46 protein-coding genes, 1 tRNA gene and 3 riboswitches (2 of these 50 cut by a window edge) are annotated in these 57671 nt (G+C 63.5%); of the genes, 28 read left to right on the top strand and 19 right to left on the bottom strand.

Annotated features, from left to right (window positions below; translation table 11 throughout):
- The 4 genes from atpD to HV744_RS12025 form a co-directional block, all read left to right on the top strand.
- Nucleotides 1–858 carry the 3' portion of a F0F1 ATP synthase subunit beta gene (gene atpD / locus HV744_RS12040; protein ID WP_175149716.1) on the top strand. It extends 537 nt beyond the left edge of the window, so the window shows 858 of its 1395 coding nt (coding positions 538–1395); its start codon lies off the left edge, out of view; the stop codon is at nt 856–858.
- A 192-nt stretch (nt 859–1050) separates the two neighbouring features.
- Nucleotides 1051–1476 carry a F0F1 ATP synthase subunit epsilon gene (locus tag HV744_RS12035; protein ID WP_175149715.1) on the top strand — a complete coding sequence of 142 codons (426 nt, stop codon included), beginning with the start codon at nt 1051–1053 and terminating at the stop codon, nt 1474–1476.
- 231 nt (nt 1477–1707) lie between these two features.
- Nucleotides 1708–3438 carry an AMP-binding protein gene (locus HV744_RS12030; protein WP_175149714.1) on the top strand — a complete coding sequence of 577 codons (1731 nt, stop codon included), beginning with the start codon at nt 1708–1710 and terminating at the stop codon, nt 3436–3438.
- A gap of 24 nt (nt 3439–3462) precedes the next feature.
- Nucleotides 3463–3636: a hypothetical protein gene (locus tag HV744_RS12025; protein ID WP_175149713.1), complete on the top strand. Its 174-nt coding sequence runs from the start codon at nt 3463–3465 to the stop codon at nt 3634–3636.
- Between the two features lie 666 nt (nt 3637–4302).
- Here HV744_RS12025 and HV744_RS12020 read toward each other — a convergent pair.
- Complete coding sequence (locus HV744_RS12020) at nt 4303–5106, bottom strand: transporter substrate-binding domain-containing protein (RefSeq protein ID WP_175149712.1); 804 nt, start codon at nt 5104–5106, stop codon at nt 4303–4305.
- A gap of 221 nt (nt 5107–5327) precedes the next feature.
- On the opposite strand from HV744_RS12020, the gene hemE reads away from it, so the two are divergent.
- The 6 genes from hemE (at nt 5328) to HV744_RS11985 (ending at nt 16731) form a co-directional block, all read left to right on the top strand.
- On the top strand, nt 5328–6428 hold the full coding sequence (gene hemE, locus HV744_RS12015) for a uroporphyrinogen decarboxylase (protein WP_175149711.1): 1101 nt from the start codon (nt 5328–5330) through the stop codon (nt 6426–6428).
- A 464-nt stretch (nt 6429–6892) separates the two neighbouring features.
- Nucleotides 6893–9139, top strand: coding sequence for a primosomal protein N' (locus HV744_RS12010; RefSeq protein ID WP_175149710.1), 2247 nt, complete (start codon nt 6893–6895; stop codon nt 9137–9139).
- 169 nt (nt 9140–9308) lie between these two features.
- Nucleotides 9309–10730 (top strand): YeiH family protein, encoded by a 1422-nt coding sequence (locus tag HV744_RS12005; RefSeq protein ID WP_175149709.1) that lies wholly within the window; start codon nt 9309–9311, stop codon nt 10728–10730.
- On the top strand, nt 10727–10975 hold the full coding sequence (locus tag HV744_RS12000) for a hypothetical protein (protein WP_175149708.1): 249 nt from the start codon (nt 10727–10729) through the stop codon (nt 10973–10975). Before HV744_RS12005 ends, HV744_RS12000 begins: the two co-directional genes overlap by 4 nt.
- Before the next feature lie 589 nt (nt 10976–11564).
- Entirely contained in the window at nt 11565–15494 is a 3930-nt protein-coding gene (putA, locus tag HV744_RS11990; RefSeq protein ID WP_175149706.1) for a trifunctional transcriptional regulator/proline dehydrogenase/L-glutamate gamma-semialdehyde dehydrogenase, read from the top strand.
- An 88-nt stretch (nt 15495–15582) separates the two neighbouring features.
- Nucleotides 15583–16731 (top strand): branched-chain amino acid ABC transporter substrate-binding protein, encoded by a 1149-nt coding sequence (locus HV744_RS11985; RefSeq protein ID WP_175149705.1) that lies wholly within the window; start codon nt 15583–15585, stop codon nt 16729–16731.
- A gap of 128 nt (nt 16732–16859) precedes the next feature.
- On the opposite strand, the gene HV744_RS11980 is transcribed toward HV744_RS11985, so the two are convergent.
- The 8 genes from HV744_RS11980 to HV744_RS11945 form a co-directional block, all read right to left on the bottom strand.
- Nucleotides 16860–18578: a thiamine pyrophosphate-binding protein gene (locus HV744_RS11980; protein ID WP_175149704.1), complete on the bottom strand. Its 1719-nt coding sequence runs from the start codon at nt 18576–18578 to the stop codon at nt 16860–16862.
- A 224-nt stretch (nt 18579–18802) separates the two neighbouring features.
- Entirely contained in the window at nt 18803–20191 is a 1389-nt protein-coding gene (locus tag HV744_RS11975; protein WP_175149703.1) for an L-serine ammonia-lyase, read from the bottom strand.
- 27 nt (nt 20192–20218) lie between these two features.
- On the bottom strand, nt 20219–21349 hold the full coding sequence (locus tag HV744_RS11970) for an alginate lyase family protein (protein WP_175149702.1): 1131 nt from the start codon (nt 21347–21349) through the stop codon (nt 20219–20221).
- Between the two features lie 136 nt (nt 21350–21485).
- Nucleotides 21486–24422 (bottom strand): aminomethyl-transferring glycine dehydrogenase, encoded by a 2937-nt coding sequence (gcvP, locus tag HV744_RS11965; protein ID WP_175149701.1) that lies wholly within the window; start codon nt 24420–24422, stop codon nt 21486–21488.
- 73 nt (nt 24423–24495) lie between these two features.
- A complete protein-coding gene (gene gcvH, locus HV744_RS11960) occupies nt 24496–24876 on the bottom strand; it encodes a glycine cleavage system protein GcvH (protein ID WP_175149700.1) in 381 nt (126 codons plus the stop codon).
- 63 nt (nt 24877–24939) lie between these two features.
- Entirely contained in the window at nt 24940–26058 is a 1119-nt protein-coding gene (gene gcvT, locus HV744_RS11955) for a glycine cleavage system aminomethyltransferase GcvT (RefSeq protein WP_175149699.1), read from the bottom strand.
- Nucleotides 26059–26138: 80 nt separating this feature from the next.
- Nucleotides 26139–26283: riboswitch (glycine riboswitch) on the bottom strand.
- 35 nt (nt 26284–26318) lie between these two features.
- Nucleotides 26319–26419, bottom strand: a riboswitch (glycine riboswitch).
- 152 nt (nt 26420–26571) lie between these two features.
- Nucleotides 26572–26922, bottom strand: a complete 351-nt coding sequence (locus HV744_RS11950) for a hypothetical protein (protein WP_175149698.1) — start codon at nt 26920–26922, stop codon at nt 26572–26574.
- 195 nt (nt 26923–27117) lie between these two features.
- A complete protein-coding gene (locus tag HV744_RS11945; protein ID WP_175149697.1) occupies nt 27118–28167 on the bottom strand; it encodes an oxidoreductase in 1050 nt (349 codons plus the stop codon).
- A gap of 347 nt (nt 28168–28514) precedes the next feature.
- On the opposite strand from HV744_RS11945, the gene HV744_RS11940 reads away from it, so the two are divergent.
- Nucleotides 28515–30605, top strand: a complete 2091-nt coding sequence (locus tag HV744_RS11940; RefSeq protein WP_175149696.1) for a UvrD-helicase domain-containing protein — start codon at nt 28515–28517, stop codon at nt 30603–30605.
- Nucleotides 30606–30778: 173 nt separating this feature from the next.
- Complete coding sequence (locus tag HV744_RS11935) at nt 30779–31366, top strand: hypothetical protein (protein ID WP_175149695.1); 588 nt, start codon at nt 30779–30781, stop codon at nt 31364–31366.
- Nucleotides 31367–31472: 106 nt separating this feature from the next.
- Here the strand turns inward: HV744_RS11935 and HV744_RS11930 are convergent, their stop codons facing one another.
- Nucleotides 31473–32369, bottom strand: coding sequence for a c-type cytochrome (locus tag HV744_RS11930; protein WP_175149694.1), 897 nt, complete (start codon nt 32367–32369; stop codon nt 31473–31475).
- Nucleotides 32370–32640: 271 nt separating this feature from the next.
- Here HV744_RS11930 and HV744_RS11925 point away from each other — a divergent pair.
- Together HV744_RS11925 and HV744_RS11920 are read left to right on the top strand one after the other, a co-directional pair.
- Nucleotides 32641–32716, top strand: a tRNA-Arg gene (locus HV744_RS11925).
- Between the two features lie 239 nt (nt 32717–32955).
- Nucleotides 32956–33127, top strand: a riboswitch (yybP-ykoY riboswitch).
- A gap of 118 nt (nt 33128–33245) precedes the next feature.
- Nucleotides 33246–34256, top strand: a complete 1011-nt coding sequence (locus HV744_RS11920; protein WP_175149693.1) for a sodium:calcium antiporter — start codon at nt 33246–33248, stop codon at nt 34254–34256.
- Between the two features lie 83 nt (nt 34257–34339).
- Here HV744_RS11920 and HV744_RS11915 read toward each other — a convergent pair whose 3' ends face one another.
- The 4 genes from HV744_RS11915 to HV744_RS11900 form a co-directional block, all read right to left on the bottom strand.
- Nucleotides 34340–34768 carry a tetratricopeptide repeat protein gene (locus tag HV744_RS11915; protein ID WP_175149692.1) on the bottom strand — a complete coding sequence of 143 codons (429 nt, stop codon included), beginning with the start codon at nt 34766–34768 and terminating at the stop codon, nt 34340–34342.
- A 294-nt stretch (nt 34769–35062) separates the two neighbouring features.
- Entirely contained in the window at nt 35063–35380 is a 318-nt protein-coding gene (locus HV744_RS11910; RefSeq protein ID WP_246279010.1) for a flagellar protein FliT, read from the bottom strand.
- A gap of 2 nt (nt 35381–35382) precedes the next feature.
- A complete protein-coding gene (fliD, locus tag HV744_RS11905; RefSeq protein WP_175149691.1) occupies nt 35383–37212 on the bottom strand; it encodes a flagellar filament capping protein FliD in 1830 nt (609 codons plus the stop codon).
- A gap of 146 nt (nt 37213–37358) precedes the next feature.
- On the bottom strand, nt 37359–38786 hold the full coding sequence (locus tag HV744_RS11900) for a flagellin N-terminal helical domain-containing protein (protein WP_175149690.1): 1428 nt from the start codon (nt 38784–38786) through the stop codon (nt 37359–37361).
- A 269-nt stretch (nt 38787–39055) separates the two neighbouring features.
- On the opposite strand from HV744_RS11900, the gene HV744_RS11895 reads away from it, so the two are divergent.
- Nucleotides 39056–40033: an aldo/keto reductase gene (locus HV744_RS11895; protein ID WP_175149689.1), complete on the top strand. Its 978-nt coding sequence runs from the start codon at nt 39056–39058 to the stop codon at nt 40031–40033.
- A gap of 318 nt (nt 40034–40351) precedes the next feature.
- Nucleotides 40352–40564, top strand: coding sequence for a 30S ribosomal protein S21 (gene rpsU, locus HV744_RS11890; RefSeq protein ID WP_006050883.1), 213 nt, complete (start codon nt 40352–40354; stop codon nt 40562–40564).
- A gap of 214 nt (nt 40565–40778) precedes the next feature.
- Here the strand turns inward: rpsU and HV744_RS11885 are convergent, their stop codons facing one another.
- Together HV744_RS11885 and HV744_RS11880 are read right to left on the bottom strand one after the other, a co-directional pair.
- Nucleotides 40779–41204, bottom strand: coding sequence for a hypothetical protein (locus HV744_RS11885; protein ID WP_175149688.1), 426 nt, complete (start codon nt 41202–41204; stop codon nt 40779–40781).
- 404 nt (nt 41205–41608) lie between these two features.
- Entirely contained in the window at nt 41609–42205 is a 597-nt protein-coding gene (locus tag HV744_RS11880) for a DNA-3-methyladenine glycosylase I (RefSeq protein WP_175149687.1), read from the bottom strand.
- Nucleotides 42206–42346: 141 nt separating this feature from the next.
- Here HV744_RS11880 and HV744_RS11875 point away from each other — a divergent pair, with 141 nt between their 5' ends.
- Nucleotides 42347–43228 (top strand): glucosamine kinase nucleotide-binding domain-containing protein, encoded by an 882-nt coding sequence (locus tag HV744_RS11875; RefSeq protein ID WP_175149686.1) that lies wholly within the window; start codon nt 42347–42349, stop codon nt 43226–43228.
- An 88-nt stretch (nt 43229–43316) separates the two neighbouring features.
- Entirely contained in the window at nt 43317–44138 is an 822-nt protein-coding gene (locus HV744_RS11870; protein WP_175149685.1) for a Cof-type HAD-IIB family hydrolase, read from the top strand.
- A 285-nt stretch (nt 44139–44423) separates the two neighbouring features.
- Here the strand turns inward: HV744_RS11870 and HV744_RS11865 are convergent, their stop codons facing one another.
- Both HV744_RS11865 and aqpZ read right to left on the bottom strand, forming a co-directional pair.
- Entirely contained in the window at nt 44424–45122 is a 699-nt protein-coding gene (locus HV744_RS11865) for a histidine phosphatase family protein (protein WP_175149684.1), read from the bottom strand.
- 156 nt (nt 45123–45278) lie between these two features.
- Nucleotides 45279–46019 (bottom strand): aquaporin Z, encoded by a 741-nt coding sequence (gene aqpZ, locus HV744_RS11860; protein ID WP_175149683.1) that lies wholly within the window; start codon nt 46017–46019, stop codon nt 45279–45281.
- Between the two features lie 288 nt (nt 46020–46307).
- Here aqpZ and HV744_RS11855 point away from each other — a divergent pair, with 288 nt between their 5' ends.
- Nucleotides 46308–46610 (top strand): H-NS histone family protein, encoded by a 303-nt coding sequence (locus tag HV744_RS11855; RefSeq protein WP_007179981.1) that lies wholly within the window; start codon nt 46308–46310, stop codon nt 46608–46610.
- A 315-nt stretch (nt 46611–46925) separates the two neighbouring features.
- Here HV744_RS11855 and HV744_RS11850 read toward each other — a convergent pair whose 3' ends face one another.
- Nucleotides 46926–47990, bottom strand: a complete 1065-nt coding sequence (locus HV744_RS11850; protein ID WP_175149682.1) for a glycosyltransferase family 4 protein — start codon at nt 47988–47990, stop codon at nt 46926–46928.
- A gap of 731 nt (nt 47991–48721) precedes the next feature.
- Here HV744_RS11850 and flhD point away from each other — a divergent pair.
- From flhD to HV744_RS11805, 9 genes are all read left to right on the top strand, one after another.
- On the top strand, nt 48722–49042 hold the full coding sequence (flhD, locus tag HV744_RS11845; RefSeq protein WP_281363637.1) for a flagellar transcriptional regulator FlhD: 321 nt from the start codon (nt 48722–48724) through the stop codon (nt 49040–49042).
- A gap of 51 nt (nt 49043–49093) precedes the next feature.
- Nucleotides 49094–49654, top strand: coding sequence for a flagellar transcriptional regulator FlhC (gene flhC, locus HV744_RS11840; RefSeq protein ID WP_175149680.1), 561 nt, complete (start codon nt 49094–49096; stop codon nt 49652–49654).
- 226 nt (nt 49655–49880) lie between these two features.
- Entirely contained in the window at nt 49881–50741 is an 861-nt protein-coding gene (gene motA, locus HV744_RS11835; protein WP_175149679.1) for a flagellar motor stator protein MotA, read from the top strand.
- A 21-nt stretch (nt 50742–50762) separates the two neighbouring features.
- Entirely contained in the window at nt 50763–51770 is a 1008-nt protein-coding gene (gene motB / locus HV744_RS11830; protein WP_175149678.1) for a flagellar motor protein MotB, read from the top strand.
- Nucleotides 51771–51854: 84 nt separating this feature from the next.
- Entirely contained in the window at nt 51855–52232 is a 378-nt protein-coding gene (locus HV744_RS11825) for a response regulator (protein WP_175149677.1), read from the top strand.
- An 88-nt stretch (nt 52233–52320) separates the two neighbouring features.
- Complete coding sequence (gene cheA / locus HV744_RS11820) at nt 52321–54630, top strand: chemotaxis protein CheA (protein WP_175149676.1); 2310 nt, start codon at nt 52321–52323, stop codon at nt 54628–54630.
- A gap of 78 nt (nt 54631–54708) precedes the next feature.
- Nucleotides 54709–55245, top strand: a complete 537-nt coding sequence (locus HV744_RS11815) for a chemotaxis protein CheW (protein WP_175149675.1) — start codon at nt 54709–54711, stop codon at nt 55243–55245.
- A 60-nt stretch (nt 55246–55305) separates the two neighbouring features.
- The gene (locus tag HV744_RS11810; protein ID WP_175149674.1) at nt 55306–57183 is read left to right on the top strand and encodes a methyl-accepting chemotaxis protein; all 1878 of its coding nucleotides are present in this window, start codon (nt 55306–55308) and stop codon (nt 57181–57183) included.
- Nucleotides 57184–57387: 204 nt separating this feature from the next.
- Nucleotides 57388–57671: the beginning of a CheR family methyltransferase gene (locus HV744_RS11805; protein ID WP_175149673.1), read on the top strand. The gene runs 706 nt beyond the window's last position; only the first 284 of its 990 coding nucleotides appear in the window; it begins with the start codon at nt 57388–57390; its stop codon lies beyond the right edge, outside the window.

Here is a 57671-nt window from a genome sequence, read left to right as displayed (position 1 = left end):
TTCGCCGGTGTTGGCGAGCGTACCCGCGAAGGGAACGACTTCTATCACGAAATGAAGGACTCGAACGTTCTCGACAAGGTCGCGCTGGTGTATGGCCAGATGAACGAGCCGCCGGGCAACCGTCTGCGCGTCGCGCTGACCGGCCTGACGATGGCAGAGCACTTCCGTGACGAAGGCCTCGACGTGCTGTTCTTCGTCGACAACATCTACCGTTTCACGCTGGCCGGTACTGAAGTGTCGGCACTGCTCGGCCGGATGCCGTCGGCAGTGGGCTATCAGCCGACGCTGGCCGAAGAAATGGGTAAGCTGCAAGAGCGTATTACGTCGACCAAGACCGGCTCGATCACGTCGGTTCAGGCCGTGTACGTCCCTGCGGATGACTTGACCGACCCGTCGCCGGCTACGACCTTCGGCCACCTGGACGCAACCGTCGTGTTGTCGCGTGACATCGCTTCGCTGGGTATCTACCCGGCAGTCGACCCGCTCGATTCGACCTCGCGTCAGATCGACCCGCACGTGATCGGCGAAGAGCACTACTCGATCACGCGCGGCGTGCAGCAAACGCTGCAACGCTACAAGGAACTGCGCGACATTATCGCGATTCTGGGTATGGACGAACTGGCGCCGGAAGACAAGCTCGCTGTGGCGCGCGCTCGTAAGATCCAGCGTTTCCTGTCGCAGCCGTTCCACGTTGCTGAAGTGTTCACGGGTTCGCCGGGCAAGTACGTGCCGCTGAAGGAAACGATCCGTGGCTTCAAGATGATCGTTGAAGGCGAGTGCGATCACCTGCCGGAGCAAGCGTTCTACATGGTCGGCACGATCGACGAAGCCTTCGAAAAGGCCAAGAAGATCCAGTAAAGGTCGGGTGTAACGAAGCGGGGCGCCGGAGTCCGCGCTTATCGGACGCTTTTGCAGCATCCGATCGTAAAGTTGGATGCTTTTGCGGCATCCAATCGCAAATCCGGCGCCTCTTACTACGCTCAACCCAGCCTTGCATGGGACGAGAGCAAGCGCAAAAGCGCTACCTCTCGTCGACAGGAGTCGACACTTATGGCAACCATTAAAGTAGACGTCGTCAGCGCGGAAGAGCAGATCTTCTCGGGCCAGGCGAAGTTCGTCGCGCTGCCGGGCGAAGCGGGTGAACTCGGCATTCTGCCGGGCCACACGCCGCTCATCACGCGGATTCGTCCGGGTGCGGTGCGCATCGAAGCTGAAAACGGCGAAGAAGAGTTTGTGTTCGTCGCCGGCGGCATCCTCGAAATCCAGCCGGGCGCTGTGACGGTTCTCGCCGACACCGCGATTCGCGGCAAGGATCTCGACGAAGCCAAGGCTGAAGCTGCACGCAAGCGTGCGGAGGAAGCGCTGCAAAACACGGGCTCGAACCTCGAATACGCAACCGCGCAAGCGGAACTGGCGTATGCGACGGCTCAGCTCGCTGCGATTCAGCGTCTGCGCAAGCTGCGCGGTCAGAAGTAAGCAATTTGTATCAGAGAAAAAGCAGCCTTCGCGGCTGCTTTTTTTTGACCACCAGTTGACGTTTACGGAAAGGTAAGCAAAATCACGTGATCAAATCGATTGACGGCCAGCCGCCGCGGTCCGCGCGATGAGCTGCGGGTAAGACTTGATGCCGTATGGACACACGCCGGTGGCACAATCGATTTCAAATTCATTTCAATCGGGCGAGCTTCCGCTCACGGAGACAACACCATGGCAACGCAAATGTCAGGCGAAGGTGCACTCATCGAACCCAAAGACGGTCTGTCGTATGTGCGCGGGTCGACCGAAATCCCGTTGAGCGAAGCGACAATCGGCCAGTTTCTGCGCGATACCGCGGAGCGTTTTGCCGATCGCCCGGCCGTGGTGTTTCGCGAGCAGCGCATTCGCTGGACGTGGAAGGAGTTTGCGGACGAGGTGGATGTGCTGGCGGCCGGGCTCCTCACACTCGGTATCGCGCAGGGCGACCGCGTCGGCATCTGGTCGCCGAATCGGGTGGAGTGGTTGCTCACCCAGTTCGCGACCGCGCGGATTGGCGCCGTGCTGGTCAACATCAATCCGGCTTATCGGCTCGCGGAGCTCGAATACGCGTTGAACAAGGTCGGCTGCAAGGCGATCATCACCGCCGAGCGGTTCAAGACCTCGATGTACCTCGAGATGCTGCAGGAACTCGCTCCCGAGCTGGCTACGCAAGCGCCAGGCGAGCTTCATGCAGCAAGGTTGCCGGAGTTGCGCTATGTGATCCGCATGTGCGACACCGAAACGGCCGGCATGATGAGCTTCTCAGACCTGATCGAGCGAGGGCGCTCGACGCTCGATGTGACGAAGCTCGACGCCATCGGTGCTGCGCTGTCGTGCCACGAGCCGATCAATATCCAGTTCACCAGCGGCACGACCGGCAATCCTAAAGGCGCGACGCTGACCCATAGCAATGTGGTGAACAACGCGCGCTACATCGCGATGGCGATGCGGCTGACCGAACAGGATGGCTTATGTATCCCGGTCCCGCTGTACCACTGTTTTGGCATGGTGCTGTCGGTGCTGGCGTGCGTGTCGGTTGGCGCGAACATGGTGTTTCCGGGCGAGGGTTTCGACCCGGCCGCGACTCTGGCTGCGGTTGCCGAAGAAAAGTGCACCGCGCTGCATGGCGTGCCGACCATGTTCATCGCCGAACTCGATCATCCGGACTTCGCCAATTACGACTTCTCGCGCCTACGCACTGGCATCATGGCGGGCTCGCCGTGCCCGATCGAGACGATGAAGAAGGTCGTCTCGAACATGCACCTGGGCGAGATCACGATTGCGTACGGCATGACGGAAACCAGCCCGGTGTCGTTCCAGAGTTCGACGGCCGACCCGCTCGACAAGCGCACCACGACGGTGGGCCGTATCCAGCCACATCTGGAGGTCAAGCTCGTCGACCCGCTCGGCGAGATCGTGGCGGTGGGCGAGACCGGCGAGCTATGCACGCGAGGCTACTCGGTGATGCAGGGCTATTGGGGCGACGAGGCGAAGACGCGCGAAAGCATCGTCGACGGCTGGATGCACACCGGCGATCTGGCGACGCTCGATGCCGAAGGCTATTGCAATATCGTCGGCCGGCTAAAGGACATGCTGATTCGCGGGGGGGAAAACATCTATCCGCGCGAGATCGAGGAGTTTCTGTTTCGCCACCCGAAGATCCAGAGCGTGCAGGTGTTCGGCGTGCCCGACGCGAAGTACGGCGAGGAAGTCTGCGCGTGGGTCGTGCTGCGTCCCGGCGAGCAGGCGACAGCCGAAGAGATCCAGCAATTCTGCCAAGGCCAGATCGCGCACTACAAAGTGCCCAAGTACATCCGTTTCGTCGACGAACTGCCGATGACAGTGACCGGCAAAGTGCAGAAATTCATCATGCGCGAGCAGATGATTAGCGAATTGAAGCTGCGGGAAGACAAGACGGCGTGACGCCGTTGCGGGACCGCGCTGGCAATGATCAACGGCAAAGCCGGCGCGGCACGGGGAAAGGCAAAACCATTTGCCGGGCAATCCGCCAACGTTCCGCGAATTTACGCCAACGATGCGACGCCGCACCGCGCAAACGTTTGGCCGGACGAAAAAAAAGCGGGCCTGGAGCCCGCTAAAAACCACACGCTACGGGGTTAGCGCGAGGAGACCAAAGTTGGAACCGACTGAGACGACGACCCTGCGCCGACTACGGCCCCAGCAGGGATGCCCCTTCACAGGGCTTCGGCCTAAGCCGACCGGCAAGTGCATCGTATCCGCTCACACCACGCACCCAGCCACATCCGTGTTGAAACCGTTGAGGGCATTGTGGGCGAATTAACCTACTAGCGCGGTAACAAAGTGTTTCAGGTTGTAACGCCCGCCAGATAAGGCGCTGCGGGATTTATTGCCAATTCTTAATGTTTTAGACGTAATTTTTACCTATGACTGGCTCGCAATTTCATACGCATGATTGATGCTATTCGTGACGCATAGCGCGGCTTATCCGTTCAGTCGATTCCGCATGAAATAGTTGCAAGCGCACCGTTCCGAGGGAGAAATCCCGGTGTTACAGGAGTTTTTCCGACGCAACTGATTTCGTTTCCCGAAGCGCGGTTGGCGTGCTGCTTTGCAAACTTACTGCCGATGTGAATGGCGAGCAAATGGGGCCGATTCGCGACGTCTAAATTCTGCGGTAGTGTTTAGCCGTTGCCTAAAACCAGGGGGCCCGGTTACATGATTGCGGCTGCGATGAGAACCTATTGGCATTTGCGGGCCGCCTGCGTTTGCCGATAAAACCTGCACAGGCGGCCGGGCGCGGTAGCCTTATTTCAGCCATTTATCCGAGATGGCCTGATATTCCCCGGTTGCACGCGCAAGGTGCAACCACTGGTCGACATACTGCTGGAACGCCACATCGCCGCGCGGCAGCAGCCAGGCCTTCTCGCCATACTGGAACGGCTTGTCCGGATGCACGGAGCAAAGACCCGGATTCAGCTTCTGCTGCAACAAGGTTTCCGACGCGTCCGTCACCATCACGTCCGCCTTCCCGGTGAGGATCTGTTTGAAGATCGTCACGTTGTCCGGATACACAGTCAGGGCTGCATGCGGGAAGTACTGCTTCGCGAACCGCTCGTTGGTGCCGCCCGGATTGACGATCACCCGCGTCGCAGGTTGGTCGATCTGCGCGACGGTTTGATATTTGCTGACGTCGTCGCATCGAACGATCGGCGTTTTGCCGTCGATCATATAAGCCTGCGTGAAGAACGCGCGCTTTTGCCGCTCGAGCGTCGGCGACACCCCGCCCATGCCGATATCGCATTTCGCGACGAAGTCGTTCATCAGGTTCGGCCACGACGTCTTGACGAACTCAGCCTTCACGCCAAGCGATTTGGCGAGCGACTCCGTCATGTCGATATCGATGCCTTCGAACTGGCCGTCCGGCTGGCCGTCGCCCTTGTAGAACGAATACGGTTTGTAGTCGCCGGTCGTGCAGGCGCGCAGCGTGCCGCGGCTGAGAATGTCGTCGAGCCGGGAAGGCGCGGCGGCGGTGGTCTGCGCCCCGGCCACGCCTGCGTGCATCAAGACACCGGCGAGCGTGCCGAGGATTGCGAGTGCTGCCTTGTTCATCGAGTCTCCTTGTTGTTTGTATGTAATTGTCTGGTAAGACCGTCCGATAGTAGCCCGCCAGAGCCAGCTTGAACATCGGCCATTCAGCCGGGTCGCCGCGCCGCAGCCGGCAGCTGAAAAACCGTCGGCAAGCGGTTCGCGTAACAGTTATTGACCGCATCGGGCGCGATGGGGTGAGCTGGGTCCGGTAAAATGCCCCTTTGCCCTCAGTCGTACGCAACGTGGCCCATAAACTCCTGAACGACACTTTCCTGCGCGCCCTGCTGCGCCAGCCGACTGACTACACGCCGATCTGGCTGATGCGGCAGGCTGGCCGCTACCTGCCGGAATACAACGCCACGCGGGGGCGCGCGGGCAGTTTCCTCGGCCTCGCCCAGAACCCGGCGTTCGCGGCTGAGGTCACGCTGCAGCCGCTCGAGCGCTATCCGCTCGACGCCGCGATCCTGTTCTCCGACATCCTGACCGTGCCCGACGCGATGGGCCTCGGGCTCGAATTCGTCACCGGAGAGGGGCCGAAATTCTGCCGCCCGGTGCGCACGGAAGACGACGTCGCGCGCCTTGCGGTGCCGGACATCGACGCCACGCTGCGCTACGTGACCGACGCGGTGCGCGAAATTCGCACCGCGCTCACGGATGCGCAAGGCCGTCAACGCGTGCCGCTGATCGGCTTTTCGGGCAGCCCGTGGACCTTGGCGTGCTACATGGTCGAAGGCGGCGGCTCGGCGGACTTCCGCACCGTCAAGTCGATGCTCTATGCGCGTCCGGATCTGATGCACCGCATCCTCGACGTCAATGCACGCTCGGTTGCGGCCTACCTGAACGCGCAGATCGAAGCCGGCGCGCAAGCCGTGATGATTTTCGACACATGGGGTGGGGCGCTGGCGGACGGCGTCTATCAACGCTTTTCGCTGCACTACATTCAGCAGGTGGTGAGCCAGTTGAAGCGCGATCACGACGGCGAGAAAGTGCCGGTGATCACGTTCACGAAGGGCGGCGGTCTGTGGCTCGACGAAATCGCCGACATCGGCGTGGATGCGGTCGGCCTCGACTGGACCGTGAACCTGAGCAAGGCCCGCGAGCGCGTGGGCGGCAAGGTCGCGCTGCAAGGCAATATCGATCCGTCGGTGCTGTTTGCGCCGCCGGCGTCGATTCGCATGGAAGCGCGCGCGGTGCTCGACAGCTTCGGCAATCATCCGGGACACGTGTTCAATCTCGGGCACGGCATTTCGCAATTCACGCCGCCGGAAAACGTCGCCGAACTCGTCGACGAAGTGCATCGACATAGCCGCGCGATTCGCAGCGGCGCTCATGCACCGGCGTGAAGCCGTAATCGTTACCATTTTTGCTGCGACGCAACGAAGTGGGCTCTCGGCCTAAGGGGGAAATTGCAGTCCACGGGCCGTCAGATGGCGGTCTTGTGATTGTCAAGACTTGACTTATGCACATTCGTCACGCTGCGGCGCGGTAGAAGCGTTCGTCGCACCCTGGCCCTTGCACAGTGCGGGCGCATTTGATCCAAGCCTTGTCTGGCAAGGGTTTGACGGGTTCACAACAAAATGTGCGGAATCCCACAGAAGGCAGCAGCGGCGCGGTTCGCAGCCCTTCCGGACGAAGTTCTCAACAAAGTTATCCACAGGCCAGCGGACCGAATGCAATTGTTCAGTCGAATCCAAAACTTAGCGCTGAAATTGAAGTTTTACTTTAACTTCGAGCGGTTCACTGCCTACTCGATGCGCGCCACGATGTGGGCTCATGTCGCGCCAGTTCTCCCACTCCCCGCTGTCGCGTGAGCGAAGTCTTCGTCCGCGTCGCGCTGGATCATCCGCTGCCGACCCTGTTCGACTACCGTTGCGACACGCCTGAGCCCGCCGCGCCAGGCGTGCTGGTCAGCGTGCCGTTCGGCAAGCGGCACGTGGTGGGGCTCGTCTGCGAAGTGACCACTCACAGTGACGTGCCTGCTGACCGACTTCGGTCGGTGAGCGGCGTTTGCACCGCCTGCCCGCCGGTGTCGGAGGAATGGCTGAAGCTGACCGCCTTCGCCGCGGATTACTATCAACGGGGTCTCGGCGAAGTGGCGCTGCCCGCGCTGCCGCAAGCCTTGCGCGACGCTTCGCGCTGGTCGCGCCTGTTCGCACCGGAAGAGCGCTACAGCCTCACGCCCGGGGGCCGCGCAGCATTGCCCGACGCGTTGCCAGCCCGCGCGAGCGCGTTGAGAAAGCTGGCGCAGGCGTTGGCCGCGACCGATTTCCTGCTTGCCGCCGATGCTCGCGCGCTCCACCCCAAAGCACTCGCAAGCCTCGACGCATGGCAGGCGCAAGGTTGGGTGGCGCTCGACATCATCGAAGCCGCTGCGGTGCTGGCGGCCCCCGCGCCGCCAGACGCACCCGCGCCCTTGCTACCCACGCTCACCGACGAGCAGGCAGCCGCCGTCGAAGCGATCCGCGACGCGGACGGTTTTGCGCCGTTCCTGCTGCACGGCGTGACGGGCAGCGGCAAAACCGAGGTGTATCTACGCGCGCTCGCCGAGATTCTGGCCGCGAAGCCCGGTGCGCAGGCGCTCGTCCTCGTGCCGGAAATCAATCTGACGCCGCAATTCGAGGCGGCTTTCCGTGCGCGCTTCGCCGCGCTGGACGGCACGTCGATCGTCACGTTGCACAGCGGCCTCGCGGAAGGCGAACGCGCCCGCAACTGGTTCGCCGCGCACGCCGGCCGCGCCCGCATCGTGCTCGGCACGCGGCTGGCGGTGCTGGCGTCGTTGCCCAGGCTCGCGATCATCGTCGTCGACGAGGAGCACGATCCGGCCTACAAGCAGCAGGAAGGTTTGCGCTATTCGGCGCGCGATCTGGCGATCTATCGCGCCAAGCAACTGGGTTTGCCGGTCGTGCTCGGCTCGGCGACGCCGTCGCTGGAAAGCTGGTGGCAGGCCGACCAGCGGCGCTACAGGCGCCTCACCTTGTCGCGCCGGGCGGTGGCCGACGCGGTGTTGCCGACCGTGAAGCTGATCGATCTGGAAGAAGAGCGCCGGCGCGGGCGGGCTTCGGTTGAAGGTTTGTCGGGACCGTTGATTGCCGCGCTCAAGGCGCGGCTCGAGCGCGGCGAGCAGAGCCTCGTGTTCCTGAATCGCCGCGGTTACGCGCCGCAGCTCGCCTGCGATGCGTGCGGCTGGGTCGCCGGTTGTCCGCGCTGCAGCGCCTATGTGGTCCTGCACAAGCCGGAGCGCGCGCTGCGCTGCCACCACTGCGGCTGGGAGTCACGCATCCCGCGCTCGTGTCCGGAGTGCGGCAACGTCGATATCGCGCCGATGGGGCGCGGCACGCAGCGCGTCGAAGAATCACTGGCGAGCGCGGTGCCCGGCGCCCGCGTGCTGCGTATCGATGCCGACAGCACGCGCCGCAAGGGCAGCGCGCAGGCGCTGTTCTCCGATGTCCACGCGGGCGAGGTCGACATTCTTGTCGGCACCCAGATGATCGCGAAGGGCCACGACTTCCAGCGCGTGTCGCTGGTTGGCGTGCTGAACGCCGACACCGCGCTGTTTTCCCACGACTTCCGCGCGAGCGAGCGCCTCTTCGCGCAACTGATGCAGGTGAGCGGCCGGGCGGGCCGCGCCGGTTTGCCCGGCGAAGTGCTGGTGCAAACGCGTTATCCGCGCCACGCGCTGTATCACGCGCTGGGTCGCCAGGACTATGTCGGCTTCGCCAATTCCACGCTGGCCGAGCGGCGCGACGCGCACCTGCCGCCGTTCGTCTATCAGGCGTTGCTGCGCGCCGAGGGCCGCACGCTGGAGGCCGCGCTCGCCTTCCTGCAGCAGGCCGCCGCGGAACTGACCGGCATCCCGGCCGCCGAGCGCGTGACCGTCTACGACGCCGTGCCGCTGACCATTGTCAAGGTGATGCACGCGCATCGCGCGCAGTTGCTGATCGAAAGCGCGTCGCGCGCCGCGTTGCAGGCGACGTTGCGTGCGTGGCAACCGCTGTTGCGCGGCCTGAAAGGCGTGCTGCGCTGGAATCTCGAAGTCGATCCGCTCGACATCTGATGCCTGTTGCCAGCAAGCGGGCGGCATTACTTCTTTAGGTCATATTCATAGAGCGAATGGTCGTTTCGTTTTGCGACGTCGCTCACCTATATTCGCCGAATCGGCGCACGTACAGGCAAAAGTCCACTATTCCCGCGCCGACTCACCTCAACTTCCTCGGGGTATTGCGATGAGCGACACCAACCACACCCTGCCGACCGGCGCGACGCCGACCAGGCGGCAGGGCGCGCATGGCGGCGGACTCCTGCTGACTGAAGACTGGCTGGCTGTGTGGGTCGGCCTGCTGGTGATCGTGATCGCCTGGGCGCTGTTCGCGTCGGGCAGCAGCATCAAGTGGCTGGCGGTAGCGCCGGCCAAATGGTCGAGCGTTGGCCAGACGGCGCAGGACCTCGGCAGGCATCTGCCGAACTACGTGGCGTTATTCATCGTGTTCGCGCTGCTGTTCGGCGTGAGCCTCGCGCTGCTGAAGCAGCGGGTCGGCGCTTTCCTTGCCTCGTTCCTGATTCTGTTCGTCGCATCGGCGCTGATCTTCACGCTGGGCGCGTGGGTCAATGCGTCGAAGTACAACCTGGAACCGCCGCTGGTGGCGCTGGCGCTCGGACTGCTGATTTCGAACCTGTTCACTTTGCCCGAGTGGTTTGCGGCGGGCTTGCGGGTCGAGTTTTATATCAAGGTCGGCATCGTGCTGCTCGGCGCGACGCTGCCGTTCACGTTGCTGGTGTGGGCGGGGCCGGTGGCGGTCGCGCAGGCGACCATCGTCTCGCTCGTGACGTTCTTCGTGATCTTCTTCGCTGCCAAGGCGTTCGGACTCGACCGGCGCTTTGCCGCCGTGCTCGGCGTCGGCGGCGCGGTGTGCGGCGTGTCGGCGGCGATCGCGATTGCCGGCGCGGTGCGGGCCAAGCGCGAACAGGCTTCGGTGGCGATTACGCTGGTGGTGCTGTGGGCGATCGTGATGATCTTCGTGTTGCCGTTCGCGTCGCGTTCGCTGGGACTCTCGACGGCGGTCGCGGGCGCGTGGATCGGCACCTCCGAATTCGCCGACGCCGCCGGCATCGCCGCCGCGCAAGCCTATGGCGACTTCGCGAAGCACGCGGGCGGCGCGATCGCCGGCGCGCCGGAGGCGTCGTTGCAGGCGTTCACGTTGATGAAAGTGGTCGGCCGCGATATCTGGATCGGCATCTGGGCGTTCGTGCTGGCGATCGTCGCGACGACGCGCTGGGAGTCGCAGGATAGCGGCGTGCAAGCGAAGCCGAATGCCGGCGAGATCTGGGCGCGTTTTCCGAAATTCGTGATCGGTTTCGTCATCGCGTCCGCGTTGGTGACGTGGATCGCCAGCCATTATTCGCTGGCCGATTACCGCAAGGTCGTCACGCCCGCATTCGTCGCGCCGATCACCGTGCTGCGCACGTGGGCGTTCACGTTCTGTTTCCTCAGCATCGGCCTGACTACGCGCTTGCGTTCGCTCACGGCGACGGGCCTGAAACCGTTCCTCGCGTTTACGGCGGGTGTGGTGGTCAATATCGCGATTGGCTACGTGCTGTCCGCGCACGTGTTTGCGGCGTACTGGAATAGTCTGGGGCAGGGTTCGTGACACACTCGGCCGGCCGCGTCGCCAGTACCGCGGACGCACGCGACGAAGCGTGCGCGCCGCGCTGCGCAAGCTGCCGGCACCGCGCCGAGGATCGGCATTCGCTGGAGCACGGCATACCGGGCCTCGCGGTATTCGGCTCTGGATTCGGCGCGAGCGTCGCGGATAGCCGGCTGTGCCGGCTGCATGACCAGCTCGTGTCGCCGGGCGACGTCTGCGCGCAATTCGAGCCGATCCCGCCGCGCTGACGCGCGCGTTTATCTCGCGTCGGGTTGAACCTCGTGGTGCAGGCTCGCAACCACGCCCATGGAGGACGGCCGCGTTACCCAAATCGCGAGCCCGAGCCGCGCCAGCTGCTCAGTCGTTCAAAGCGGTCCGCGTATCGCCAGCCGATGCGCGCGATGCCGCGCGTTCGCGTTCCTCGGCGGCCGCACGCTTCTCAGAGCCCCGCGTCGCGCCGCGAATAAACAGCACTGCGCAGGCCGCGCACATTGCCCAGATGCCCAATATCACCAGCCACTTTTCCATTTCACCAGTCCTCGCAAACCCCGTATCGTTTTTTCGCGTGCCGTAAGGCCGCGTGCCGCTATGCCTCTATAACGGCGCGCCGGGTCAATTGATAAGGGTAAAGGCGAAAAGATTCACGCCAGGGAAAGTACTGATCGCAACCACCGCCGCCGTGCGTCGCGCCATTGGCCGGAAACCCCCGTCACACAAGGCTCTCAGCGGGGTGCAACCACGCTCGAAGAATGGTTGCACCTTTTTATTTGGAGGCGTACGATTCGCCCAACTTTTAGTCTTTCACCAAGCATTCGTCTGGTATCCGAAGAAGGAAACATGGCTAGCACCACCCTTGGCGTCAAGGTCGACGACCTCCTGCGTTCCCGGCTGAAAGATGCCGCCACCCGCCTCGAACGCACTCCGCACTGGCTGATCAAGCAGGCAATCTTCGCCTACCTCGAAAAAATCGAGCATGGCCAGCTGCCTCCTGAACTGTCGGGAGCAACGGGCTCGGCCGATCTGGCCGATGGCATGGCGGTCGAACAGGAGGAAGACGGTGCGTCGCACCCGTTCCTCGAATTCGCGCAAAACGTGCAACCGCAGTCGGTGCTGCGTGCGGCGATCACCGCCGCTTACCGCCGTCCGGAGCCGGAGTGCCTGCCGTTCCTGCTCGGTCAGGCGCGCTTGCCGGCAAATCTCGCGGGCGACGTAGAGGCGCTGGCCGGCAAGCTGGTCGAAACGCTGCGCACGAAGAGCAAGGGCGGCGGCGTCGAAGGGCTGATCCACGAATTCTCGCTGTCGAGCCAGGAAGGCGTGGCGCTGATGTGCCTCGCCGAAGCGCTGCTGCGCATTCCCGATCGCGCGACCCGCGACGCGCTGATCCGCGACAAGATCAGCAAGGGCGACTGGAAATCGCACGTCGGCCAGGCGCCGTCGCTGTTCGTCAATGCCGCGACCTGGGGCTTGATGATCACCGGCAAGCTGGTGACGACCAACAGCGAGACGGGTCTTTCGTCCGCGCTGACGCGTCTGATCGGCAAGGGCGGCGAGCCGCTGATCCGCAAGGGCGTGGATATGGCGATGCGCCTGATGGGCGAACAGTTCGTCACCGGCGAGAACATTTCCGAAGCGCTGGCCAACAGCCGCAAGTATGAAGCGCGCGGTTTCCGCTACTCGTACGACATGCTCGGCGAAGCGGCCACCACCGAAGCCGACGCGCAACGCTACTACGCGTCGTACGAACAGGCGATCCACGCAATCGGCAAGGCCGCCGGCGGCCGTGGTATCTACGAAGGCCCGGGCATCTCGATCAAGCTCTCCGCGCTGCACGCCCGCTACTCGCGGTCGCAGCACGAACGCACGATGAGCGAACTGCTGCCGCGCGTGCGCTCGCTCGCGATCCTCGCGCGCCGCTACGACATCGGCCTGAATATCGACGCCGAAGAAGCCGACCGCCTCGAAATCTCGCTGGATCTGCTCGAAGCGCTGTGCTTCGATCCGGAGCTGGCCGGCTGGAACGGTATCGGCTTTGTGGTGCAGGCGTATCAGAAGCGTTGCCCGTTCGTGATCGAGTACCTGATCGATCTGGCGCGCCGCAGCCGTCACCGCATCATGGTGCGCCTCGTGAAGGGCGCGTACTGGGACACCGAAATCAAGCGCGCGCAAGTGGACGGCCTCGAAGGCTATCCGGTGTACACGCGCAAGATCTACACGGACGTGTCGTACCTCGCGTGCGCGAAGAAGCTGCTCGGCGCGCCGGATGCGGTCTATCCGCAGTTCGCCACGCACAACGCGCACACGCTGTCGGCGATCTATCACCTCGCAGGCAACAACTACTACCCCGGTCAGTACGAGTTCCAGTGCCTGCACGGCATGGGCGAGCCGCTGTACGAGGAAGTCACCGGCCGCGACAAGCTGAACCGTCCGTGCCGCGTGTACGCGCCGGTCGGCACGCATGAAACGCTACTCGCGTACCTCGTGCGCCGTCTGCTGGAAAACGGCGCGAACACATCGTTCGTAAACCGCATCGCCGATGAAAGCGTCGCGATCAAGGACCTGATCGCCGACCCGGTCGACGAAGCGTCGAAGATCGTCCCGCTCGGCGCGCCGCACGCGAAGATTCCGCTGCCGCGCAATCTGTATGGCGCCGAGCGTCTCAATTCGATGGGCCTCGATCTGTCGAACGAACATCGGCTGGCATCGTTGTCGTCGGCCTTGCTGGCGAGCGCGCATCATCCGTGGCGCGCCGCGCCGATGCTCGAAGACAACCAGATCGCGGTGGGCACCGCGCGCGACGTGCGCAATCCGGCGGACCATCGCGACCTCGTCGGCACGGTCGTCGAAGCGACGCCGGAGCACGTGAGCGCCGCGCTCGCGCATGCGGTTGCCGCCGCGCCGATCTGGCAGGCCACGCCGGTCGACGCACGCGCCGATTGCCTCGCGCGTGCCGCCGATCTGCTCGAAGCGCAGATGCACACGCTGATGGGTCTGGTGGTGCGTGAAGCCGGCAAATCGCTGGCGAACGCGGTTGCGGAAATCCGCGAAGCGATCGACTTCCTGCGCTACTACTCCACGCAGATTCGCGACGAGTTCTCGAACGACACGCACCGTCCGCTCGGTCCGGTGGTCTGTATCAGTCCGTGGAATTTCCCGCTGGCGATTTTCATGGGCCAGGTGGCCGCCGCGCTTGCAGCCGGCAACACCGTGCTCGCGAAGCCGGCTGAACAAACGCCGCTGATCGCCGCGCAAGCCGTGCGCATTCTGCGCGAAGCCGGCGTGCCGGCGGGCGCCGTGCAACTGCTGCCGGGCAATGGCGAAACGGTTGGCGCCGCGTTGGTGGCCGATCCGCGCACTCGCGCCGTGATGTTCACCGGTTCGACCGAAGTCGCGCGTTTGATCAACAAGACGTTGTCGAGCCGCCTCGATCCGGACGGCAAGCCAATTCCGCTGATCGCCGAAACCGGCGGCCAGAACGCGATGATCGTCGATTCGTCGGCGCTCGCCGAACAGGTGGTGGCCGACGTGCTGCAATCGTCGTTCGACTCCGCCGGTCAACGGTGTTCCGCGCTGCGCGTTCTTTGTCTACAGGATGATGTCGCGGACCGCACGCTCGAAATGTTGACGGGCGCGATGCGCGAACTGGCGATCGGCAATCCGGACCGTCTGTCGATTGACGTCGGCCCGGTGATCGACCTTGACGCGAAGCGTGGCATCGACGCGCACGTCGCGACGATGCGCGAGAAAGGCCGCAAGGTCGAACAATTGACGATGCCGGAAGGCACCGCGCAAGGCACGTTCGTGCCGCCGACGCTGATCGAACTCGACAGCATCGACGAACTGAAGCGCGAAGTGTTCGGCCCGGTGCTGCACGTGGTGCGTTACCGGCGCAGCCAGCTCGACAAGCTGCTCGAACAGATCCGTACGACCGGCTACGGCCTGACGCTCGGCATCCATACGCGGATCGATGAAACCATCGCTCACGTGATCAGCCGCGCGCACGTCGGCAACATCTACGTGAACCGCAACGTGATCGGCGCGGTCGTGGGCGTGCAGCCGTTCGGCGGCGAAGGTTTGTCGGGCACGGGTCCGAAAGCGGGTGGCGCGCTGTATCTGCAGCGGCTGCTGGCCACGCGTCCGGCGGGCCTGCCGAAGTCGCTCGCCCAGGCGCTGGTGGCGGATGTACCGCAAACCGCTGAAAACAGCGACAATCCGTCCGCTGCGTTGACCGCGCTGCGTGACTGGCTGATCGCCGAACGCCAGCCGCAACTGGCCGCACGCTGCGACGGTTATCTGTCGCATGTGCCGGCGGGCGCGACCGCGGTATTGTCGGGGCCGACTGGCGAGCGCAATACCTACACGCTGGGCGCGCGCGGCACGGTGCTGTGTGTCGCGTCGACGGCGAGCGGCGCGCGCGTGCAGTTGGCCGCCGCGCTGGCTACGGGAAATCGTGCGCTGTTCGAAGGCGCGGCAGGTGAACAATTGGTCTCGCAGTTGCCCGCGTCGCTGAAGTCGCACGCGAGCGTGAAGAAGAGCGCGGATACGCCGTTCGACGCGGTGCTGTTCGAAGGCGACAGCGACGAATTGCTGGCGCTGGTGAAGGAAGTTGCGAAGCGCGCGGGGCCGATTGTCTCGGTGCAGGGCGTCGCGGCGCGCGCGCTGGAAAGCGGCGAGGAGGATTACGCGCTCGAGCGTCTGTTGACGGAGCGCTCGGTCAGCGTGAACACGGCAGCAGCAGGCGGCAATGCGAATTTGATGACGATCGGTTGAGCGAACCTCATCGATCCCCTCAATAAAAACGGAAGCGGTACGGCGACCCCGATATCGCTCCATCTACACCTGGTACCAAGGAGAAGCTATGCAGCACAAGATGAAACAGCTGGCAGGCGCAGCGCTGGTTGCAGCGATGTCGCTGGCGGGGACGGCCCATGCACAATCGACAGAAGACGTAAAGGTGGGTTTCGCCGGTCCGATGACGGGCGCGCAGGCTCACTACGGCAAGGACTTCCAGAACGGCATTACGCTGGCAGTGGAAGAGATGAACGCGACCAAGCCGGTGATCGGCGGCAAGCAGGTTCGCTTCGTGTTGGATGCGGCCGACGACCAGGCTGACCCGCGCACCGGCACAACCGTCGCGCAAAAGCTGGTGGATGACGGCATCAAGGGCATGCTCGGCCACTTCAATTCGGGCACCACGATTCCGGCTTCGCGCATCTATGCGAACGCGGGCATCCCGCAGATCGCCATGGCGACGGCGCCGGAATACACGCAACAAGGCTTCAAGACCACGTTCCGCATGATGACGTCCGATACGCAGCAAGGTTCGGTCGCCGGCACGTTCGCGGTCAAGAACCTCGGCATGAAGAAGATTGCGATCGTCGACGACCGTACGGCTTACGGCCAGGGTCTGGCTGATCAGTTCGAAAAGGCCGCGAAGGCTTCGGGCGCGACGATCGTCGATCGTGAATACACGAACGACAAGGCCGTGGACTTCAAGTCGATCCTGACCAAGCTGAAGTCGGCGAACCCGGACCTGATCTATTACGGCGGCGCGGATTCGCAAGCGGCGCCGATGGTCAAGCAGATGAAGCAACTGGGCGTGAAGGCTCCGTTGATGGGCGGCGAAATGGTTCACACGCCGACCTTCATCAAGCTCGCAGGTGACGCGGCGAACGGCACGGTGGCGTCGCTCGCCGGCCTGCCGCTGGAAGAAATGCCGGGCGGCAAGGACTACGTCGCGAAGTACAAGAAGCGTTTCAACGAAGACGTGCAAACGTACTCGCCGTACGCTTACGACGGCGCAATGGCGATGTTCGCCGCGATGAAGACCGCTAACTCGACCGATCCGGCCAAGTACCTGCCGGTGCTCGCGAAGACCTCGATGCCGGCTGTGACGTCGTCGAACCTCGCGTACGACAGCCGCGGCGATCTGAAGAACGGCGGCATCACGCTGTACAAGGTGGTCGACGGCAAGTGGACGACGCTGCAAAGCGTGGGCGGCAAGTAAGAGGCTATTTGCTGCTTGCGTTGACGTCATAAAAAACCCCGCTTCGGCGGGGTTTTTTTATTGCTGTTTGTTTGTGCTGACGTGGCTTGCTAGCCCACACGCTCAACACATGCCACCCAACTGCCTCACTACTCCCCGCGCAACTTCCTCCCCTGCTCGCGAATCTGCTCCAACGTCGCGCCCGGCGTGCTCGCTTCCTGCGGCATGCGAATCTCGATCAGCGCCGCGCGCTGCGCGTTCATCGCACGTTGCAAGGCAGGCAGAAAATCCTCGGTCCGCTCCACCGTCTCTCCGTGCGCGCCGAACGACCGCGCGAACGCCGCGAAGTCCGGATTCGTGAGCCCGGTGCCATGCACGCGGTTCGGATAATGCCGCTCCTGATGCATCCGGATCGTGCCGAAGTGGCTGTTGTTCACGACGATGAAAAGCACATGAAGATCGTACTGCATTGCCGTTGCCAGTTCCTGCGCGGCCATCATGAAGCAGCCGTCGCCGGCGAGCGCGACGACCGCGCGTTGCGGATACATCGACTTCGCCGCGATCGCCGCCGGCACGCCGTAGCCCATCGCCCCACTCGTCGGCGCGAGTTGCGAGCGATAGTGTCGATACGAGAAATGCCGATGCAGCCACGTCGCGTAATTGCCTGCGCCGTTCGTGAGGATTGCGTCGTCCGGCAGATGCGCACGTAGCTGCTGGATCACCTCGCCCATTTGCACGTCGCCGGGAATCGGGCGAGGTTTGCGCCACTCGAGATACGCGCGGTGCGCGTCTTCCGCCTGACCCGCCCATGCCAGCTTGCCGGCGGACGGCTTTAACGCCGCCAGCAACGCCGCCAGCTCGGGCATGCCGGAGACGATCGGCAGATCCGCGACATACACGCGTCCCAACTCTTCCGCGCCTTGATGCACATGCACGAGCGTCTGCCTGGTCTTCGGAATGTCGAGCAGCGTATAGCCGTTCGTGGTTGCTTCGCCCAGGCGCGGACCAAGCGCGAGCAACAGATCGGCGTCGCGGATACGCTGCGCGAGCGCCGGATTGATGCCGAGGCCGACGTCGCCCGCGTAGTTCGGATGCTCGTTATCGAGCGTGTCCTGGAAGCGGAACGCGAGGCCGACCGGCAGTTGCCAGTTCTCGACGAAGCGCCGCAGGTCCGCGCATGCCGCCGGCGTCCAGCCGCTGCCGCCCGCGATCACCATGGGCCGCTGCGCGCCTTCGAGCAACTGGCGCAGCTTGTCGATCTGCGCGCCGGACGGCGACGCCGCCACGCGCTGATAGGCCGGCACGCCGGCCACGGCTTCGCATTCATCGCTCAACACATCTTCGGGCAGTGACAGCACGACCGGCCCCGGCCGCCCTGAAGTCGCGGTGTGAAACGCATGGCTCAGATATTCGGGAATGCGCTTCGGGTCGTCGATTTGCGCGACCCACTTCGCCATCTGACCGAACATGCGCCGATAGTCGATTTCCTGGAATGCCTCGCGGTCCAGATGCTCGCGTGCGCATTGGCCGATCAGCAGGATCATCGGCGTGGAGTCCTGGAACGCGGTGTGCACGCCGATCGACGCATGTGTCGCGCCCGGTCCGCGTGTGACGAGCGCAACGCCCGGGCGGCCGGTCAGTTTGCCGACCGCTTCCGCCATGTTCGCCGCCGCGGCTTCGTGGCGGCAAACTATGGTCTGGACGCGTTCAGTCTCGTCGTGCAGCGAGTCCAGCACGGCGAGAAAGCTTTCGCCGGGCACACAGAAAACGCGTTCGACACCGTGCGTGAGGAAAGCATCGACGACGAGGCGCGCGCCGGTGGTGCGAGCGGCGTTGGAATCTGAAACGGGAGCATTCGGCAGCGACATTGCGAAGAAGCCTCCAGGCAGTGCATGAGTGCGGTCGGATAGTGCCGCATCGACGGAATGTGGAACGTTGGCCGATGGGCGCTTCGACAGCTTACGCCCAGCGCGCGTCCGCTGTCATGGCGCAGCGCAACTGTCTTGCCGGTGAAGAGAAAGCATGAACAGCGAATGCACCAATGAAAACGCGGGCCGTGGCCCGCGTCGTCATCCGCAATGAAGCACCGTCCTCAACACTCGACGATATTCACCGCCAACCCGCCCCGCGACGTTTCCTTGTACTTGGTCTTCATGTCCGCGCCGGTCTCGCGCATGGTCTTGATCACCGAATCGAGCGACACATAGTGGCTGCCGTCGCCGCGCAACGCCATGCGCGCCGCGTTGACCGCCTTCACCGATGCCATCGCGTTGCGTTCGATGCACGGAATCTGCACCATGCCACCGACCGGATCGCACGTCAGTCCGAGGTTATGCTCCATGCCGATTTCCGCGGCGTTCTCCACCTGCTTCGGCGTGCCGCCCATCACCGCGGCAAGCGCGCCCGCGGCCATCGAGCAGGCCACGCCCACCTCGCCCTGGCAGCCCACTTCGGCACCGGAAATCGACGCGTTCAGCTTGTACAGAATGCCGATTGCCGCCGCCGTCATCAGGAAGTCGATCACGCCTTGCTGGTTCGAGCCCGGCATGAAGCGCGTGTAGTAATGCAGCACGGCCGGAATGATGCCGGCGGCGCCGTTGGTCGGCGCGGTCACGACACGGCCGCCCGCGGCGTTCTCTTCGTTGACGGCGATCGCGTAGAGATTGATCCAGTCGACCATCGACAACGGATCACGCAGCGCGAGCTCAGGATTGCCGGTCAGCGCGCGATACAACTGCGGCGCGCGACGCTTCACCTGGAAGGGCCCAGGCAAGTGACCGTCGGCATCCGGATTGTTGATGCCGCACCCGCGCGCCACGCACGACTGCATCACGTCCCAGATTTTCAGCAAGCCGGCGCGCGTCTCTTCTTCGGTATGCCAGACGCGCTCGTTTTCCCACATCAACTGAGCGATGCTCTTGCCGGTCGATTCACACAGCGCGAGCAACTCGTTGCCGGTGCGAAACGGGTGCGGCAGTTGATCGACGGCGCTCAGCACCTTCGTGTTCGGCGCGCCGGCTGTCACCACAAAGCCGCCGCCCACCGACAGATAGGTCGACTCGCGCAACGTCTCGCCTTGCGCGTCGAACGCGCGCAGCTTCAGGCCGTTCGGATGCTCGGGCAGCGCCTGCCGGTAAAACGAAATGTGATCCTTCTGCACGAACGGCACCTCGTGTGTGCCGAGTAGCGCCAGCTTGCGCGACACCCGCACCGCTTCGAGCCGCTGCACGATCGTGTCCGGGTCGACCGTGTCGGGCGCATCGCCCATCAAGCCGAGCATCACGCCGCGATCCGTGCCGTGCCCCTTGCCTGTCGCGCCGAGCGATCCGTACAGATCCACTTTCACCGATGCGGTCGCATCCAGCAGCCCGTCGCGTTCAAGCCCTTGAGCGAACATCAGCGCCGCGCGCATCGGCCCGACCGTATGCGAACTGGACGGACCAATGCCGATTTTGAAGAGATCGAACACACTGACTGCCATTGACTGCTCCCTGCTGATTAGTAGATTTTAGCGCGCCGGCAGCGGCAAACACACGGCGAGCCACGCGGGCGGCGTCGGTGCGAGCTGCAGCGCGATCGGCGTAAAGCGTCCGTCGAGACGCGCCGCCAGATGAAACAGTTCCGTCGCGTTCTTCGGGTCCCATTGACCCGAGTAGCCGGGCAAGCCGGCCTCGCGACGTTTCGCGTCGAATGCGACGTTCGAATGCACGAATTCTTCATGCGTCTGACTGCCGGTCGCGTACGGTGCAAGCCAGTTGAGCGCGGCCAGCAGCGTGGCGCCGTTGGCGCCCTTCTCCTGCAGCCAGTTGCGGTTGTGGCGGCGCGCGGCGAGCGCGGCCATCACGAGCGGCTGCAGATCGTAGGTGACGTAATGCAGCGCGTCGCGTTCGCTGAAGTCGATGGTCGAGCCATCCGGCGCGATGTTGTCGCCGATATGCTCGACGAACAGACGCTGCGCCGCGTTGATCATCTTGCGGTTATCGAGCGTGAACGCGGCCATCGCGATCAGCTTGATACGGTGGCTCTGCCAATTGTTGCGGAACGTGCCCTTCAGCGGTCGCGGCTGCGCGTCGATCTGCGCGATGTAGCCGTTCGCGAACCTGGTCAGAAACGCCATCGCCGCATTGCGCGTCTTCACGGGCAACGCGCTCGCCGTCATGTCGTAGGCGAGGATCAGCCCTTCAAAACGGGTTTCGTCGATCGGATTGAAACTCGGCTGATAAGTCGTGACCCACGCGTACAGCAAGCGGTCGACGAGCTTCAGAAAACGGTCGTCGCTGGTCGCGCGCCACGCGAGCGCGGCGTCGCGCAGCAGATCGAGATCTTTCTCCGCTTCGACGCTTTGATCGTAGATGTCCTCGTGCGGTAACGTGCCCTCGGTGTGCAGCCTCGCGAGCGCATGCGGCGCTTCGTTCAGATGCGCCTGCACATTGCTGACGAGCGCCTTCACGCCGGGATCGGCGTTGGTGCGCTCGCTGGTTTGCAACGCGGGCGCCGCACAGAAATTCATCGCGGCCTGCGCCTGCCGCAGCGGCAGCAGCGCGGCTGCGCCAGCCAGCAGCAGCGCGCAAGTTTGTCGCCATGTGCGGGCTCGCCTTGCTTCGGCCCGGCTTTGCATCGATCGCACCTTTCGCGCCATGCGAAACTCCTCGTTAGGCTGATTCGGTGTGTGATGTTAGCCGTTTGCGGCCATCAGCGACAGGAGTGCGGACAGAGCCGCGCGCACCGCCCTGCTGCCTGTGCCAGACAGCGGGCGATGCGCGGCGCGGCCATGCTTACTCGTAGTCGGCGATCGGCACGCAGGAGCAGAACAGATTGCGGTCGCCGTACACGTTGTCCGCCCGGCCGACCGGCGGCCAGTACTTCTTCGCGATCAACGTCGGCAGCGGATACGCGGCGGTTTCGCGCGCATATGCATGTTTCCAGTCGTCGGCGATCACAACCGCCGCAGTGTGCGGCGCGTGCTTCAGCGGATTGTCCTCGCGGTCCGAGCGGCCTTCTTCGACGGCGCGGATTTCGTTGCGGATCGCGATCATCGCTTCGATGAAACGGTCGAGTTCTTCCTTCGACTCCGATTCGGTCGGCTCGACCATCAGCGTGCCCGGCACCGGGAAGCTCATCGTCGGCGCGTGGAAGCCGTAGTCGGCGAGGCGCTTGGCGACGTCGTCGACGGTGATGCCGCTGGTGTCCTTGAGCGGGCGCAGATCGAGAATGCACTCGTGCGCGACCAGTCCGCCCGGGCCCGAATACAGCACCGGATAGTGCGGCGCGAGTTTGTTCGCGACGTAGTTCGCGTTGAGGATCGCGGTTTCGGTGGCGGCGGTCAGGTTCTTCGCGCCCATCATCGCGATGTACATCCACGAGATCGGCAGGATCGACGCGGAGCCGTACGGAGCGCCCGACACCGCGCCGATGCCGTTCGGCGCGCGTTCATAGCCCGACGAGATCTGGTTCGGCAGGAACTGCGCGAGGTGCGCGCCGACCGCGACCGGACCGACGCCCGGTCCGCCGCCGCCGTGCGGAATGCAGAAAGTCTTGTGCAGGTTCAGGTGCGAAACGTCGCCGCCGAACTGGCCCGGCGCGGTCAGGCCGACCATCGCGTTCATGTTCGCGCCGTCCACATAGACCTGGCCGCCGTGCGCGTGCACGATCTCGCAGATTTCGCGGACGTTCTGCTCGAACACGCCGTGCGTGGACGGATACGTGATCATGATCGCCGCGAGCTTGTCGGCGTGCTGCGCGGCCTTCTTCTGCAGGTCTTCGATATCGACGTTGCCTTGCGCGTCGCACGCGACCACCACGACCTGCATGCCGGCCATCTGCGCCGACGCCGGGTTCGTGCCGTGCGCCGAAGCGGGAATCAGGCAGACGTTGCGATGCGCTTCGCCGCGCGACGCGTGATAAGCGTGGATGATCAACAGACCCGCGTACTCGCCTTGCGAGCCGGCATTCGGTTGCAGCGACACGGCGGCGTAGCCGGTTGCGGCGACCAGCATCGCTTCGAGCTGATCGATCATTTCGCGGTAGCCGACGGTTTGCTCAGCCGGCGCGAACGGATGGATCTGGCCGAATTCGGGCCACGTGACCGGCAGCATTTCCGACGTCGCGTTCAGCTTCATCGTGCACGAGCCGAGCGGGATCATCGAACGGTCGAGCGCCAGATCCTTGTCCGACAGGCTGCGCAGATAGCGCAGCATTTCCGTTTCCGAATGGTGACGGTTGAACACGTGGTGCGTGAGGTACGCGCTGGTGCGCTCGAGCCCGGCCGGCACCGATGCGGTGTTCGACGCAGCCATCGCGGCGTCGAGCGCGTCGACTTGCGGCACGTCGCTGGCGAAAGCCGCTTGCGCGAACACGGCGAGCAGATCGGCCAGATCGTGGCGCGTGGTGGTTTCGTCGATCGACAGGCCCACTTGCGTGGCGCTCACGCGCCGCAAGTTGATGCGCTTCGCGGTCGCCGCGTCGAGCAGCGCCTGCGTGCGCGCGCCGGTGTCGAACGTGAGCGTGTCGAAGAAGGTTTCGTTGACAAGCTTGTAGCCGAGTTGCTTCGCGCCTTCGGCGAGCAACGCGGCGATGCGGTTCACGCGCAGCGCGATCGTCTTCAGGCCGTGCGGCCCGTGATACACCGCGTACATGCTGGCCATGATCGCGAGCAGCGCCTGCGCGGTACACACGTTCGAGGTCGCCTTCTCGCGGCGGATATGCTGTTCGCGCGTTTGCAGCGCGAGACGCAGTGCGGGATTGCCTTGCGCATCGACGGTCACGCCGACCAGACGGCCCGGCATCTGACGCTTGAATTCGTCGCGCACTGCGAGGTAAGCGGCATGCGGGCCGCCGAAGCCGACCGGCACACCGAAGCGCTGCGTGTTGCCGACGGCCACGTCCGCGCCCCATTCGCCCGGCGGCGTGAGCACGGTCAGCGCGAGCAGATCGGCGGCGACCACCACGTGGCCGCCCGCCGCGTGGATCGCTTCGGTCAGCGCGCGGTAGTCGCGCACGTCGCCATTCACACCCGGGTATTGCAGCAGCACGCCGAACGCGTTCGCGGTGGGGGCTTCAGCGGCGGGGCCCACTTTTACTTCGATGCCGACCGGCGTCGCGCGCGTCTTCACCACTTCGATGGTTTGCGGCAACACGTCGTCGGCGACGAAGAACACGTTCGACTTCGGCTTGCCCACGCGTTGCAGCAGCGTCATCGCTTCGGCGGCGGCGGTGGCTTCGTCGAGCAGCGACGCGTTCGAGATCGCCAGACCGGTCAGGTCGACGATCATTTGCTGGAAGTTCAGCAGCGCTTCCAGACGACCTTGCGAGATTTCCGGCTGATACGGCGTGTACGCGGTGTACCACGCCGGATTTTCCAACACGTTACGCAGGATCACCGTCGGCGTGTGCGCGTTGTAGTAGCCCTGCCCGATGTACGAGCGGAACACCTGGTTCTTGTCCGCGAGCTCGCGCAGCGCGGCGAGCGCTTCGGCTTCGCTCTTCGGTTGCGCGAAGGGGCCGAGCGGCAGCGTTTCGGTGCGGCGGATCGTCTTCGGAATGACGGCGTCGATCAGCGCGGCGCGCGAGGCGAAGCCGAGGGCTTCGAGCATCGCTTGCTGGTCGGCCGAATCCGGGCCGATGTGCCGTTCGGCGAAGGCGTCATGCACTTCGAGCGCGGCGAGCGAGAGAGGAGTGCGGTTCATCAGACGATCCGGGTGTTCGAGCTTCATGGGTGTTCCTGGCGGTGCGGCTGTCCTTTCGAGAGGAACGCGCCGCACCTGACGGGTTAAACGTAAAGGTGAATCAGGCGCCGATCGACTTGGTGTACGCGTCGGCGTCGATCAGGCGGTCCCGCGATGCGTCGGCAGCGGGCTTGATCTTGAAGAGCCAGCTTTCGTACGGTGTGGTATTAACCGAATCGGGCGTATCGGCCACGGCCGTGTTCGCTTCGATGATCTCGCCCGAGACCGGCGCGTAGATATCGGAAGCGGCTTTCACCGATTCGATCACGGCGACGGTGTCGCCGGCGTTCACGGTCTTGCCCAGTTCCTGGACTTCGAAGAAGACGATGTCGCCGAGCGCTTCCTGCGCGTGGTCGGTGATGCCGACCGTCAGCGTGCCGTCCGTTTCGGTGCGGACCCATTCGTGCGATTCGGTGTATTTCAGATCGGCCGGGATGCTCATCGGATGCTCCTATGCGGTGTGATTCGGTATTAGCTTAAAAAGGGAGACGCGCGCGCCGGCTGCTTAAACCGCCAGCACTTTTCCGTTGCGCACGAACGGCAGTTTTACCACGCTTGCGGGCACGGCCTTGTCGCGAATCTGAACGTGAACGGTGTCGCCCGGCTGCACGCCCTTCGGCACGCGCGCGAAGGCGATCGACTCCTGCATCGTCGGGGAAAAAGTGCCGCTGGTGATTTCGCCTTCGCCGTGCGGCGTAACGACTTTCTGATGGGCCCGCAGCACGCCCGCCGCCTTGCCGTTTTCCTTCAGCAGGATCAGGCCGACGAACGCCGCCTGCGAGCCGTCGGCTTCCAGCCTGGCCTTGCCGACGAAGTCGCGCGGCGAGGTGAGGTCGACGGTCCATGCGAGGCCGGCGTCGAGCGGTGAGACGTTGTCGTCCATGTCCTGGCCGTACAGGTTCATGCCGGCTTCGAGGCGCAGCGTGTCGCGCGCGCCGAGGCCGGCCGGGCGCACACCTTGCGCGTGCAGTGCGTTCCACAGTGCCTGAACGTGATCGGCCGGGACGATGATTTCGAAGCCGTCTTCGCCGGTGTAGCCGGTGCGGGCGACGGTCAATTCGCCGAACGGCGTGTCTTCGATGCGTGCGGCGTTGAACGGCTTGAGCGCTTCAGTGGCGGCGCGTGCGGCCGGCACCGTTTGCCAGACTTTTTCGCGCGCGTTCGGGCCTTGCACGGCGACGATCGCGAAGTCGCGGCGCGGCGTGATGGTCAGGCCGAAGCCGCCCTCGGCGTTGAGCTGGCCGAACCAGGCGATGTCTTTGTCGGCGGTGCCGGCGTTGACGACCACGCGGAAGTGCTGTTCGCCGAAGTAATAGACGATCAGATCGTCGATCACGCCGCCGTTCGGGTTCAGCAGGCAGGAGTAGAGCGCGCGGCCCGGCGTTTGCAGCTTGGCGACATTGTTGGCCAGCGCGTATTCGAAGAACGCGCGCACGCGCTCGCCGGTGAAATCGACGACGCACATGTGCGAGACGTCGAACATGCCGGCGTCGGTACGCACGGCGCGATGTTCCTCGATCTGCGAGCCGTAGTTGACGGGCATGTCCCAGCCGCCGAAATCGACCATGCGGGCGTTGAGCGCACGGTGGGTGGCGTTGAGCGGGGTGTGTTTGAGTTCGGTCATGGGGCCTCGGGCATCTCGCGAAACAAAAAAGGCCATGCGGCGCTACGCCTCGCGGCAAGGTGCCTGCGAGCGTGGTTCTGCATGACCCCTCTGTCCTCGATACCTGAGAGATTGCGCTGCCGCGAGAACCTGGATTCGTCACGGCGAAACGCGCGCCCCTTCGGTGGGCAGCCTGCCTGAACCTGCGTTTGCAGATGGCTACTGCCGCTCTCCAGAGTGCGAAAAACCGCTGCCTCGATGTTGCGTTGACGCGGGGTTTTTCGACGCGGTCGGTCCTTTTGCCTGAGAGTTTGCGGGTGTGCCCCTTCGGCGGCGCGGCCTGCGATATTCAGCGGCCAGCGCGCTCTCCCGACGCGTGCGGCGAATGTACGCGACGGCCGGGGGCTTGTCAAATAAAGGCCCCCGACCGGCATGGCGGCTGGCACAGCGCGTCGCCGTCGGCAAAAAAAGCGCGGGATGTGATGTCCGCGCTCGCGCTGCTCCGGTGACGGAAAAGGCGGGAAGCGGCGGCGCTTACTCGCCGATCGCGTGCGCCGCGCTGTCCAGTTCCTGATTCAGCACGCGCTGTTCGTCGGCGGTGAGGCCGCCGGCGTGTTGCGCGGCCATGTCATGCGCCTCCTGGCGGATCACGTCCAGCCGATGGTGCAGGGCGGCGCCTTGCGCAGGCGGATAGTCGCCCTGATTCACACGCTTGTCGATCCGGCGGCCGAGATTGTCGATCCGGCCGTCGACCTGATGCAGACGCTGATCCGCGATCTGCTGCGGGTTGGGGCGCGGCGCCGGCGCGGGCGGGGGCGTCGCCACGCAGGCGGCGAGAGAACTGAGCACGGCGCAGGCGGCCATTGCGCGGATGGTACGAGGCATGGACTCTCCGGAAGTCGTTGTCGTTGATGGTGCTACTCGCGTAGCAACGGATGATCGCGGGTGCGCGCTGACCGGGGAGGCGGGCAGAGTTGTAACGCTATGTTCCTTTCGGGGACGTCAGGCTGATGCCTGCGCGGCGCGGGTGGCAAGTGCGGTTTTAGGTACACAAGCCACCGCGTCGCGCAGTTGAAGCACTCAGCGAATGCGCTCGAACGGCAGGCGCACGCCTTCTTCCGAGCTGCGCGCAGCAAGCTCGATGATGGTCATGACGTCAACGGCATCTTGCGGTTTGACCGGGAACGCGATGCCGTTCTGGATGGCGTCGGCCACCGCGATATAGAACCCGACGTAGTCTCCATCGCGCGTCGGCACCTCGCGCTCGACTTCCTGATCGCCTTCCAGCACGCGCAGCACACCCGCGGTATTGCCGGCGCCGAAGCCTTCATCGCCCGGCCGCAGACCGGCTTTCAACTGATCTTCCTGCGTGTCGAGCCCGTGTTTCACATAGCTGCCGCGCGTGCCGTGGATCGCAAACCGCGGCGCGACCAGGGCCGTCAACGCGCTGGCGTGCAATACCACCTCGAACTCGCCGTAGCCGAGCTGAATATGCACATAGTCCGGCGCGCTGGCCTGGTCGCGATGCGTGCGCACCGTCGCCGACACGGTCTGCGGCGCGCCGAACAGCGCCAGCGCCTGGTCGATCAGATGCGGGCCGAGATCGAACAGCAAGCCGCCGCCGCGCGACACCTCTTCGCGCCAACGCTGCCGCACTTCCGGCCGGAAGCGGTCGAAATGCGATTCGAATTGCGTGACGCGCCCCAACTCCACGCGAGCGAGCAGATCGCGCACGGTCAGAAAATCGCCGTCCCAGCGACGGTTGTGAAAGGGCATGAACAGCTTGCCCCGGGCGAGCGCGATGTTGGCAAGCGTGTGGGCGTCGGCGGCGCTCAGCGTGACCGGCTTGTCGACCACCACGTGCTTGCCAGCTTCCAGCGTGCGGCGCGCGAGGTCGAAGTGTGTGTCGTTGGGCGTCGCGATCACGACGCAGTCGATGTCTTCGAGCGCCAGCAGCGCGTCGAGATCGGCTACGACTTTCGCGTGCGGATAGTCGGCCAGCGCGCGCTCGGGCTGACTCGTCGCGATGGCGGCGACGTTGGCGCGCCCGCAATGTGCGATCACCGGCGCATGAAAGGTCGCGCCAGCAAAACCGTAACCCATCAATCCAATCTTCAGCGATGCGGACATGCGTGTCTTCCTGCAAAAAACGGCGCGCCGCTTTGCCACCGCGGCGATGGCGCGCAACACCGTGATTGTGGCATGTCCTGAAGGCGGGCCGTCAGCGTCGTCGCAGCGACTCGTCGTGGGGTCGGCGCGGGCGTTCGTCGAGGTCATCCGCCGAAGTCATCCGTCGAGGTCATCCGTGTTAACATCGCCCCTCTCGCGCGAATCGCGGCGGCCCGGAACACCTGCGCACCCTGCGCGGCGTCCGTTCCAGCCGGCGGCGCGCAGCATGCCCCCGGGCCAACGGCTGGCGATTTCGCGCCGACGCGCCCTCAACCGCCGCTTTCAACCGCATTACCCATCCACAGACGATGTCCGCAGGCCTGAACCCCGCTCAAAATGAAGCGGTCCGTTATCTTGACGGTCCGTGTCTCGTGCTCGCTGGCGCAGGCAGCGGCAAGACGCGCGTGATCACGCAGAAAATCGCGCACCTGATCGAAGCCAAAGGCTTCGAGCCGCGCCACATCGCCGCCGTCACGTTCACGAACAAGGCCGCGGCGGAAATGCGCGAGCGCGTCGGCAAGCTGCTCGAAGGCAAGACGCTCACCACGCCCGGCAAGGAAGGCCGCAAAGTGCCCGTCAATCAGTTGACGGTCTGCACGTTCCACTCGCTCGGCGTGCAGATTCTGCGGCAAGAGGCGGAACACGTCGGCCTGAAGCCGCAGTTCTCGATCATGGATTCGGACGATTGCTTCGGCATGATCCAGGAGCAGGTCGGCTCGACGGACAAGGGCTTCATCCGCAAGATCCAGTCGATCATCTCGCTGTGGAAGAACGGCCTGATCATGCCCGAAGAAGCGATCGCGATCGCCGCGAACGAGGACGAGCATCAGGCGGCGATTGTCTACCGCAACTACGTGGCGACGCTGCACGCGTATCAGGCAGTCGATTTCGACGATCTGATCCGCCTGCCCGCCGAACTCTTCGCGAAGAACGAGCAGGTGCGTGAACGCTGGCAGAACAAGCTGCGCTATCTGCTGATCGACGAGTACCAGGACACCAACGCGTGCCAGTACGAACTGGTGAAGCTGCTGGCCGGCAAGCGCGCGGCGTTCACGGCGGTCGGCGATGACGACCAGGCGATCTATGGCTGGCGCGGCGCGACGCTCGAAAATCTCGGGCAGCTCAGCAAGGATTTTCCGAAGCTGCATCTGATCAAGCTGGAACAGAATTACCGCTCGACGGTGCGCATTCTGACCGCCGCGAACAACGTGATCGCGAACAACCCGAAGCTGTTCGAAAAGAAGCTGTGGTCCGAACACGGCATGGGCGACACGATCACCGTCACGCCTTGCAACGACGAAGAGCATGAGGCCGAGTCCGTGGTGTTCCGCCTGTCCGCGCACAAGTTCGAGCGGCGCGCGAATTTCCGCGACTACGCGATCCTGTATCGCGGCAACTTTCAGGCGCGCATCTTCGAGCAGGTGCTGCGTCGCGAGCGGATTCCGTACGTGCTGTCCGGCGGCCAGTCGTTCTTCGACAAAGCCGAGATCAAGGACATCTGCGCGTATCTGCGCCTGATCGCCAACGCGAACGACGACCCCGCGTTCATCCGCGCGATCACCACGCCGCGCCGCGGCGTCGGCAATACGACGCTCGAAGCGCTCGGCTCGTTCGCGGGTCAGGCCAAGGTGTCGCTGTTCGAAGCGGTGTACATGGGCGGCATCGAAGCGCGCCTGTCGCCGCGCCAGATCGAACCGATGCGCGTGTTCTGCGATTTCATGCAGCGCCTCACCGATCGCGCGGAGAAGGACGCGGCCGGCCCGCTGCTCGACGAACTGATGGACGCGATCCACTACGAAGCGTACCTGTACGACGCATTCGACGAACGTCAGGCGCAGGCCAAATGGCAGAACGTGCTGGAGTTCGTGGAATGGCTCAAGCGCAAAGGTACCAAGGCTGAGCCAGAGGGCGCCGCCAATAGCGAAGCGACCGGCTACGACACCGCCGACGGTTTCGGCGACACCGGCAAGAACCTGCTCGGCCTGATCCAGACCGTCGCGCTGATGTCGATGCTCGAAGGCCGCGAGGAAGATCCCGATGCGGTGCGGCTCTCGACGGTGCATGCGTCGAAGGGGCTGGAGTATCCGCACGTGTTTCTGGTGGGCGTCGAAGAAGGCATCATGCCGCATCGCGGCGGCCCCGACGATGAGCCGATCGACGACGCGCGCATCGAGGAAGAACGCCGTCTGATGTACGTCGCGATTACGCGTGCGCAGCGCAGCCTGCATCTGAACTGGTGCAAGAAGCGCAAGCGCGCGAGAGAGACGGTGGTGTGCGAGCCGTCGCGCTTCATTCCCGAAATGCTGCTCGACGACGCTCCGTCGCCGACGCCCGAAGAAGCGCCGATGTCGCCGAAAGACCGGCTCGCGAGTTTGAAGGCGTTGTTGCAGAAGCCTTGAGCGGTGCGGAGGACGGCGGGGCGGGCGCGTTTGGTTTCCGCTCCCGTTCCCGTTCTGTTCGTTCGCAAGACCCTGGGGATGGCAGGTGCTTCGGCGGTTGGTCCGCAGGCTTCAGCTAGACTGGCGCGGCTCGTTGACCGAATGTCGACGGGCGTTAATGGGAGACCGCTCGCATGACCCTGCCACCGCTCGCGCCCTATCGCCGCGCACTCGAAACCTATATCGACGCGAAAGACAACACATGCGCTCGACGCATCGCCGAAGCCTTCGCTGCGGACGCGGTGCTCACCATTTCGCTAGCGACGCAGGCGATCGCGTTTCCGGCGCGCACCGTCGGTGCCGATGCGGTTGCGAAAACGCTCGTCACCGATTTCGGCGCCCAGTACGCGCGTTGCCGGACCTATTACGTGTGCGATTCGCTCGAGGTACACGGCGGCGTGATCGACGCGCTGCCCTGGCTGGTGGTGATGCGCGAATCTGCCAGCGGCGCATTGCGCGTCGGCCACCGCGTCTATCGATGGACCTTCGACCAGACGCCGGCCGTTACGGGTTTCGACATCCACATCGCCCGCATGGACGTCGTGCCTGATGCCGACGGCGCATTGCTCGAAGCATTGCAAGCGGGCCTGGACTATCCGTGGCTCACACCCGCCGCGTTGCACGCGCATTTCAACGTGCTCGCTCGCAGCACACCGGCGTTGGCTTTTGTCGACGCGTTCAGCCATCCCGCGTGCGCACCGGACTCTCTCCATTCAGCCTGACGCGTCAACGCAAAACGCATCGCGCATAAAAAATCCCTGCACAGCGACGACGCGTGCAGGGATTTTTCGTTCTGCGGCCAACGCCGCAAGCGGTCTGCCAAACGCCTTACTTCACCGCGCTGACCATATAGTCGACGGCGGCCTTGACGTCGGCGTCGGACGCAGTCGAACCGCCCTTCGCAGGCATCGCGCCCTTGCCGTGCAGCGCGTAGTTATAGACGGTGTCCATCGGCTCTTTCAGACGCGGTGCCCAGGCTTCCTTGTCGCCGAGCTTCGGTGCATTCAGCACGCCGGCTGCGTGACAGGCCTGGCAAACCTGCTGATACAACGCCTTGCCCGCCTGCGACGCGTCCGCGCTTTGCGCGGCACCTGCTGCCGGCGCTGCGGCTTGCGGCACGCTGGCCATGGCCGCCATTGCCGCGGCGGCCTGGGCCGCGCCCGCGTCCGAAGCGCCCGCCGGCGCAGCCGCCGCCGCACCGGAGGCTGCTGCCGCACCCGCTGTCGGCTGCGCCGGTTCGGGGAAGCTTGCGCCGGAGTTGTTCGCCATATAGGCCACGGCGCGGGCGATTTCGAAGTCGCTGTAGTCGTCCGCACTGGTGCCGCCGCGCGGCGGCATCGCGCCTTTGCCGGCGAGCGCCGTGTGTAGCAGCGTGTCGAAGCCCTGCGCGATGCGCGGTGCCCAGTCGGCGGTATTGGTGAATTTCGGCGCGCCTGCCGTACCCGACGCGTGACACGCGGAGCACACGGCCTTGTAGACTTCTTCGCCGCTCTTGAAGACGCGCGGCGCGTTGGCGTCGCGAATTTCGACCTGGGCTAGCGGCTTGATGCGGGCGGTGACTTCGGCTTCGGAGAGAGAATCGGTGCCGGCGCCGGTGCGAGTCGAATTATCGACGTAGACCGCCAGCAGAACGATGATGACGATCGGCACAGCAAACCCGGCGATGATCGCGGCGACGAGCTGTGCTGGGGTTTTGATCGGGGCTCCGTGTGGTGCTTCGCTCATGCTTGTCTCGTCTCCGTGGGTATGTGAGCGGTACAGAGTGACGGCAACTTCTTGTTCTATATCAGGCACGGACGATTATAGACGCAAGATTTCGACGGCGGCGAGGGCGGCGGGGTGTTCAGCAGGCGTTTACCCGGAGCGGGAGGGGTGGCCGGAAGGTTGCGAATCTTCCTATATCGGCCGTCCGGTGGACGGTATGGCCGAAACCGGGTATCCTTTCGGTCTCGCTTTGGCGTCGCATCCGTTCTGGTTGCCGCGCTTTCGTGTTGAAGCGCCCGTAGCTCAATGGATAGAGTACTGCCCTCCGAAGGCAGGGGTTGCTGGTTCGATCCCAGCCGGGCGCGCCAAATCTGGCCAGGTTTCAGCGCGATTTTCTCCTCCACCAGTCTTACCCTTCAGTCCGCAAGAAGCGCATCCCGCAGACCACGACCACGCTATGCACGCGCCGCGTGCAGCGCGTCGCACAAGCCATCGAAAGTGGGATGCGCCCAGCGATCCACCACGCCATCCAGCAGTCCCAGCCGCTCACCGATCCGACCATCGGGGCCCGTGGAAGCTTGTTGAAAGCCACGCATGCCGTTAGAATCCCCCGGTCACTGGGGAGTAGCCTTCCTTCATTCTTTGAAGGAGAGCGCGTCAACATACTTGACCTGCGGGTCATGGCGCGTTCGACCGGGTCGGTTTGGCGAGACCATTGACGTACTGCCTCGTTTTGGTCGGACGGGTGGCGGTGCGTCATGGGTTCGTCACGTACGTCCGACCGCGGAGTTGTCCTGTGAAACACTGTAGCGCCCTGTCAGTCCCCCCGCATGTGTTTGCGTTGGCCCGCCGTCCGGCGAGTGGCCATGCTCTCCCTTCGTGCGCCGGGAGCCGCGCATGACCGGTCTGCTCTTCGAACTCGCCATCATGCTGGTCGTCATTCTGGTGGCGGCCGAACTCTTCACCAATGCGCTGGAACATCTCGGCGAACGTCTGAAAATCTCCGAAGGCGTGACAGGCTCGCTGTTCGCAGCGGTGGGCACGGCACTGCCCGAAACGCTCGTGCCCTTGCTCGCCATTGCAGGCGGCACGACCGACAGCGCGGTCAATCAGGAGATCGGCGTCGGCGCAATTCTCGGCGCGCCGCTGATGCTCTCCACCCTGTCCACCTTTCTGATGACGCTCGCCATTCTTCGCGCCCGCGGAGTCAAAGGCTGGGTCGCGCCGGAGCGGACAGGCTTCACGCGCGATCTCAACTATTTCCTGTGCGCGTTCGTGCTGGCGGCTGCGGCGATGTACGTGCCGCACGAGCAGATGATCGTGCGCGCGCTGTTCAGCGTGGCGCTGGTGGGCGTGTACATCACCTACGTGGTGATGACGTTCCGCGCGTCGAGTCAGCTCGTCGACGCGGGCCACGGCACGGAAGCGCCGGGCAAGATGCTGCTCTCGCGGCTCGGCGTGCCGACCAATCTCGCGACCATCGTGCTGCAACTGGTGTTAGCCGTTGCATTGCTGGTGTGGGGCGCTGAAGGCTTCATCCATGGCGTGCGCGGGGTCTCGCAGGTGCTCGGCGTTTCGCCGCTGCTGCTCTCGTTGCTGATCATTCCGATCGCGACCGAATTGCCCGAGAAGGTCAACAGCATTCTGTGGATTCGCCGTGGCAAGGACACGCTCGCGTTCGGCAATATCACCGGCGCGATGGTGTTCCAGGGCACCCTGCTGCCCGCCATCGGGATTCTGCTGACGCCGTGGGTGCCGCGCATCGAAGTCGTGACCGGCATCGTCATCACGCTGGCCGCCGCCGCGTGGCTGCGGATCAACGTGCGCGAGCGTGGCGTGCCGGTGTGGGCGTTGCTGATGTGCGGCGTATTGTATGGCACCTATCTGGCGGTGACGCTGACGCGCTGAGTGAACCTCAACGTGAGCCGCCCGACGACAACGGACGGCAAAGCGAAGGCCGCGTGAAAGCGGCCGCGGGCGAAGCGTGCGTTTCAGGCGGAGAGGGATCCACCCGATGCCAACCTGTGGGCTAGCACATCGAAAGCCGGTCCCGTGAGGCCGCGTTGTTGCGTTGCCTCCAGCATGATTCGCGCGGCGTTCAGTTCGCCAGCCTGACTCAACGCATCGATATAGCTCACCCAGTACTCCGCTTTACCGGGCTGCGAGCCGATGACAATTTCGAAGCAGGAGATCGCAGCCTCGGGCTGTTGCCGCTGAACAGACAGCGTGCCCAGGTTGTAGTTCGCTTCGAGGTGGTGGGGGCGGACGTCGAGGATGATGCGAAAGAGTCTTTCCGCCTCGTCCAGATTACCATTCCGATGCTCGGCGACCGCGCTTTGAAGGACCATCTGCACGTCTTCCTCGAATTGCTCCTCAGGTGTGCGAGTCGAGTTTGCGAGGGGCGGTGACGCATGGGTCATGATGGTGCGCTATAAGTGTCGATGATGTGAGAAGTATGTGGCTATTCACGCGTCCTCGAACGGACGAGATGAAGGCGAAAGAACTTTCTGTTCATTGGATCGCTGGCGACGTGGCGCAGCCGTGTTCGCGCGAGTGCGCTGTGTGCTTGAGCGGGGGGGTGAGTGTTGCGCCGATTACAGCGCTGGCAGGCGCATCAAACAAAAATGCCCGCACGGAGCGGGCATGAGGCGAACGAGTACGCCGTGTTCCGGCGTAGCTATTGTTGTTGTTATTCGATGGACCGCGCGGAGCAATCAGAGCATCGCGATGCGGTGATATTCCTTCGTGGCGTTCGTGCGGCTCATCGCCACACGATATTCAGTTTGCAACTCGTCCTTGCCGATTGCCGCCATCGTGAGCACTGATTCGTTGATGGCCTGAATACGGCGTGCGATGTCTCGCGTCTCGTCATCCGCGTCCGCTGTCAGCAACATCAGCAATGGCGAGCGCTCTTCGCCCAGTCGGGCTGCCTCGAGCCAGTCGGCTTCCAGTGCCGCCCGCTCGATCGATAGGGACAGGGTAAGCAGGCTTGCGGCCAGTTCACGCGAGTTCATCTCGATTCCTCCCTTCATTCTCAGCTCTTGTTGGTCGCCATTGCGCCCGCACTATTCGTGCCGCCGAAGAGCTGCGTCAGGTACTGCGAGTTGTTGTTCATCGTTGCCATCAAGGTATTGAGGGCGGTGAACTGTGCCTGATACTGGCTTGTCAGCTGCGCGGTGTAGTTGCTGAGCGTGGTCTGCTGAGCGGCGACACTCGTGAGATCGGCGTTGATCGCGGTGGTTTCGCTATCCATGATGCCACCCGTCGCAGTAAAGCCGGTGATGCTGTTGTTCAGCTTCGCGGCAATACCGGTTGTCGAGTTGAACAGTGTGGCAACGGTGGAGGGCGAGTTGGTCAGTGCGGTTGTCAGTGCAGTGTTATCCGCCGTCAGCGATCCGTCGGCATTGAGCGTGATGCCGATCGAGCTGAGCGAGAGCGACGAGTTACCGCTCTTCACACCGCCGCTGACGATACTCGCCAGGGTGTTCTCGATCGTGTTGGTCATCGAGTCGCCCAGCAGCGGGCCGGCCTGAGATCCTTGCGCCTGCGTGCCATCGAACGACGTGAGCGAGCCCATCGTCGTGACCAGCGTGTTGTATATGCTGACGAAGTTGGTGATCGCCGTTGCTTGTGACGTCGTGTCGGACGCAATCGTCAGGGTCTGCGAGTTGCCTGTCGTCACGCCGGACGACGTCGTACCGAGCGCGGCGGCGGTCAGGTTCAGGGTGACACCGGCGATGGCGGTGGACGATGAATTGGTGGAGCTGCTGACCGCGGTGCCATCGACCGTGAAGAGCGCATCTTGCGCGGATTGCGCCTGGGTCCACGTGCTGCCGCCCGTCGAGTTGATCGACGAAGTCGTGGCCATGCTGCCGAGGCTCGACAGTCCCGCATCGTTCGCTACGCCGCTCGTCGTGACGCTGATCGCACTGGAACTGCCGTTGGTCGAGCTCAGCACGAGTTGTGAGCCGCTGGATGTGGTAACGACCTTCGCCGTGACGCCCGGATTGCCGCTCACAGCGCTTGCACTGTTAATCGCATCTGCGATGCCGCTCAGCGTATTGTTCGATGACGTGACGTCGACGCTCATCGAGCTGCCGCCGAGTGCGATGGTCAACGTGCCGGTGCCGAGTTGTTGCGACGTGCTGAACGTGCCCGACGTGAGCGACGGCGAAGACGTCACGCCGAGGCTCGACAGGCCCGTGCTGCTGGACGAAACACTGATGGTGTTCGCGGCGCCGGTCGAGGTCGAGCGCAACACGAGGTGCGCGCCGTCCGTACCGGTCACGACCGTCGCCGAGACACCCGGATTGTTGGTCGCGGAGTTGATTGCCGAGGCGATGCCGCTCAACGTGTTGTTCGTCGAGTCGATGTTGACGCTCATCGACTGGCCACCGACGGAGACGTTCAAGGTGCCGGTGCCAATTGCAGCCGTCGCTGCGAAGGCGCCGGAGGAAATGGTTTGAGCCTGTGCGATTTGCGACACCGAGATCGCGTAGCTGCCTGCCACCGCACCCACACCGGCCGTAGCCGTAAGGCCCGAGCCGCTTGCCGTTGCGGTGTAGGACGACAATGCCGTCCCGTTCGCGAGATTGGTCAAGGTGGCTTGCAGTGCCGACAGGGCGGACTTGAGTGTGCCGATCGCGGAAATTTTGGTGTTGTCGGCGGTCGTTTGCGCGGTCAAAGCCGCCAACTGCCCGGCCGTCTTCGAATTGACAAGTGCGGTGACCAGCGATGAGACATCCAACGAGGTATTGCCGGTGGAGCCGCTGATGATCGACTGTGCGGCCTGTTGAAGCGCGGCGTTGGTGCTCGCGGTTGTGGCGGTGGCGGTCGTGGATGATGCCGTCGAGACAGTTGACATGGAGCAGCTCCGTGCGTCGGTGAATCAGTGAAACCTGGCTATGGGTTCGGAATGCAGTGCGGGAGGCAATGCCTCCCGTGAAAATCGAACTATGGCATACGCGCTGTGCGATGCGCACGACGCGTATGCCTTTACTGCGTGAAGCCTTACTGCAGGAGCTTCAGAACCTGCTGCGGCATGGAGTTGGCTTGCGACAGCACCGAGATGCCAGCCTGTTGCATCACCTGTGCCTTGCTCAGGTTGGCCGTTTCCTGCGCGAAGTTAGCGTCGGTGATTTGCGATTGTGCTTGCGACAGATCGGTCGACTGAGCTTGCTGGGTCGTCGCGATGGCCGTGAAGCGGTTCTGTGCAGCACCCAGGCTAGCCTGGATGTTGTTCACGGTCGTCAGCGCGTTGTCGATCGATTCCATTGCATCATTCGCGCCGTTCGTCGTGCTGATGTCGATGTTCGACACGGCTTGCGTCGTTGCCTTCGCGTTGACGTTCACGAATTGCGTGGCAGGGGTGGTAGCCTGTGCTAAGGTGCCACCCGCTACTGCAGTCGTCGGGTCAAACACGGCTGCGATCGCGTTTGCGCTGAGCGTGTTGCCGTTCTGGTCGAAAAACTGGAAGCCCGTGCTGCCATCCGACTTCACCGTAATCGACGTGATGTTGCCCGACGGCACCGGGTATGTCGGTGTGCCGGCAGCCGCGTCGGTAACGACGCCGGTCGAACTAGTGGCCAGATCGAGGCCGCTGATCGTGCCGAGGGTCGTGCCCGCTGCCGTGCCCGCGACGTTGTTCGCGTTGATAGCAGTGAGCGAATTCGCGATGCTGATGCCGCTGCCTGCGGTGATCGTGCCGGCGGTGCTCACGTTGAGGACGGCAGCTGCGCCTTCGATAACGGAGTTTGCAATTTGCTGATTGTTTTGGTCGGTGTACGTGTAGCCGCCCTTGCCATCCGCAAGCACGTTGACCTGCGTGATTTCATTGCCGGTACTCGTGCCCGCCGTCCACTCCGCACCCGTACTGTCGATCGACACGGCAACCGAACCGAGCAGTGCACCTGCTTGCACCTGGCCGGTTCCGACCGACGCTGCCGAAAGATCCTGCGACAGATTCAGGTTAACAGTCTGACCGACGTTTGCGCCGACCTGGAATGTTACGCTGCCTGCCGAGCCGTCCAGAATGTTCTTGCCGTTGTACTGTGTTTGCGAGGCGATCCGGTTCACTTCCTGAATCTGCTGCGACACTTCCTGTTGCAGCGCTGCCCGGTTGTCAGCCGTCAGGCCGCCGCTCGATGCCTGCACTGCGAGTTGGCGGATACGTTGCAGGCTCGACGTGATCTGGCTCAGACCGCTCGATGCCGTCTGGACCATCGAAACACCGTCGTTCGCGTTCGACACGCCTTGATTCAGGCCGTTGATCTGCGTTTGCATGCCGGTCGAGATTGCCAGACCTGCTGCATCATCAGCCGCGCTGTTGATGCGCTTGCCCGAAGACAGGCGCGTGATGGCTTGCGACAGGGCGCTTTGCGAGCCGTTAAGGTTTTGCTGTGCAACCAGCGAGTTGATATTGCTATTGATTCCGAGCATGGAAAATCTCCTAAATAAGCCTTGAGCCCATACGCCACGTTGGCATCGGCGGAAAGCACTCGTTCATTGCTGGCCGCCTCAGTGAAGGTTGACGGCGCGTCTAAAAAAAACTTGAGGAACTTTGTGCAATAGAGAGTCGAAAGCTTTCCGGGCCCTGAGACTGGCACTACCTCTGAAAGCCGCTCGCAGCCTGGTTCGGCGGGTGCACTGCAGGCATTGAAAAGACGGCGTATTCTGTTTTTCTTCTGTGTAAAAACCTTGGAGAAAACATGCAGAAACGCAGGATTGGACGCTCGGAATTGCAGGTCGCGCCGCTTATGTTCGGCGGCAATGTATTTGGCTGGACCGCGAGTGAAGCCACCTCGTTTTCGATTCTGGATGCGTTCGTCGATGCGGGTCTCGACTTTATCGATACCTCCGATGTCTATTCCGCGTGGGTGCCGGGCAATCAGGGCGGCGAGTCGGAAACCATCCTCGGCAAATGGTTCCGGCAGAGCGGCAAGCGCGACAAGATCGTGCTCGCCACCAAGGTGTCCAAGCATCCGCAGCGCAAGGGGTTGTCGGCGGCCAATATCGAGGCGGCGGTCGAGGACTCGCTGCGGCGCTTGCAAACCGATTACATCGACGTCTACTTTTCTCACAACGACGATACCGAAACGCCGCTGGCCGAAACGCTCGGCGCGTACCAGAAGCTGATCGAGGCGGGCAAGGTGCGGGTGATCGGCGCTTCGAACTACAGCGGCGCTCGCGTCGAGGAAGCGCTTGCCGTGTCCCGCCAGCACGGGTTGCCTGAATATCAGCTGCTGCAGCCGGAGTACAACCTGTACGACCGCGCGGAATACGAGCGCGATATCGAGCCGGTGGCGCTCGCCAATCAGCTCGGCGTGGTGGTGTACTACAGCCTGGCGAGCGGCTTTCTGTCCGGCAAGTACCGCTCGCAGGCGGATCTCGCCGATAAAGCACGCGGCAGCCGGGTCGAAAAGTATCTGAACGGGCGCGGCTTGCGGATTCTGGGTGCGCTCGACCGCGTCGCCGAGCGGCATGGCAGCACGCCGGCCACCATCGCACTGGCCTGGCTGATCGCTCGACCCAGCGTAACGGCCCCGATTGCCAGCGCAACCTCGGTCGATCAGCTCAAAAGCCTCGCGGCCGCAGTCCACCTGATGCTGACGGGCGACGATATCCGCGAGACGAGGCGAGCGCCTGATCGCGCCGGAGGCCTGGCGCGATCGCTAAACCCCTGGTAGGATGGAGAGTTTCCTGATATCATCGGGAGTGAATTGAGATCTTTGCCTGTTTCGTCAGTGTTATTCATTGATGAAAGGTTGGCGAAACGGCAACAGACGCGGCATTTGCAATACGTCTGTCCGCGTTCCGCGGTGAGCTCCCCACCTCTCTTTTCCGGCCTCCGTGGCCGCTTTGCCTCTCGTTTCATTCGTGGTTTGGCCGGGGTTTCCCCGCGTTTGCCTGTTACTGGCCATGAATCGGAACGACCGGAGGGCCGGCGCGTGAGCGGTCTCCCGCCACGCAATTAACCCGTATCAAGTGATTGAGTTAGGAATTACATGACGACGATTCTTCTGAAGGAAAACGAGCCGTTCGAAGTGGCAATTCGCCGCTTTCGTCGCGCAATCGAAAAGAATGGCCTGATCGCTGAACTGCGTGAGCGCCAATCGTACGAAAAGCCGACTACGGCACGTAAGCGCAAAAAGGCTGCTGCTGTGAAGCGTCTGCACAAGCGCCTGCGCAGCCAGATGCTGCCGAAAAAGCTGCACTAAGCACGCTTTTCCGTACGCCGAACGGCGGTGTGAGCTTCGAAAGAAGCCACATCGCCGTTTTGCTTTTGGTGTTCGTTTTTTTGCGTTCGTTTGGTGTTCGGTGGAGCGCTCAGCCGCCGGGGAGGGGGGCTAAACTCGGGCTGTGTGCCGTACGACGCGGGTTGTCGCGAATCTGGCGAGCGCGACGGCGCTTGGGCGACGCCATCGCGCCCCGTTATGCGGCGCTCTTCAGCCGCTCGGCCGACAGGCCGAACTGCCGCGCAATCGAGCCCAGTCGCTCACGCCATTCCCAGGTGCCGAACACGTCGTGCACGTTCTGCAGGCAACTGAGCAGGTCGACGGTGGCTTGGTCGTACACATTGATGCGCGCACGCAAGAGCGCCTTTTTCAGTGCGGACACGCCGACATCCATGTAGGCGGGCACCTCGATGGGCGTTTTGCCGATATAGCGCACTGGAATACCTTCCATCGCGGTCATGTAATCGCGCGGCTTGATAAAGCTGCCGACCGGGCAGCCGCCACAATAGCCGCGGTAAGCCCCACCGCCGCGCGGCAGCAGCGCGGCGCGCTTCTGGTCGAACAGATGGGCCACCGCCTGATCGAAAATGTCCTGATGGGTCAGGAAGCTAAGCGTTTTCATGGTTGGTCTCCCGTGCGTGACGCAGCGGTTATTCGTTGTCTGAGCGCGTGAGCCCCGGTATCCGGCGCGCGCCGTCTGGCGAAGTCCGGACTAGCCCGGCGACAAGCCTTCAATTCCCGGTTTTGGCGAGACGTAACCTGCGCGGGAAACGGCGGCCGTCACACTCGCGGCGCTCATAACCCTATAACGGTCGACATGCGCCAGAAGCACAGCAGGACTTTGCCGGGTAGGGCCGTTGAGACTGCTTCGGTGGCATGGCGCGCGCTGTCCGTGCCCAGCCGGCCGTGCGCCGCGAGGCGAGCGCCGGGCGGCGCACCTGGGCGCTCAGGAGTTTCCCCAGGCGGCCTTCCTTTGTTAGAACCGCGGCACTAAGGGGCGCGAAGTGCCGGCAAATCGTGGCCGGCTCAACCGGCCTTGCGATTACGTCCCTTCTTGCCGAGCGCCGCGCATCGCGCGCGGCACATGCAGCTCGCCTCGTGGTCGTTCACCATGCCGACCGCCTGCATGAACGCGTAGCAGATCGTCGAGCCGACGAACTTGCAGCCGTAGCGTTTCAGCCCCTTGCTCAGCGCGTCCGACACTTCCGTCGACGCGGGCGCCTGCTTATACGAGGCCCAATCGTTCTGGATCGGCGTCTGGTCGACGAACGACCAGATGAAGTTGGCGAGCGAGCCGTGTTCGGCCTGAATCTGCTGCACGGCGCGAGCGTTGTTGATGGCCGCTTCGATCTTGCCGCGGTGACGCACGATACTTTCGTCCGTTACCAGCGCATCCACGTGTTTCGGCGTAAAGCGCGCCACCTTGTCGATGTCGAAGTCGGCAAAGGCGCGGCGATAGCCGGTCCGTTTGTTGAGAATCGTCGACCATGACAAACCCGCCTGGGCGCCTTCCAGCACGAGCATCTCGAACAGGTGCCGATCGTCGCGCGAGGGCACGCCCCATTCGCTATCGTGGTAGTGTGCGAGCGCTTCGCTCGATACCCAATTGCATCGCTGTGTCACTGTCGCGCTCCCGCGTTGTCGTGTTCGACCGCCAGCATAGCTGAAGCTGTGCGCACCGCAAGCTGGCCATTCGGCCGATTGCCGGATTGAAACTGACCTGCCACGCTATGCGTTATTCACCCACGGAATTCACTCGATTCGATGAACAAAGACTTCTTTCTGATCGGCATTGACGGCGGCGGCAGCGGTACGCGCGTGGTGCTCGGCGACGCGCAGGGCCGTGAACTGGCGCAGGCGGCAAGCGGGCCGTCGGGTTTGGGGCTCGGCGTCGAGCGTGCGTGGCAGGCCATCGAGGCCGGCTGCGGCGAAGCATTCAAGCGCGCCGGCGCGACGCTGGACTGGTCGCGCTGCGTGCTCGGCTGCGGGTTGGCGGGGGTCAACAATCGCGACTGGCTCGCCGAGTTTCACGCGCAAGCTCCGGAGGTCGCCGGACTCGCCGTGGAGCACGACGCTTATACGACCTTGCTGGGAGCGCATGGCGGCGCACCAGGCGTGATCGTCGCGCTTGGCACCGGCAGCGTGGCGGCTTCGCTTGCTGCCGATGGCGGATGGCGCTTCGTCAGCGGCTATGGCTACCCATCGGGCGACGAGGCGAGCGGCGCGTGGCTCGGACTGCGGCTCATCGTGCATGCGCAGCAGGTGCTCGACGGCCGCGTGCCCCACGACGACCTCGCGCAGGCGCTGCTCGCCCACACCGGCGCGCAGGACCGCGACGGTCTCGTGGTCTGGCTGTGCGCGGCCAATCAGACGGCTTATGCGCGGCTTGCGCCGATCGCTTTCGAGCATCGCACGCATCCGTTCGCGGCGCGCTTGCTCGGCGAGGCCGGCGTTGAAGTGGGCAAGATGATTGCCGCGCTGGACGCCTCGGGAACCTTGCCAGTCGCGTTGTGCGGCGGCCTTGGCGCGCCGTTGCGCGAGTATGTGCCGCAGGTCTGTCAGGCGCGCCTGTGCGAGCCGCTGGCTGACTCGGCGCATGGCGGACTGCAGTTGGCGCAACGCGAAGCCGCGCGTGTTGCCGGCTGAGAATCGCCGGGCGTGGCGGCCGCGATCCTGCACACGCGGCCGGCAACGGTAAAATACGCTCTTTGACGCTGCTCCGACTGCTCATACCATGTACAAAGTCATCGCCACCGATCTCGACGGCACGCTGCTCAACGCCGATCATCAGGTGGACCCGTTCACGGTCGCCACCGTGCGCAAACTGGAAAGCGACGGGCTGCGGTTCGTGATCGCAACGGGGCGCCATTACTGTGACGTCGCGGGTATCCGCGATTTGCTGGGCATCAGTCCGTATCTGATTACGTCGAACGGCGCGCGCATTCATGCGCCGGACAACACCGTGATCCACGCCGACGATTTGCCGCCGGCCATCGTTCAACGCCTCGTGCAGCCGGAAATTGCCGGCGCGCATGGCCGCGTGATCATCAACCTGTTCGCCGACCAGGCGTGGCTGATCGATCGCGATGCGCCGGATCTGCTGAAGTTCCACCAGGACTCGGGCTTCACTTACGAAGTGACCGATCTGCCGAAGCACGACGGCGTCGATATCGCGAAGGCGCTCTATATCGGCGAGCCTGCTGATCTCGCGCAGGTCGCCGTGAATCTCGCGCGCGAATTCGGCGACGACCTCTACGTGACCTATTCGCTGCCGGACTGTCTGGAAGTGATGACGTCGAACGTATCGAAGGGACGGGCGTTGCAGATCGTGCTCGAGCGCCTTGGCGTCGCTGCGTCGCAGTGCGTGGCGTTCGGCGACAACATGAACGATATCGATCTGCTGGAAACGGCCGGCCATCCGTTCATGATGAATAACGCCAATCCCGATCTCATCACGCGACTGCCGAACGTGCCGCGCATCGGCAACAATTTCGAAGCGGGTGTTGCGCACCACCTGCGCAAGCTCTTCTCGCTCAACGACGAGCGGATGTCCTGATCTGAAAGTGGATGCGGGCCGGGTTGACGCGTTGCCTTGCCTGTCATCGGCGATATGGCGCTACGCGCTACGGCTCAGGCCGCGACCGATCTAATAATAAGCCATCAAGGCTCATGACCGGTCACCGTCCGCGCGGCGATCAGCCGTGCCATCCGCCGCGACGGTCACCCCGGTCGCCCCGGTCATCGTGACCCCGTCAAACGGCGCGGGCGCAGGGTCGGCGCCGCGCTCGCCCCGCTTCGGGCGGCGGCGTGCGTAATCGCGGCTTACATCTGTATTACCGGATTAATCCGCCGCACCCGCGGAAACAGCAGCAGTCGCAGCCGCCGATGGGGTGCCCGGCAGCGCCGCGCAAGGACAATCGGTCGCGCGGCCGTCGAGCCCTTGGCGGTCATGCTTGAAACTCGCGCGCGCCGTGCCGTTTTGCCAGTCGAGGTGAACAATATAAATACTGTCGAAGTCGTCGCTCTGCCAATTCGGCACGTCAGCAGCGTTGCCGCCATGCGTGGCCAGCAACTGCCGCAATAACTTCACGATCAGCTTGTGTTCCCAGGCAACAACGATCAGCTTGTTGCGATTGGCGGGACTAACGAGCGCCGTGCCGAGCTGGTCGATCTGAGCAAAGCCGTATGGCGTTTGCACCGGCATCTGGAATTGAATGGCGGTCGGCTCGATCGTCGCCAGCGGGCGAATGTAGTAGTAAAGACGGCCGCTGTCATCTTTTTGCTGGCCGGGGTCGGGCGCATAGATCGCATCCGGTTTGCCGAACTTGGCGGCGATCACTGCCGGCAAAGCCAGCGCGCGGTTGAGGCCCTGGCAGTTGAGTTGGCCATAGCCTTGAGCGGGTTTCTCGCCATGCCGCACGAATACTAATGTCTCGGTATTGCCGTTGGCCGCATGCGCAGCGGGTAGCGCGAGCACGCCAGCACACAAGCCGCCAGTGGAGAGTGCGACGCCATGCAGGAATCCGCGGAAACGGGTCATCGGTAACACCTGTGCGAGCTTGGGAAGTCGCCCGATTCTAGCAGCGGGTTCATGGATGGCCACTGCCAGATGAACGGCCAGCGTGCTATGCCCGCACCAAAACAAAACGGGCGCCGTCGCGCCCGCTTTGACTGCCTCGATGAACGCACTCGCCGATCAGTCGATCGCCAGTTTCTGCGAATTGCGGCTGCGGCTTTCCGCGATCAACGGATACACCACGCCCGCGATCACCGCGCCGATAATCGGCGCGACCCAGAACATCCACAGCTGGTCCATCGCTGCGCCGCCGACGAACAGCGCCGGGCCGGTGGAGCGCGCCGGATTGACCGACGTATTGGTGACCGGAATCGAAATGAGGTGAATCAGCGTCAGGCACAGGCCGATGGCGATCGGCGCGAAGCCGGCCGGCGCGCGCTTGTCGGTTGCGCCGAGAATGACGAACAGGAAGAAGCCGGTCATCACCACTTCGCAAATGAATGCCGCGGCGAGCGAGTAATGACCCGGCGAGCGCTCGCCATAGCCGTTACTGGCAAAGCCGCTGGCGACGAGCTCGAAGCCCGGCTTGCCCGACGCGATCAGCGACAGCACCAGCGCCCCAAGCACCGCGCCGATCACTTGCGCGACGATGTACGGCAGCAGGTCGCGAGCCGGAAAGCGGCCGGCGACGGTCAGCCCGACGCTCACGGCCGGATTCAGATGGCAGCCGGAAATATGGCCGATCGCAAAAGCCATGGTCAGCACGGTCAAGCCGAATGCGAGCGACACCCCCACGAAGCCGATGCCCAGACCATGGACCGGGCCGGCAAAGTTAGCCGCGAGAACCGCGCTGCCGCAGCCCCCGAGCACGAGCCAGAAAGTGCCGAACAGCTCAGCAGCAAGGCGCTTTGACAACTGCATGATTGGTAATCCTAAAAAGATTGACGCTTCCGGAGCACACATGGCTAAGTGCGGATGTATGCCTTGAACGCGCAATTCTAGGCAAAGACAGCCAAATCGGGTGTCAAGAATTGTCAAAGCGGAGTGCGTTTTACCGATTATTGCCCAATAAAGACGCCGCTTTACAATTCAGCGACGCTTAATAATTATCAGAGGAAATCTTCCTAAATCGGTATTACTGGCCATTGCGAATTTTTATAATTGCAGTTAGTCTGCGGTCGAATGAGTTCTAAAAAAGGGGAGATCCGAATGTCTCAATATGCAGACCTCAAGGCGCAGATCGCCAAATTGCAGGCACAAGCGGAAGAAGCCCGGCGCACGGAAATTGACAATGTAGTCGCCGACATCCGCCAAAAGATCGCTGAATACGGTCTGACCGCTCAAGACCTCGGTTTTGCCGTCGCCGCCAAGCGTGGACGCCCGCCCAAGAAGGCGCCGCTGCCCGCGAAGTATCAGGATCCGAAATCGGGCAATACCTGGAGCGGGCGCGGCAAACCGCCCAAGTGGATCGTCGGCAAGAATCGCGAGCGCTTTTTGATTGGCGCGGCTTGAGCCGCGCTGCCGGTCAGGGCGAAAGCCAACTGAAGGTTTATCGGTATCCCGCTTTTATTTGCAGAGCGCTAATCCGGGATGGAAGCGTATCCATCCCGGCATTAAAAAAGCCGCCCGTGAGGGGCGGCTTTTCTGTAGAAGAAGCGGGATAACTTTGATTTCCCGCTCGCGCAAACGATTCACATGCCGGGCTTGCTTGCCATTGCCCTGCAAAACGGAAAGCGGCGCACGCGGCGGGCAAGCGGCCAAAGCGCGGCCAACTCGTGTCCAAAGCGGCTGAACGCAAAAGCGCGTCAGCCGTTTTAAGCACGCGGCTTAGCCCACCGCCACCTGACGCAATATCGGGCGGCGCGTTGTTTCAATCAATGCCGAATAGCCGTCGACATAGTTCTGCGCCATCGTTTTCGAAATGAAACGACGCTCGAACTGGGCGCGGATTTCGGTGCGCGACAATTCGTCCAGACGCTGCAGCGCAGCCACCGCGCCTTGCACGTCCTCGACGATATAACCCGTCACGCCGTGGTCGATCACTTCCGGCACCGAACCGCGGTTGAACGCGATCACCGGGGTGCCGCAGGCCATCGATTCGATCATCACGAGGCCGAACGGCTCCGACCAATCGATCGGGAACAGCAGCGCCTTGGCGCCGGACAGAAACTCGGGCTTCTGCGCTTCGTTGATCTCGCCGACGAATTCCACGTGCGCCATCGACAGCAGCGGCTCGATTTCGCGTTTGAAATATTCCTGGTCGACCTTGTCCACCTTGGCAGCGATCTTCAGCGGCAAACCGCTTTGTGCAGCGATCTTGATAGCTGTATCGACGCGCTTCTCCGGGCAAATGCGGCCGAGGAACGCCAGGTATTCCGGCTTTTTGTGCGCTTGCGGCGTCAGCAAGTGTTCCGGCAGACCGTGATAGATCGTGTTGAGCCAGTTGGCCTGCGGCAGCGGCACACGCTGCGAATCGGAAATCGACACCACCGGCACATTCGAAAACGCGTCGAACACCGGCTGGAGCTCCGGCAAATCGAGGCGGCCATGCAGCGTGGTCACGAACGGCGTGTCCATCGTAGTGAAGAGGGGGAACGGCAGGTAGTCGAGGTGAAAGTGCAGCACGTCGAACTCATGCGCGATCTTGCGCACTTTTTCCATCATCAGCACGTGCGGCGCCAGCGCGTCGCGGATCGTCGGATCGAGGCGCAGCGCACGCGGCCAGCAGGCGTCGAGATTCGCGGACGTGACCGAGTCGCCGCTAGCAAAAAGCGTGACGTCGTGGCCGAGATCGACCAGGGCTTCGGTCAGATACGACACGACACGTTCGGTGCCGCCATAGAGTTTCGGCGGGACAGCTTCATACAACGGCGCAATTTGTGCGATTCGCATGCGGTTTTCTCCTGTTCACAACGGCTTCGCACAACGGCGCTCAAATAGAGCGAGCAGCGAATGCCTGACGGACGGTTGGGCGCGGTAAGCCGCCGCCCGGGGGGCTCCGAACCTGCATCGGGTAATCCCTTAGCGTCCATTATCGGGATCGGCCGCGCTAATTCGAGTTATTTTTCAAACGCTTAATGTTGTTACAGCGCGAAACACGGTGCGTTACAGGTCATCTGGGCCGCCGTCCCTATAATCGGGAAGCGTGATCCGCTCCGCATAAGCAAACGCTGAATCGCTGATCCCCCGCACCAGCAATCCGCGCGCCCGATCCGGCACCATGCCGTAGCGAAGCCTCTAGCAGAGTCACATTGCGCAGCAGTGAAAACGCCTTATAATTCTTGCTCACCGCTGCAAAGGTGCGGAACGTGAGTTACTAAAAACTCACCAGTTAGTTCACGCCGCCCCCAGAGAAATACCTAAGGCGCATTGCACGTCCCAGACTGGGCGCCGCCTCGCTCAATTCACATTCCCCTCGCACTTGCCCTTGTAGGAAAAATTCCTACAACAATGACGGATTAATCCGTCAAACAAGCAGGGTGTCTCTCCGATTTTCGTCCGCGCCCCCTTTCGTCACAATGCTCGCAAGACCAGAAACGAGCCGATTCGTGCGGTTTAAGCGCGCGCGTTCGAGCAAACGTTTCCGTAACGGCCTGACCAGCCAGATATACCCCGGGGGAATCATGAGCGCGACAAGCGATATGCTCAATGAGATCAGAGAAGTCAACCTGTCTTATCTCCTGCTCGCGCAGCGTCTGCTGCGCGAAGACAAGCCGATGGGCATGTTTCGCATAGGGATTTCGGACCAGCTAGCCGATGTGCTCGCCAATCTGTCGTTGGCGCAGACCGTCAAGCTGGCGGCGTCCAATCAGGTGTTGTGCCGTTTCCGTTTCGACGACCACGCCGTGCTGTCCGCGCTCGCGGACAAAGGCAAATCGAGCGCCGTGGCCCAGGCGCATTCCGCGATCCTGATGGCGGGCCAGCCCGTCGAGCAACTCGGCTGATGGCGGCCGGTTTCTCAAACAAGGCGAGCGGGCGGGGGGCATGGCAAGCGGATGGCCTATAAAAGCGTCGTACTCGAAGTCAGGGAAATCACCCTGGCCATCGAACTGATTGAACTTGGCGCGCGTTTGCAATTGCTGGAAGCGGAAACCAGTCTGTCGCGCGACCGGCTCATCAAGCTGTACAAGGAATTGAAAGGGGTGTCGCCGCCCAAGGGCATGTTGCCGTTTTCGACCGACTGGTTCATGACCTGGCAGCCGAACGTTCACTCATCGCTGTTCTACAACATCTACCGTTTCATGGCCGGCCACGGCGGCTGCGTGACGATCCAGTCGATCGTAAAGAGCTACCGGCTCTATCTGGAACACGTCCAGTTGCACGATGACGAGCCCGTGCTCAGCCTCACTCGCGCCTGGACGCTGGTGCGCTTCTTCGACTCGGGAATGCTGCAAATGACCACCTGCTGCCGCTGCGCTGGACATTTTGTCGCGCACGCGCACGATCCGCAGCACGCGTTCGTCTGCGGGCTGTGCCAGCCGCCGTCGCGCGCAGGAAAGACAAAGAAATGTGCCGACGCCCAAGCCCGCGAGAGTCTCGCTGCCGTCGAGGCTTGAGCCGCAAATCGGCGGCCGCCGCGCCGCGTGCCGCCTGTCTTCCCGCCCGGCGGGCGTTCCGGCCCGCCGGGCCGACCCGGCATCGACACCGATTCCCGCCGGGCCGGTTGAACACGCCTCTGGTTTACACCGGAGCGACGAGCCGCTTTTCCGTCAAAGTTTTCTGCTCCGTTGCCGTAAACCAGATTAACGACGGTCACCGTCGCTTCTTTGTGAGGGCTCGGCAGTGCTGATTTTCGTGGGAACACTCGTGACGCTTGTGTCCGTCTTCGGCGGTTACGCGCTGGAAGGCGGCCATCTCGGCGCGCTGCTGCAGCCCGTTGAAGTGCTGATGATCGTCGGCGCCGGCCTCGGTGCGTTCATTCTCGGCAACGGGATGAAGACGATCAAGGCGACGCTGCGCGTCATTCCAACCCTGTTCAAGGGCGCGAAGTACAACAAGGACGTCTACATGGAGCTGATGGCGCTCCTCTACGTCCTGCTGGCCAAGGCGCGCAAGGAAGGCACGCTGACGCTGGAAGCCGACATCGACGATCCGTCGAAGAGTCCGATCTTCACCCAGTACCCGAAGATTCTCGCCGACCAGCACATCATCGAGTTCCTGACCGACTACCTGCGGCTGATGGTCGGCGGCAACATGAATGCGTTCGAGATCGAAAGCCTGATGGACGAGGAGATCGAGACGCACCACCAGGAAGGCGAAGCGCCCGCGCATGCGCTGACCAAGGTCGGCGACGCGATGCCGGCGTTCGGTATCGTGGCCGCGGTGATGGGCGTGGTGCACACCATGGCCTCGGCCGACAAGCCGCCGGCGATCCTCGGCGAGATGATCGCGCAGGCGCTGGTCGGCACCTTCCTCGGCATTCTGCTTTCGTACGGGCTGATCGGGCCGCTCGCGAGCGTCGCCGAACAGCGCGTGACCGAGTCGACCAAGATGTTCCAGTGCATCAAGGTGACGATTCTGGCGAGCCTGAACGGATACGCGCCGGCGATTGCCGTCGAGTTCGGCCGCAAGGTGCTCTTCTCGACCGAACGCCCGTCGTTCGCCGAACTGGAAGAGCATGTGCGCCGCGTCAAGGCCAAGTAAAGGACGCCGGGAACCGAACCGATGAGCAAGGACAAAGACCGCGCCATTGTCGTCAAGCGCGCCGCGCCGGCCAGGAAAGGCCACCACGGCGGCGCGTGGAAGCTCGCGTATGCGGACTTCATGACCGCGATGATGGCGTTCTTCCTGCTGATGTGGCTGCTGAGTTCGGCTTCCACCGTGCAGTTGCGAGGCATCGCCGATTACTTCAACCAGCCGTTGAAGATCACGCTGTGGGGCGGCGACCGTAGCGCCGAGGACTCGAGCATTCTGAAGGGCGGCGGCCGCGATATTTCGACCGACGCGCAAGGCGTGACGCGCTCGACCGATGGCTCCACCAACCGTGCCGAGCGCACCGTCTCGCATAGCAGCGAAGACTCGATGAAGCAGTTGCAGGGCGAGCTCGAGCGCCGCGAGCAGGTTCGCCTGCACGATCTGCAGGTCAAGCTGATGGCCGCGATCGAAGCGAATCCGGTGCTGCGCCAGTTCAAGCAGCAGATCCGCATCGACTCGACGCTGACTGGCCTGCGCATCGAAATCGTCGACTCGCAGAAGCGGCCGATGTTCGCGACCGCCAAAGACCAGGTCGAACCGTACATGCGCGACATCCTGCGCGAAATCGGCCACACGCTCAACGACGTGCCGAACCGCATCATCGTGCAGGGGCACACCGACGCCGCGCAGTACGCGGGCGGCGAGAAGGGCTACAGCAACTGGGAACTGTCCGCGGACCGCGCCAATGCGTCGCGCCGCGAGCTGGTCGCGGGCGGCATGGACGAGGCGAAGGTGATGCGCGTGCTCGGCCTCGCGTCGACCCAGAACCTGAACAAGGCGGACCCGATGGATCCGGAAAATCGCCGCATCAGCATCATCGTGCTGAACAAGAAATCGGAGGAGGCGCTCAATCATGACGACTCCACCACGACCACCTTGTCGGACGACGCAGCCGGCTCCAAGCCGCTGCTGCAAAAACTTGCGCAACCGGTGACGGTTGCCCCGAAGTCGCCGGCGGTGGCGCCGGCGGCCCAGTAACAGACAGCGATCGCCTGGCCGGATCATGCGCGCCACTGGCGCGGACAGCCCGGCGATCCCAAGCGTAAGTGCAGCGAGGTTTTCATGATCAGGCACATCCTGGCAATCGACGATTCGGCATCGATGCGGCAAATCCTTGCCGCGACGCTGACGACGGCTGGCTATGAAGTGACGCTCGCGGCGGACGGTGACGAAGGGCTCGAAAACGCGCTCGCCATGTCGTTCGACCTCGTGCTGACCGACCAGCACATGCCGGGCAAAACCGGTCTCGACCTGATCGCCGCGCTGCGCGGCAACCCGGCTTACCAGGCGACGCCCATCCTCGTCCTCACGACGGAATCGGGCGAGCCGTTCAAAGCCGCGGCGCGGGCGGTGGGCGCGACCGGCTGGATCGAAAAGCCGCTTGACCCCGACATGCTGACCGAGCTGGTGGCGGCGCTGGCCGAGTCGGATCAGGCGTAAGCGCCACCCTTAGACAAGTTATAGAAAGCTCTCAACGCGGCGGCACGGCAGCCCAAGCCTAGACAGGAACTCTCGCGGTGACCCAGGCATGACACTCGACATCACTCAGTTCTATCAGACCTTCTTCGACGAAGCGGACGAACTGCTCGCGCAGATGGAGCAGTTGCTGCTCAATCTGGATATCGCCCATCCGGACCCCGAAGACCTCGCGGCGATTTTCCGCGCGGCGCATTCGATCAAGGGCGGCGCGGCGACCTTCGGCTTTACCGCGCTGACCGAGACGACCCACATTCTCGAATCGCTGCTCGATCGCGCGCGCAATAACGAACTCGTGCTGCGCAAGGACATGATCGACACGTTCCTTGAAACCAAGGACGTGTTGTCCGGCCAGCTCGCCGACTATCGTGCGAGCGCCGAGCCGGACGCAGCGGTGGCCCGCGCGATCTGCGCGAAGCTCGAACAGCTGCATGCGGAGAGCCGTTTCGGCGGCGCGCCGGTGGCAGTTCAAGCGGCAGCGCCGGCCGCCAGCGCGGCGGCACCAGTCGAAGCACAAGCAGTAGCAGCACAACGCGGTACCCCGCCCGAGCATGTCGTCGAACAGGCGGTGCAGGCGGCGGCTGGATGGACTGACGGCGAACCGGCACAGACCGGGCAAGCCGCGGAGGCAGGCAAGCTCGACGGCAACGCCGGTCCTCATCTGAAAATTACGCTACGGGGCGTTGGTGAGAAGGACCAGGAACTGCTGGCCGAAGAGCTCGGCAACCTGGGCAACATCGTCGGACAGGTCAAGAGCGGCGGCGATCTGATGCTGTGGCTCGTGACCGATGTGACCTCCGACGACATCATCGCCGTGTGCTGTTTCGTGATCGACGAAAGTCAGATCTCGATCGGCCGCGGCACCGCACCGGCGGACGAGACGCAGCAAGGCGAACCTGGAACGCCCGACGCCGCCAACTCGACGCCGGCGCAAGCAGCACACGCAGTTCAAGCGGAACCCGCAGCATCGCCGCCACCGGCGGCCAGCATCGCCGCGCCCGCCAGCGCAGTCGCGCACGGTCTGCCCGACGCGCCGGCGACAGCGGCGCCGGCCACGGCTCAAGCCGCGGCGCCGCACAGCCCGGCATCCGCGGCAAACGCGGCGACAGGCGCAGCCGCTCCCGCTGAACAGGATCGCAAAGCGGCCCGTCCGGCTGCGGCGGCAGCGGGTGCGGAAGGCAGCTCGATTCGCGTCGGCGTCGAAAAGGTCGATCAGCTGATCAACCTGGTCGGCGAACTGGTGATCACGCAGGCGATGCTCGCGGAAACCACCAGCACGTTCGATCCGGCGCTGCACGACCGGCTCTTCAACGGCATGGCGCAGCTCGAGCGCAACGCGCGCGATCTGCAGGAAGCGGTGATGTCGATCCGCATGATGCCGATGGATTACGTGTTCAGCCGCTTCCCGCGTCTGGTGCGCGATCTGGCGGCGAAACTCGGCAAGGAAGTGGAACTCGTCACCTTCGGTCAGGCGACCGAACTCGACAAGAGCCTCATCGAACGGATCATCGATCCGTTGACTCACCTGGTGCGCAACAGTCTCGACCACGGCATCGAAACCGTGGAAGCGCGGCGCGCGGCGGGCAAGGACTCGACCGGCCAGCTGGTGCTGTCGGCCGCGCATCACGGCGGCAACATCGTCATCGAAGTGAGCGACGACGGCGCGGGTCTGCGGCGTGACAAGATTCTCGCGAAGGCGGTCAAGCAGGGCATGCAGGTCAGCGAAACGATGACCGACGAAGAAGTCTGGAACCTGATCTTCCTGCCGGGCTTCTCGACAGCGGAGCAGGTCACGGACGTGTCGGGTCGTGGCGTCGGCATGGATGTGGTGAAGCGCAACATCCAGTCGATGGGCGGCCACGTGGAAATCACCTCGCACGCCGGCAAGGGCAGCACCACGCGCATCGTTCTGCCGCTCACGCTGGCGATTCTCGATGGCATGTCGGTGAAGGTCGGCAACGAGATCTTCATTTTGCCGCTGAACTTCGTGATGGAGTCGCTGCAGCCGCGAGCCGAAGACATCTATACGGTGGCCAACGGCGAGCGCGTGGTGCGCGTGCGCGGCGAATATCTGCCGCTCGTCGCGCTGCACGAAGTGTTCAACGTCGACGACGCGAAACAGGAACCCACGCAAGGCATCGTCACCATCATGCAGACCGAGGGGCGCCGCTTTGCGATGCTGATCGACGAGCTGGTGGGGCAGCAGCAGGTGGTCGTGAAGAATCTGGAAACGAACTACCGCAAGGTGCACGGCATCTCCGCCGCAACCATTCTCGGCGACGGCAGTGTCGCGCTGATCGTGGACGTGGCGGCGCTGAACCGCGAAACGCGCAACGCGCACGGCGCGATGAGCCTCGCCTGATGACCGTCACGCTCGCCCGGCACACAACATTCGCAACACTCATTCAACTCATTTCATCCCAACCGTTTGGGGGCTAACGTGGCAGAAGTCCAATCCATCAATTCGAGCAGCGCGAACGCGAACGGTACGAGCAGCCGCCGCGACGCGCAGCAGGCGGACGCCGGCGGTCAGGAATTCCTCGTCTTCACGCTCGGCGCCGAAGAGTACGGCATCGACATCCTCAAGGTGCAGGAAATCCGCGGCTACGACAACGTGACGCGAATCGCCAATGCGCCCGAGTTCATCAAGGGCGTGATCAATCTGCGCGGCATCATCGTGCCGATCGTCGACATGCGTATCAAGTTCCATCTGGGCCGTGTCGAGTACGACCACCAGACTGTCGTGATCATCCTGAACGTCGCGCATCGCGTGGTCGGGATGGTGGTCGACGGCGTCTCGGACGTGCTGACGCTCGCCACCGACCAGATCATGCCGGCGCCGGAATTCGGCGCGACGTTGACGACCGAGTACCTCACGGGGCTGGGCACCGTCGACGGCCGCATGCTGATCCTGATGGACATCGAGAAGCTGATGACCAGCCGTGAAATGGCGTTGATCGAAGCGCTCGGCGTCTAAACGGCGCAAAGCGGCAACAGCGGCAAATCGCGAACGAGAGACAGGAAAGGGAGCGTCAAGATGTTGAACAGGTGGTCGATTCGCACGTCGCTAACGATGCTGGGAATCCTTCTGGTTGCGCTGACCATGGCGGTCGGTGCCCTCGGGCTAACCGCGCTGAATCGCGCGAGCCAATCGCTCGAGCGCATTGCGCGCGGCGACCTGGTGGCGATCCGCGCACTCGACGACGCGGCTTCGTACCTGTTGCGTTCGCGTGTCGCGGTGGACCGCTTCGACACGCTGTCGGCAGCGGGCAACGCGGACGAAGCGAAGAAGGTGCTCGACCGCGCGCAGGAGCTGGTCGCGAAGGGCAACCAGAACTGGCAGGCTTATCTCGACACACCGAAACCCGGCATCGATCAGGCGCTGCTCGACGAGGTACTCGCCAGGCACACGGCGATCATGCACGACGGCGTCGACCCGCTGTTCGCCGCGTTGAACGCGAACGACATGGCCGCCTACCACGCGATCGCCGACACGAAGATCAGCCCGATGGTGATTGCGTATGACGCCGCGTCGACAGCGGTCGTCAACGCGTTACAGCAAAACGCGATGGATCAGCAGGCGAGCGCACAAGCGAACGCGTCGCTGATGATGACGCTGATCGTCGCCGTCACCGTCCTCGCACTGTTGCTGGTGGTGGGCATCCGCTTCGCGCTGCGCGGCCTGATCGTGCAGCCGCTGAAAGACGCGACGGCCTGCTTCGAGCGGATCGCGTCGGGCGATCTGTCCGAGACGATCGAGGTGTATAGCCGCAATGAAATCGGCCGCCTGTTCGACGGCATCAAGCGGATGCAGCAGAGCCTCTCGACGATGGTGAAGGCGGTACACAGCAGCACCGAATCGATCGACACCGGCGCGCGCGAAATCGCGATGGGCAACACCGATCTGTCGCAGCGCACCGAACAGCAGGCCGCCTCGCTGCAGGAAACCGCGTCGAGCATGGAGCAGTTGACCGGCACCGTGCGGCAGAACGCCGAGAACGCGCGTCAGGCGAGCCAGCTGGCCGTCAACGCATCCGACATCGCCACGCGCGGCGGCGACGTGGTGAGCCAGGTCGTCACGACGATGCAGGACATCGCGACCAGCTCGAACAAAGTTGTCGACATCATCGGCGTGATCGAGGGCATTGCGTTTCAGACCAACATTCTCGCGCTGAACGCGGCGGTCGAAGCCGCGCGCGCCGGCGAGCAGGGCCGTGGTTTCGCGGTGGTGGCCGGCGAAGTGCGCAGCCTCGCGCAGCGCAGCGCGAGCGCCGCGAAGGAGATCAAGGAACTGATCGGCAACTCGGTCGACAAGGTGCAAAGCGGTTCGACGCTGGTCGGCCGCGCAGGTACCACGATGGATGAGATCGTGCAGGCGGTGCGCCGCGTGACCGACATCATGGGCGAAATCAGCGCGGCGTCCGAAGAGCAGTCGGGCGGCATCGAACAGGTGAATCGCGCGGTCGTGCAGATGGACGAAGTCACGCAGCAGAACGCGGCGCTGGTCGAACAGGCGGCGGCAGCGGCGGCGTCGCTCGAAGATCAGACACATCAGTTGCAGATGGTGGTGAACGGCTGGAAGGTGGCTGGCGGCCAGACGCGCAGCAGTGCGGCGGCAGTTCGTCCGCAAGCGGCGGCGCGAGTGAATGGCGGTACCGGCAAGCAGTTCGCGAAAGCGGCGCCGCAAGCGTCGTTGTTGAACGGCGCGGCGCATCCGGCGGCAAGCATCGCAAACGCGGCACACGCGGCATCGGCAGCGAACCCGGTACCGGCTTCGGCAAGCCACGATGCAGCCGCGCGCGTCGAACCTGCTCTCAAGCCGAAGGCGACCCGCGCGGCAGCCGAACCCGCAGCGCGTCCGGCCCCGGCAAACCCGGCGACGGCAGCCGCGGACGCGGATTGGGAAACGTTCTAGGAAGTGGCACAACGACATGCAGTCATTCGGCATCTCGCTCGTTGACGGGCGAATCATCGAAGCACGCTCACACAGCGTGTCGCGGGCCGACTGCATGCTGGCAGATCTCGCGGGCGGGCGCGACCCCGCGAACACACTCCGTGCTTCCCTCGGATCCTCTTGGGGCGGCAAGCGGAGTGGCTCGTATCGCAGGCAGGAATTTTGATGATGGCAACGCGCGCACAGCAACGTCCCGGACGGGCACGCCCCGAACGGGCAAGTTCGGATCGGGTCGACCCAGTCAGGTCCGGTGAACAGGGACGGGATTTCGAATTCACATCGGCGGATTTCGCTCGCATTCGCGAGCTGATTCATCGCAGCGCGGGCATTTCGCTGTCGGATCACAAGCGCGACATGGCGTACAGTCGGCTGGCGCGCCGTTTGCGCGCCCGTGGCCTCGATACTTTCAAGCAGTATCTCGATCTGCTCGAAGCGGAAAACGATCCGGC

This window comes from Paraburkholderia ultramafica (assembly GCF_902859915.1).
Classification (GTDB): Bacteria; Pseudomonadota; Gammaproteobacteria; order Burkholderiales; family Burkholderiaceae; genus Paraburkholderia; species Paraburkholderia ultramafica.
Note: the sequence above shows the minus strand (reverse complement) of the source record. Positions and strands in the feature narration are given on the sequence as shown.

Excerpts from the sequence above, each read along its gene's own strand:
- HV744_RS12035 (WP_175149715.1), top strand. The coding sequence starts at position 1,051 with ATGGCAACCATTAAAGTAGACGTCGTCAGCGCGGAAGAGCAGATCTTC.
- HV744_RS12030 (WP_175149714.1), top strand. The coding sequence starts at position 1,708 with ATGGCAACGCAAATGTCAGGCGAAGGTGCACTCATCGAACCCAAAGAC.
- HV744_RS12025 (WP_175149713.1), top strand. The coding sequence starts at position 3,463 with ATGATCAACGGCAAAGCCGGCGCGGCACGGGGAAAGGCAAAACCATTT.
- HV744_RS12020 (WP_175149712.1), bottom strand. The coding sequence starts at position 5,106 with ATGAACAAGGCAGCACTCGCAATCCTCGGCACGCTCGCCGGTGTCTTG.
- HV744_RS12005 (WP_175149709.1), top strand. The coding sequence starts at position 9,309 with ATGAGCGACACCAACCACACCCTGCCGACCGGCGCGACGCCGACCAGG.
- putA (WP_175149706.1), top strand. The coding sequence starts at position 11,565 with ATGGCTAGCACCACCCTTGGCGTCAAGGTCGACGACCTCCTGCGTTCC.
- HV744_RS11985 (WP_175149705.1), top strand. The coding sequence starts at position 15,583 with ATGCAGCACAAGATGAAACAGCTGGCAGGCGCAGCGCTGGTTGCAGCG.
- HV744_RS11980 (WP_175149704.1), bottom strand. The coding sequence starts at position 18,578 with ATGTCGCTGCCGAATGCTCCCGTTTCAGATTCCAACGCCGCTCGCACC.
- HV744_RS11975 (WP_175149703.1), bottom strand. The coding sequence starts at position 20,191 with ATGGCAGTCAGTGTGTTCGATCTCTTCAAAATCGGCATTGGTCCGTCC.
- HV744_RS11970 (WP_175149702.1), bottom strand. The coding sequence starts at position 21,349 with ATGGCGCGAAAGGTGCGATCGATGCAAAGCCGGGCCGAAGCAAGGCGA.
- gcvP (WP_175149701.1), bottom strand. The coding sequence starts at position 24,422 with ATGAAGCTCGAACACCCGGATCGTCTGATGAACCGCACTCCTCTCTCG.
- gcvH (WP_175149700.1), bottom strand. The coding sequence starts at position 24,876 with ATGAGCATCCCGGCCGATCTGAAATACACCGAATCGCACGAATGGGTC.
- gcvT (WP_175149699.1), bottom strand. The coding sequence starts at position 26,058 with ATGACCGAACTCAAACACACCCCGCTCAACGCCACCCACCGTGCGCTC.
- HV744_RS11950 (WP_175149698.1), bottom strand. The coding sequence starts at position 26,922 with ATGCCTCGTACCATCCGCGCAATGGCCGCCTGCGCCGTGCTCAGTTCT.
- HV744_RS11945 (WP_175149697.1), bottom strand. The coding sequence starts at position 28,167 with ATGTCCGCATCGCTGAAGATTGGATTGATGGGTTACGGTTTTGCTGGC.
- HV744_RS11940 (WP_175149696.1), top strand. The coding sequence starts at position 28,515 with ATGTCCGCAGGCCTGAACCCCGCTCAAAATGAAGCGGTCCGTTATCTT.
- HV744_RS11935 (WP_175149695.1), top strand. The coding sequence starts at position 30,779 with ATGACCCTGCCACCGCTCGCGCCCTATCGCCGCGCACTCGAAACCTAT.
- HV744_RS11930 (WP_175149694.1), bottom strand. The coding sequence starts at position 32,369 with ATGAGCGAAGCACCACACGGAGCCCCGATCAAAACCCCAGCACAGCTC.
- HV744_RS11920 (WP_175149693.1), top strand. The coding sequence starts at position 33,246 with ATGACCGGTCTGCTCTTCGAACTCGCCATCATGCTGGTCGTCATTCTG.
- HV744_RS11915 (WP_175149692.1), bottom strand. The coding sequence starts at position 34,768 with ATGACCCATGCGTCACCGCCCCTCGCAAACTCGACTCGCACACCTGAG.
- HV744_RS11910 (WP_246279010.1), bottom strand. The coding sequence starts at position 35,380 with ATGAAGGGAGGAATCGAGATGAACTCGCGTGAACTGGCCGCAAGCCTG.
- fliD (WP_175149691.1), bottom strand. The coding sequence starts at position 37,212 with ATGTCAACTGTCTCGACGGCATCATCCACGACCGCCACCGCCACAACC.
- HV744_RS11900 (WP_175149690.1), bottom strand. The coding sequence starts at position 38,786 with ATGCTCGGAATCAATAGCAATATCAACTCGCTGGTTGCACAGCAAAAC.
- HV744_RS11895 (WP_175149689.1), top strand. The coding sequence starts at position 39,056 with ATGCAGAAACGCAGGATTGGACGCTCGGAATTGCAGGTCGCGCCGCTT.
- rpsU (WP_006050883.1), top strand. The coding sequence starts at position 40,352 with ATGACGACGATTCTTCTGAAGGAAAACGAGCCGTTCGAAGTGGCAATT.
- HV744_RS11885 (WP_175149688.1), bottom strand. The coding sequence starts at position 41,204 with ATGAAAACGCTTAGCTTCCTGACCCATCAGGACATTTTCGATCAGGCG.
- HV744_RS11875 (WP_175149686.1), top strand. The coding sequence starts at position 42,347 with ATGAACAAAGACTTCTTTCTGATCGGCATTGACGGCGGCGGCAGCGGT.
- HV744_RS11870 (WP_175149685.1), top strand. The coding sequence starts at position 43,317 with ATGTACAAAGTCATCGCCACCGATCTCGACGGCACGCTGCTCAACGCC.
- HV744_RS11865 (WP_175149684.1), bottom strand. The coding sequence starts at position 45,122 with ATGACCCGTTTCCGCGGATTCCTGCATGGCGTCGCACTCTCCACTGGC.
- aqpZ (WP_175149683.1), bottom strand. The coding sequence starts at position 46,019 with ATGCAGTTGTCAAAGCGCCTTGCTGCTGAGCTGTTCGGCACTTTCTGG.
- HV744_RS11855 (WP_007179981.1), top strand. The coding sequence starts at position 46,308 with ATGTCTCAATATGCAGACCTCAAGGCGCAGATCGCCAAATTGCAGGCA.
- HV744_RS11850 (WP_175149682.1), bottom strand. The coding sequence starts at position 47,990 with ATGCGAATCGCACAAATTGCGCCGTTGTATGAAGCTGTCCCGCCGAAA.
- flhD (WP_281363637.1), top strand. The coding sequence starts at position 48,722 with ATGAGCGCGACAAGCGATATGCTCAATGAGATCAGAGAAGTCAACCTG.
- flhC (WP_175149680.1), top strand. The coding sequence starts at position 49,094 with ATGGCCTATAAAAGCGTCGTACTCGAAGTCAGGGAAATCACCCTGGCC.
- motB (WP_175149678.1), top strand. The coding sequence starts at position 50,763 with ATGAGCAAGGACAAAGACCGCGCCATTGTCGTCAAGCGCGCCGCGCCG.
- HV744_RS11825 (WP_175149677.1), top strand. The coding sequence starts at position 51,855 with ATGATCAGGCACATCCTGGCAATCGACGATTCGGCATCGATGCGGCAA.
- cheA (WP_175149676.1), top strand. The coding sequence starts at position 52,321 with ATGACACTCGACATCACTCAGTTCTATCAGACCTTCTTCGACGAAGCG.
- HV744_RS11810 (WP_175149674.1), top strand. The coding sequence starts at position 55,306 with ATGTTGAACAGGTGGTCGATTCGCACGTCGCTAACGATGCTGGGAATC.